Below are 57,671 nucleotides of genomic sequence, written 5' to 3'. Positions count from 1 at the left end.
AGTGGTAAGTCGTTGAATGAGTTCCGGACGGAGTATTTGCGCATGAATGATCCTGTCCCGCTCCCCCTTAACCACTGGGTATTCATCGATAACATTTGCTACCGCTTCTACAGCACCATCACCAATTGCATGAACAGCTACTGGCATTTTACGTTTGCGGGCCTGTTTCACAAGCTCGGTCAGCTGTTCCGCTGTGTGAATAGCAACCCCATGATTGCCAGGATCATCACTATATTCTTCTACCAGCCAGGCAGTCCTTCCGCCAATAGCACCATCGGCAAAAATCTTCATCGCCCCTAACTCTACAAATGGGGTCCCTTTCTTAAAGCCTAGCCCTTCTTTATCCATCTGTTCAATAACCCCATGGTGTACCAATAGGTGGGCTCTGAATTTCAAGTCTTCCCCATCGATCACATTTGTAAATGCCTCAAATGTCCTTTTAAAGCCACCATAATAATTTAGATCTTCACTATGACCGCCAACTAAACCATACGTATGCATATCACGAACAGCTAGTTCTGTAGCCTTATTTAAGTAAGCTTCTGTAACCTCCGGCATAGCCCTTTTAATAAGTTCCTGCGCCTGATCATGAAAAAGACCGGATGGTTCTCCATTCTCGTCTTTTACCACCACTCCCCCTTGTGGATCTTCTACATTTTTATTAACTTGCGCCAGTTCCATAGCTTTTGAGTTCGCCAGAAGGGCATGTCGGCAGACACGGGTGAGCATCATGGGGTGATCGGTAGAGATTTCATCAAGCTCGTCTCTATGTATAATTCTTTTTTCTTCCCATAAATTCTCATTCCAGCCATCACCAATAATCCATTCGCCTGGCTCAAGCTGTTCTGCATGCTGGCTCAAAGCCTGCTTAACTTCCTCAGCAGACTTCATAAATGAGAGGTCTAACCGCATCAGTCTCTCTCCATGACCAATAATATGAAGATGGCTGTCGGTAAACCCCGGGTACATGACCGCTCCAGTTAAATTAAAGTCTTCCTCAATCGCATCTTTAAATTGATTATATAAATCCTGAGTATCTCCCGCTTTTACAACCTTTCCACCTTCAGTAACCACAGCTTCCACCCAGTGACCTTCTTCCTTCATCGTATAAATCTTACCACCATACCATAATTTCATATCCAAACCCTCCCTGAAATTTCCTGTTAGCTCTACCATAGACCAAACCCCAAAAGAAGTCATCAGCTTTGCTTGTAATTATATCAAAAGCGGAAGCGCCCTGGGAGCCCCGACAAGCATAAGACGAGCGGCGGAGGTGAGAGCTTGTCCTCCCCGCAGGCGATCGACTTATGACCTCGAGGGGCTGGGCGCTGGAGCTGGATGTTCAAAAGCGGAGAGGAACGTTTAGATCCCCCGGGCTAAGCCAGCGGCTGTAAGAGGGGCGATCTTCCCCCTCTGGAAGTCGATGACTTAGAACCGCGTGGATCTGCGACTCGCAGCTGGATATATCAAAAGCGGAAGCGCCCTGGGAGCCCCGACGAGTATAAGGGGAAAGTGTGCTAAAGAAAAAAACCGAACCCACATTATATTAAGGGGTTCGGGTTATCATTTTGAATTCTAATTTTCATACCGATGTCTTTATAGTAGTTCATCAAAATCGTTTTCAATTTGATCAGCTGATTGATTTTCCTTAACGTGAATGACCGCTGTTTCATCCAATGCCTTTTGGATATCATTGGTGAAATCTGAATTCGATTCATAGTAAGTGGATTTTTCACGAGTAGGCTTAGTCTTAGGTGCTTGCGGGACAAAAACCGTACAGCAATCCTCATATGGTCTAATAGATATATCATACGTTCCAATCTTTCTTGCGATCGTGATAATTTCTAACTTATCCATGGAAACCAACGGACGTATAATAGGATAATTGGTTACTTCATTTATAGCATTCATACTCTCCATCGTCTGGCTTGCTACTTGTCCTAAGCTTTCTCCAGTAGTAAGCGACAAAATGCCTTCTTTGCGAGCAAGTTTTTCACTTATTCTCATCATCATTCTCCGCATGATTGTCATGCTGTAACCTTCTGGCATCTCCCGTTGGATCTTTTGCTGAATGGCTGTGAAAGGAACCACATGTATATTGATCTTATGCCCAAATTTAGACAGCTCGCCTGCTAAGTCTATCACTTTTTGTTTGGCTCGTTCACTAGTATAAGGCGGGGAATGAAAATGGATGGCATCGATTTCCACACCTCTCTTCATAGTTAAATAGCCAGATACAGGGCTGTCTATGCCCCCTGAAAGGAGCAGAAGAGATTTTCCCGTTGTCCCAACCGGCAAGCCTCCTGCGCCAGGATAGTCCTGAGCTGTCACATACGCTGCATCGGTTCTAATATCAACTTTTATTTCCACATCAGGATAATGAACATCTACGGTAACTCCGTCCGTATTTTTCAGCACGTACCCTCCCAGCAGTGGATTTAAATCCTGGGAGTTAATAGGGAAATTCTTGTCTGACCTTTTGGCAGATATTTTGAAACTTCTCGCACCATCAGCTTCTTCAAATGCAAGAAGGACCGCGCTTTTTAATTCCTCTTCATTCTTTTCTACCCTAATCGCATAGCTCATACTGTGAATACCAAAAACTTCACGGCATTTCTCCATAACTTGGGATGGATCTTCACCGTTTAACAAAACGTACATTCTATCTCTTGTTTTCTTTATATGTGTGTTAGGAAAGTTCTTTAGTTTCGTTTTAAGATTTCTTTGTAATATGGATTCAAAATGGTTCCGCTTCTTTCCTTTTAGCGCCATCTCTCCATAACGGATTAGTATTCGATCAAAATTCATAAGGACCTCCCCATGGTGGGTTGTAATTCTTGGATTGCTCCATGTAACGTTTCAATAAATGTATTAATTTCTTCGTGTGTAGTTAAGTAAGACATACTTACTCGTAATGCCGAAGTAGTTTTTTCCTGATCCAATCGGCAGGCTTGAAGTACTGCACTCACATTGGAATCTTTAGATGAACAAGCACTTTTAGTGGAAATATAGACCTCCCTTTCCCCTAAAGAGTGAATCAGCACCTCTGGTTTAAAACCCGGGACGGAAAAATTCACGATATGAGGAGCAGAATGGGCTGGAGTGTTCACGTAGACCCCTGGTATATTCTGCAGTTGCTTCTGCAAACTTTCTTTTAATTGCAGTAGGTCTGCTCCAGAAATCTCCCGCTCTTCTTCTATCATCCTTAATGCTTTTACAAAGGCAGTGACTCCAGGAAGATTCTCGGTACCCGAGCGATAGCGCCTTTCTTGCCCGCCTCCATGAAGCAGCGGAAATAAACTAACATGATTTTGAACCACTAATGCACCTGTTCCTTTTAATCCATGTATTTTATGGCCTGAAACAGTGCACATATCAATTCCAAAATCTTTGATGGCTATAGGTATTTTGCCCAACCCCTGGACATGATCAACATGAAAGAGGGTCGTCGGGTAGTTTTTTAGCAACTTACCTACTTCCTGGATCGGCTGAATGGTTCCCAATTCATTGTTAACGGACATCAGGCTCACTAAAATAGTATCCTTTCTTATGGCTTGCTCGACGTCATTTGGGTTCACACGGCCTTCGTTATTCACATCAAGATAACTCACTTCGAAACCGAGGGATTCCAGAGCACGGAAAGCCTCTAGTACAGAAGGATGCTCAACGCTCGAAGTTATTAAATGCTTTCCTCTTGTTTGGTGCATAAAGGCAGTACCTTTAATGGCCATGTTGTTTCCTTCGGTGCCGCCAGAAGTAAAGATAACTTCCTTTTCATCTACTTGAAATACAGAGGATGCTTGTTTTCTTGCTTTTCCCAGCAGCCTTTCTGCTTCACTTCCTAAATGGTGTACAGAAGATGGATTACCAAAATAATTCATCGAAACTTTATGATAGCTATCTAAAACTTCTGGTAAAGGCTGGGTAGTTGCACTATTATCTAAATAAATCATAAAGGATAACTCCTTTTACACATTTTCAAGTTCATTATATTATCATACCATGAGACGTTACTAAATATCGATCTTCACTCTTCGTATCTCGTTCCGTTTCAAAAAAATAAAAAACTGACCCTGCAGGTTAAACCCTGGGCCAGTTTGAACACTAATTCTTAATATTTAATTCGTCTAATAAGGTGTCAATACTCAGTTTCCCGTCCTTGCTGAGATCCTCCACCCACTTCTCACTAATTCTATTCGTGCCAAGTACAGTTTTAACTGTACCTTCAGCGGGCTGCTGTATCGTTTTAGAAAAGTGAGCATCAAGTTTCTTCTCATTTAATGGCTGTTCAAAGGTGACCGCCATACCGTGATCCTCGACTTGAAGAGATTCAGACGGCACCAAGAAAAATAAAACAATAACAGTGGTCCATATTGCAGCACCAGTTATTCCAAGAAGAATCAACAGCCCTTTTTTCATAGTTTACACTTCCTAAACAAAGACTTCTTCTTCCTCTTCTAACCGAGCCAGTGCCTTAGGATCAACTTCCTTAATGGCGGAAGTAGCTAATTCAACTGCTCCGTCATAGTTATAAGATCTAAACTCTTTTTCAGCCTCTAACAGCCGGGCGGCAATTATTGGGTACTGACTTCGATAACGATTTCCGTATTGAATTAAGCGCTCTGCAAGATATGCTTTGTCCAGCAATTCTTTTGCATCGATATGAAGTTTTTCCGTTAATTGCTGTGCGGCATCAAGCCTGTCCTGCACTTCTGTCATATCAAGTGGCTGTTGTTCCAAACTTAAAAATACTTCATCCACTTTATTACTCGCTTCCTGCATCAGTTCATAAGCATCTGCAGGGATCCCTGGAATATTGCTTCGTTTTAAACGGCGATGTGTATCTATAAGCAGCTGTTCCATTGTCTGGATTTGATTCTTTGCCTCAAGTTCGTCTTTTCTCAGCATATGAATTCTTTCACTAAATGCCTGATGCTTGGATTTCAATTCACTCAACTGCTCCTTAAACTCTTCAAGTTCATTACGAAGTTCGGAAAATGCAGTTTGTCCATCTTGATATTTATGATCGAAATTCAAATATTTCTTCTTTAATTGTGTAAGCCAGCTGCCTAAAGTACGGTACGTCTCCACGTCCTCGTCTTCCAGCTGATACGCAATCTGAAGTTCTTCCATCTCTTTTTCCGTCGTTTCAAGAACTGTCGTCAGCTCATCTAAATGAGCACGGTAAGAGGGCTGCTGTTTTTCAACATAATTATGAGCGATTGCTTCGGTTTCTAGTTGACGGTACATCTCCTGCATTCGGGTTTCAACCTCGTCAATAATTAAGTCAATATTCTCCTGTTTCCCTTGTTCAAGTTGAGCAAGTCCTTCGGTAAGCTGTTCTTGAAATGTATGTATTTCCGGCTTGAAATCAAGGTACGCGATCCTGTAACCCTCGTTTTCCATATCTTCCATTCCATTTAACAAGTCATTCAGCTGTTCAGGCAGCTCATTTTTAACTTTTCTGTACCTATCTGGGAAATATTCTATATCCACATGCAATTCTTTCAAGTCTTCTCGAACCGAAGCTACTAAATCTTTCGCTTCCAAATAATCCCCTTGCATTGTAAGGTTTTCATAGATCTGGAGTTTACTTTGCAGCTCTTCCACCCGTTTTTCAAAAAATTTAACCGCATGTCCAAATTGGTGACGGTTATGCAGCAAGGACTTTGAAAGTTCCAGTAAATCAGGTTCAACCGCCTCAATTTCAATTCGGCTGCTCTTCTCTGAATCAAGAAGCGTTTCTAATTCTTCAAACATCGCTTCAATATCTTTTTCCACTGCGAGCAGCTTTTGTTCTGTAAGGGATAAAGTCTTCTTCACCCGGTTAAATTGATAACGATCAGCAGCCTCTTCTACATCAAATAAATCTTCTTCAAGGTTAGGCAGCTCTTTCGTTAAAATTTGGTCCCACCGATCCCGCCACGCTTCGAATTTCTCTTGGGTTTCTCCGGATAAATTAAGACTTTTAACTCTTGACAGTTCTTCCGTAACGCTCCGATTCATAATGTCCATTTTCCAGCTTTCTAATCGATCAACTTGATCATAGACTTTCTTTCGCCAGATTAGTCCAGTTATGATCAAAGCAATTAATAATAAAATAGCCCCAATGATGTACCTCATAAATAGCCTCCTTACAATATGCACGTTCAATGGAAAGATAGCGTTCCAAATGAAATTCAGTTGTCTATTATGATACCATGTAAACAATCATTTTGGCTAAAATATTTCAAAATAATTAGCATATTGACAAAAAATTCTAATTCAAAGGAGGAACTTTTCGTGTTTGATGGTCATATCCATTCTCCCTACTGTCCTCACGGTTCCACAGATAACCTTAAAGCTTATATCGAACAAGCCATCCAATTGAACTACCATATGATGACCTTTACCGAGCATGCCCCTCTTCCTGAAGGATTTCAAGACCCGGTACCATCCAAAGACAGTGGAATGGATCGGTCCCTGGTGGAACCCTATCTACAGGAACTACAGAAACTAAAGAAAGAATATGAGCAGGATATCACCATTAATGCAGGATTTGAAATTGATTTCATTAAAGGGTTTGAAGAACAGACGCTTCAATTTCTTAATACTTATGGACCGGAAATGGACGACGGGATATTGTCTGTGCATTTTTTAGAGGGGAAAAAGCAGTGGTACTGTATCGATTACAGTCCTGAAATGTTCGAAGAGACAGTAAAGGACTTCGGTTCATTGGAGAAAGTATACCAAACTTATTTTCAGGCATTATCTCAATCAGCTGAATCATCTTTAGGAAGGTACAAGCCCAATCGGATTGGTCATATGACACTTGTGAAAAAGTTTCAATCACTGTTTCCTGCTCCTGAAACCTGGGAAGAAATGGCTGCATCGTTTCTAGAATCAGCTCAACAAAACATGGCCACTTTAGATTATAATGGGGCAGGAGTAAACAAAACTTACTGTAAGGAAAGTTATCCTCCCAAACACATAGCGAATCTCGCAAGTTCGATGGGCATCCCCCTGATTTACGGGTCAGATGCGCATACATCCCATGGCTTAAAGCAAGGGGCGGCCCAAATCGATCAAGCATTGCTCACGCGTTCACTGTGACCTGCTCATGCTGCATAGATTTCCGCTGCATCATTAAATGACTATACACTTCTACAAAATGATCAATCGATGCCTCTGTTATAAACGGATCTCTAAATTCCTGAGGCATCATAAAAGGGGCATTCAGTAATCCTTTAAGCTGTAAAAGACATAGTTTCTCTTTAAAAGTAACTTCTATGGGGTTAACTTTTTGAAACAGTAATTGAGTAAACAAGTGGTTTTCTTTTGCTAGATAGGTAACAAGCATTTCTCTGGCAAAAACCGTATTTAATGATAATTCTCTATATAATAAACAAGAAAGTTGATAATGCGTTTGCTTATATTGTAAAATTCTTTTCACCAAGGATTCCATTCGTCCTTCTTTACAATAGGACAACTCTTCTTCCATCATTTCCAAGTATGGCTCGAAATAATTAATGGCCAGCGATTCAAACAGGCCTTGTTTACTTTTAAAGTAATAATTAATGAGTGACACATTAACCTTTGCAGCACTTGCTATATCTCGAACGGAAGTCCCATTAAAACCATTGCTGTAAAACAAACCACAGGCAACATCCAAAACCTTTTGGCGAGTTGAGGTCTGACGGTTCATAATTTTTCCCTCCTTAGGGATGATATTCTCCCTTATATAAGAAATTCCTTCTTATAATCGTGCACCAAATCCCGACAAGATCTTAGAGAGAATTGTCGAAAAACTAATCCAGGAGGTCATTCTATGTTTCAATCTTCTCAGTATACAGGTACTAAGGAAGAGAATTATCAGCTATTAATTAAACAGCTTCACGCGCTCTGTACAGGAGAAACCGATGACATAGCGAATCTATCTAACGCTTCTTCCCTACTCAATCAATTCCTTGAAGATGTAAACTGGGTAGGTTTCTATCTTTGGAAAGAAGATCAGCTAGTTCTTGGACCTTTTCAAGGACTTCCAGCGTGTGTGCGCATTCCGTCTGGTAAAGGTGTATGCGGGACAGCAGTAAAAGAAAGACAGGTCCAGAAAGTGGACGACGTGCATTCGTTCCCGGGGCATATTGCTTGTGATGCTGCCAGTCGTTCGGAAATAGTAGTTCCGATGATCAAGCAGAATGAGATTTATGGTGTACTCGATATCGATAGTCCGACTGTAAGTAGATTTGATGAACTGGATGTAAAATATATCACTCAATTTGCTGAAGCTCTGGAAGACTATATTTAACCATCCCAAAACCCCGGAAAGCTGACTTTCCGGGGTTTTTCTTACCATTATGTCTTTATATGTATGACATGGTCTGCTGAAGAAAGCGGTTTTTCCGTCTTCAAATAGAAATCTTCTGCTTTCCAATACCTATTTATAAATTTGCAAAAATTCCTTTGGGTCGTTTCTTTCTCTCTTTTGAACCTAATCTCACGAGAACAATTCAAGTAAACTAAGTAATCGAAATACCCCCTCCATTCTTTCCTCTGCAAAAATACTCCCTCGATAATCACTACACATGAACTAGGCAGAAATATCGTATGCATTGTCTGCTCATCCTCTTCAGCATTATATATAAGCAGCTGAAGGCTCTCCGATGTTCTAATTTTTTGGAATAACTGCTTCGTTAAATAGTCGACCTCCCACTGCAGGTAATAATATTCATACCACTCAGGATAACCCGTATGGTATCTAGATGTGGAAGCGGTAATTAAATCATCAATATGAAACACATAAACGGGAACGTGAGCAAAGGAAAGCCGGCGGGTTATTTTTTCGACTAGAGTCGTTTTCCCTGATCGGCTTAATCCATCTACTCCCAAAATAAATCTTCTTCCTTCTGCTTTGTGTGTCATCCATTTCATTAAATTAAAAAATTGATCCTTCATTTTATGACCCTTTCTTTAACTCACTTTCATGAATCTAATTATTCTATTTAGCTATCCAAGATAAAATACAAACAAGCCTTATTCTTTGAAAACGATCATTACTAGATTTCGCTGCAGGATTTAAAGTTAAAAGATAAAGGAACCAGGAGCCTGCCCTGCCATAATGATTTGATTTTTGCCAGAACCCTTAGCTGTATAAAGCGCATCATCGGCTTGCTGAACTATTCTTTGACTTTCCGGACGATTCTCTGCTGTCCAAGAGGAGATGCCGCAGGAGACGGTCACGGAAGGATTTGTGACGACTGAAATTTCTTCGCGAATATAATCAGTCATTTCATAAGCTTTTTCAATCGAAAGAGAAGGTAAATATACAGCAAGTTCTTCTCCTCCCCATCGAGCTGCCAGACCCTGCTCTCCTACAATTTTTTTTATGGATTGAGCCACTTGGGTGATAACCGCATCCCCTACTTGATGACCATAGGTGTCATTCACCTTCTTAAAATTATCAATATCGATCAGGATAAAATGTCCCAGCTCATCCTGTTCCAAGTATTTATCCATACATTTATCTAAATAATTTCTTGAATGCAGTTTTGTTAAGTAATCTGTGATGATTGTTTTTTCCAGTTCTTCTCTTAACATAGAGTTGGCAAAAGCAAGAGTAGAATGATGGACAAGGGATTGGAGCAGTTTGAAAGAATCAAAGCTGAAAAAGTAGGGCGTTTTTTTAAATACTACAGCCAGACCGTTCAATTGATCATGCGCCATCATGGGTACTGCCATAATAGATTGGTAAGGACACTCACCTCCGCCTGTCTTAGCAGCATAATCCCCTACAAACAGGGGTTCTTGAGTTTTTCCGGACATTCTGCTGATTTCATAGATAAGGTGCTCAGCTCTTTCTGAAATAAAGAAAGGTGAACTCCCATCTAATACTGAATAAGCTTGCTTGTCATTTTCATTATTGAAAATTAGAAAACCTACTTCATCTGCCTGAAAGGAAGTTTTAATTTGAGAGGCCATATAAGATATTTTCTCTGTCAGCCTCATGTTGGAATTTAATTTATGAGCGGTTTCATTAATCAGTTGAAGATCATCAATCAGACTTCGGGACTGCATGTATAATTTGGCGTTTTCCAGAGCTTTACCAGCAGTATTTGAAATTAACACAAAGAAATCAATGTCCTTTTGGGGAAAATATAAATAGCTGGGCGCTGCTACTTCCAGTACTCCATAAATCCCCTGCTTCCCTTTCAATGGAGCATATAGAAAAGATTGCATTTCTGACTTCCTCTCCTCTATCTGAACTTCTCCAGTTAAAAACGCATGGGTACTTGCTTTAGATGAGGCATCACGTTCGTACGTCAGTTCTCGAACAGGGAGTTCACTGTCAGACGTGTAACTCTGAGATAACAATAAATAATAATGAAATTCCGGATAAATTTTTCTCAATGTAGCGATAATTTCTTTTAATACCCCGTCCATGTCGATGGAAGAATGAAACTTAGCGGCCACATTATAGAGCAGTTCGTACTTCTGTCCTTCTTCTATGGAAGCATAACAACTGACTGCATGATTCACACATCTCGTAATTTCTAACGCCAGACCATCTAAAAGAGAAAGAGGCAGTGAGATCTCTTCTTTAAATCCCACCCACATAAACCCTAAGCATCTTTCATCAGAAAAAAGAGGTAGTTGATACGCCTGGATATACTCTTTCTGCTTAGGAATAGAGAGCTGCTCATCAGAAGTCAGGTCAAATAAATACTGGCGGGGAGTACCGCGAAAATCTTTTAAACTCAACGTCTCGTGGAATTTTTGTTTCATTTCCTCACGATCTGTAATTAAATGATATCTTCCCTTCCATTCATCTAACTGGTACAGGACCGCGACATCCGCCTTTAGAAAACTGCACACTTTATTGCTTGCTTCTGTCATACAAGTACTGTAGCTTATATTAGTATTGGTGGTAAACAGTTCAAACATATCACTTCTCAGCTGATTTAAATCTTTATTCTTTTGTTTATTGGCTCCCATATGCATCTCACCTATCATCCATCATAATTGAGTCTATTATACCACTACTATATACCCTCAAAAGATGATTATATGCTGATTTTACATAAATAAATCTTTCCTTATACTAATTAAATCTCCTAATGTAACAGAATGCCTTGACTTAATAGCTTAAAAAAATTATAATGGCATTTGTGTAAAATAAATGGCAGCCTATGTGAACCGGCGTTGTCTTCATTTTGTTCCTCTTGGTTAAGAGGTGCATCGTGTAACTCTCTGCTGCTGGAGCGATGGTGCATGAAAACATAATGAGCAGCGTAAAATGGACACACCTGTTTTTATTTTATGCAAAATAAAATAAAAAGGAGGAAATACCTATGGCACGTTACACAGGATCTACCTGGAAAAAATCCCGTCGCTATGGCATTTCTTTAAGCGGAACTGGTAAGGAGCTAGAAAAGCGCCCTTACGCACCTGGACAACACGGTCCAAACCAACGAAAAAAACTATCTGAATACGGATTACAGCTTCAAGAGAAGCAGAAACTTCGTTTTATGTATGGTTTAACTGAGCGTCAATTCCGCCGTATGTTTGAAGAGGCAGGAAACATGAAAGGGATTCATGGTGAGAACTTCATGGTTCTTCTCGAATCTCGTCTGGACAACCTCGTTTACCGTCTAGGTCTTGCTCGCACGCGTCGTCAGGCTCGTCAGCTAGTAAACCACGGACACGTAACTGTAGATGGAGGACGTGTAGACATCCCTTCCTACCGCGTTGCACCTAACCAAGTTATTGGTCTTCGCGAAAAATCTCAGAACTTAAACGTAGTAGAAGAAGCTGTTGAAGTTAACAACTTCGTACCTGAATATTTGTCCTTTGATAGTGACAAACGTGAAGGTTCTTACTCTCGTTACCCAGAACGTTCTGAACTTCCAGCTGAAATTAATGAAGCGCTTATCGTTGAGTACTACTCTCGTTAATAGCTTATCAAAAAGCCGCCTTATTGTAAGGCGGCTTTTTTTCTATCTTTCTTTCGGCTACATAAAAACCCGAACCAATGATGAACCATTAGTTCGGGCTTTCTGCGGATAAATTCGCCTTTATCCCCTATAGTGGATGAGAAAGTATTTTTTCTTGCCTCTGCGGATAATCGTAAATTTATCTTCAATTCGATCACTGGGAGAGATCGTATAAGTTAGTTCTTGATTTCGCTCCCCGTTTACATAAATAGCTCCATTCTTAATGTCTTCTCTTGCTTGACGTTTAGAAGAAGAAATCCCGGCATGGACAAGTAAATCAATGAGTCCCGGTGATAATTCCTCGGAAGTGTAGGCAGGTACATCTTTAAAGCCTTGCTGAATTTCCTGACCGGACAGTGCTTTAATGTCTCCATTAAATAGGGCTTCAGTAATTCTTTCCGCTTGCTTCAGCGCTTCTTCATTATGAACCAATTTAGTCATTTCTTCAGCCAGCCGTCGCTGAGCTGTCCGTTTCTCAGGATGCTGCTCTACTTCTTTTTCCAATTCTGCAATCTCTTCCATAGTCAAAAAAGTGAAGTAGTTGAGGAATGGAATGACATCCCGATCATCTGCGTTAATCCAGAATTGGTAAAACTCGTACGGGGATGTTTTCTTCGGATCAAGCCATACAGCTCCGCCAGCCGTTTTTCCAAACTTTGTACCGTCGGCTTTAGTTACGAGCGGCATAGTAATTCCATATGCTTCTACCTGTTTTTCTCCAGCAGCAGACCTGCGCAGCAACTCCAGCCCAGCGGTTATATTCCCCCATTGGTCACTTCCCCCAATTTGCAAGGTACAATTCTCTTTCTCATATAACTTCTGAAAATCTAATGACTGTAAAATCATGTAGCTGAATTCAGTGAAGCTGATTCCTTGTTCAATCCTCGATTCTACAGAATCTTTGGCCAGCATGTAATTGATTCCAAAGTGCTTCCCAGTATCACGAAGAAAATCGATGATGGTCATTTGGGAAAGCCACTCGTAATTATTCTTTGAAACTGCCGCATTATCCCCCTGGTCAAAATTCAAGATCTTTGCTAGCTGTTCCGTTAATTTATTACTGAAATGTTGAACAACACTTGCTTCATTCAACTGACGTTCTTCTGATCTACCACTAGGGTCTCCGATCATCCCAGTACCGCCGCCTACTAGAGCAATAGGACGATGACCTGCCTGCTGAAAACGTTTCAGCATCAAAGCAGGGAGTAAGTGACCAATATGCAGACTGTCGGCCGTAGGATCAAACCCACAGTATAACGTTACTTGTTTCTCACTTAAATGTTTGGCCAGACCCTCTTCATCGGTTATTTGATTAATTAACCCTCGTTGTTTTAAATCTTTTAGCAAGTCCATTAATGACACTCCTTATTCTCTATTCTTTAAAACGCTGACTACCGAAACACAAAAAAGACCTCTCCCTATAAAAGGGACGAGGTCTTGTCGCGGTACCACCCTTGTTGCACAAACATGTGCCACTTGTCTCGATAACGGCTCTTCACACCGTCTTCTGATCCAATTACCAGAAGATTGCTCCAGATCGTAATTCAAAAACAAATGTGCTCTGACTCCCACCATCCGTCAGTTCTCTGTACCATGGATTTGTTTTCTACTTCAATCATTCAACGCACTAGTATTTAACTATGTATTATATTTATCACAATCCAAATAAAAAAGCAATGAATTCTACAGGGGAAAGATATCTCTTAATGGTTGACTATGTTATAATATACATTGGATTTTAGGAGGTATGTAAATGGCAGATAACGAAAAAAACGGCAGAAATAAACTAGATATAAAAGATTTATGGAACAAAGGCAAAATCCAAAAAGGAACCCGCATTACTTACGACGTGGTATGGAATATTATTCTTTTCTTTATCATCATTGGAGTCATCGGGCTGTTTTTTGCAGGCGGTGTCGGCGCCGGATATTTCGCTTCTTTAGTTAAAGATGAACCTTTGCTCAGTAAGCAAGAAATGCATGATGACATTTATAACTATTCAGAAACGTCAAAGATTTTATTTGAAGATGATTCACTCGTCAATAAAGTCAGGTCCGACCTTTATCGCGAAAAGGTTCAATTAAAGGACGTCAGTGACCACGTAAAAAACGCGGTAATCGCAACGGAAGATGAAAATTTTAAAAACCATAATGGTGTGGTCCCTAAATCAATTATGCGGGCCATTGTACAAGAAGTGACCAATTCTTCAGTTAAAACCGGGGGAAGTACTCTTACCCAGCAGCTTGTTAAAAATCAAATCCTCACTAATGAAGTTTCCTTCGAACGTAAAGCAAAAGAAATGCTCCTTGCTCTCCGTGTAGAAAAATTCTTCAATAAGGATGAAATACTAGAAGGATATTTAAACATTGTACCCTTCGGCCGAAATTCTAACGGCGAAAACATTGCTGGGGTTCAAACGGCAGCAAAAGGTATATTTGGAGTAAAGGCAAAAGATCTTTCGGTAGCTCAGTCTGCATTTATTGCCGGACTGCCTCAGTCTCCTTTTGGTTATACGCCTTTCAATAATGATGGCTCGATTAAGAGCAAGAAGGGGCTGCAGCCGGGTATTGACCGGATGCATGAAGTGCTTGAACGCATGCATGACGGCGGTTATATTACCGACAAAGAATATAAGAAAGCTATGAAGTTTAAAATTAACAAGAATACCCTTGCTAAGCAGACGAAATCTTCCAATCTATCTTATCCTTATATCACCACCCAGGTTGAAAAGCGGGCGAAGAAAATTATGATTGAGCAGCTCGCCAAAGAAAATGGGCATACGATGGATGACTTAAACAAAGACAAACAGTTAAGAGAAGAATACACCACATTGGCAGAGCATAAGCTTACTGCCGGCGGCTACCAGATCCATACCACTATCGATAAAAAAGTGTATGACGCTGTCCAAAAAGTTAAAAACAATTATAATTGGTACGCTCCTGACCAAACGGTCCCGATTTACGATAAAAACGGGAATAAGACCGGAAAGACAGAAACACTACCCGTTCAAGTAAGCAGTAACATTATCGAGAACTCAACAGGTAAAATCGTCGCCTTTATCGGAGGCAGAGACTATAATGAAGAACAGTTAAATTTGGCCGCTGATTCGAAAAGGTCTAACGGAAGTACGATGAAACCGATTCTCGTTTATGGACCAGGGATTGATATGGGAGCCATTCAACCAGGCTCTGTACTTGCAGATGTTCCATACACTTACCCTGGGACAAGTCAGGAAGTTCATAACTATACCGGTAGGAACCACGGGTTCGTCTCAGCCAGGTATGCATTGGCTAAATCGTATAATGTGCCTGCTGTAAAGGCTTATGCGAAAATAATTAACAAAGATCCAGCAACAAATTATTTAGAAAAAATGGGCATTACCACTTTACGTAAAGATGACCATTCCAATTACTCTACTGCACTCGGAACCGTGCAAATTACCAATGAAGAAGCAACTAATGCTTATGTAACTTTTGGAAATATGGGTAAATTCACCGATGCTTATATGATCGAAAGCATTACCACAAATGATGGGAAAACCTTTTATAAGCATAAAAATAAGAAGAAAACGAAAGTGTTCAGCCCGCAGTCGGCTTATCTCACGATTGATATGATGCGCGATGTATTGAAATATGGTACAGCTCGTGGAGTACCGGGACAGCTTACTCATCCAGGTGTGGACTGGGCAGGGAAAACAGGAACCTCACAGTTCTACAGAGACACCTGGTTTATTGCCACCAATCCTAACGTCACAGTGAGTATGTGGATGGGTTATGACCACGATGCTGATTTCTCAAATGTTGGTAGTTACAGCCAGCGAAACACTGGACTGTGGGCCGATGTCGTCAACGCTGTAACTGATATTCGTCCGGATCTTATGGCTCCGAAGAAAAACTTCCAGAGTCCAGGCGGTTTAGTAAGAAGATCATACTGCGCTACATCCGGTTTGCTCGCTTCTGACTTATGTTCGAGTGTCGGCCTAGCTCGAAGCGACATCTATAATGCAAAGTACGCACCTACTAAGGTAGATGATAGTTTAATCAGCGGCGACTTTGTTAAAGTAAATGGCAATCTAGTCGTTGCAGGAGACAGTACTCCTTCTGAATTTATTATTAATGGCGGCGGAGTAACTTTGAGCCCGAAATTTATAAAAGAACACAATTACGATCATCCAGCGATCTTAAGATCCCTGCTCCCTAACACGGGGGCCTGGAATAACGTTGCCTTGCCTTCGTCTGGTGCTTCCTCATTTTCCTCAGGAGTAGAAAATGATGGACATGCCCCTGCCGCTCCAAGCTCAGTTTCGGCGAATTCTTCGACGATCAGCTGGACTGGCTCTGGAAGCAAAGACGTTGTAGGCTATAGAGTTTACCGTGCGTCAACTCCAGGAGGATCTTTTAGTGTAGTAGGCAGCACGACTGGGACATCCTTAAGCTATTCAGGTAGTGATGGCATTTACGCAGTTCGTGCAGTCGATTACTTTGGTACCTCATCCGGGCTCTCCGGCACGACTAAAGTTGGAAATCCAGGCGCGCCTGAACCAAAACCAGATCAAGGAAGTGACTCTAAGTCGAAGGAGAAAAAATCTTCTGGAGATCAGTCCAACTCTGGCAATGACTCTGGATCTGGTAATGATTCTGGCTCCGGCAATGACTCCGGATCTGGTAATAATTCTGGATCAGGTAATGATTCCGGATCTGGTAATGATTCTGGATCTGGTAATGACTCTGGATCTGGTAATGACTCTGGATCTGGTAATGATTCTGGATCTGGTAATGATTCTGGATCTGGTAATGACTCTGGATCTGGTAATGACTCTGGATCTGGTAATGACTCTGGATCTGGTAATGACTCTGGATCCGGCAATGACTCTGGATCCGGCAATGATTCTGGGTCCGGAAGTGCAGAGGCTGAGTCTCAAACCTCAAGTACGAATAGCAGTTCTGGAACAAACTCAAACAGCCAGTCTGCTAATAATGCAGACGGTACTAACTAAATTTAAAGCTAAAGAATTCCTTTTAGAGAGAAAATCTCATTTAAAGGGACTGGGACAGAAGTCTTCTTAGATATTATTAAATCCGAACGATGATGAAATGTTTGCCGCATTCCTCTATCATCGTTCGGATTTTTTGTTTTGTATGATCCATTGTTTCCATATGAACTTTACATTGCTATCTTACTAAGACTCTAATGATCTAAGTAAGGTTCGTTTATATAGCTACTCTTCTTTATACTTTAAAGAAGAGTAGCTATAGTTGTCCTTCTATTGTGAAATCACTCTTTAATTTAATTCTCTACAGTTTCATGTATAATGAAAAAAGACAGAATTTTACCTCTATTTGTAAGGTGGTGGATAAATGATTCATACGAAATCCTATTTTAGCAGCACGGTGGATACGGACGTTGGCCCTGTAATTATTGAGGGACCTTTATCCTCAACAGAGCTTAGTTCTTATGAATTTGACAGTAAATTAAATGCCTTTCGTCCGCCTGCCAAACAGTTTGATGCCCTCAAGGAAATTGCTGATTTTCCAGAAGGAAGAATTATTATTGCGCGACATGAAAGTCTTATAGTCGGTTATGTAACTTTTCTCCATCCTGATCCCCTGGAGAGGTGGTCAGAAGGAAACATGGAAGACTTGATGGAATTGGGAGCAATAGAAGTCATCCCTTCCTTTAGAAGCTATCGAATAGGATCAGGGCTTATCAAACTTGCAGTAAGAGATGAGTTTATGGAAAATTACATCATCATTTCTACAGAATATTATTGGCACTGGGATTTAAAAGGAACACAGTTAAATATATGGAGTTATCGAAAGGTCATGGAGAAAATGATGGGAGCGGGAGGTCTTACCCCTTCTCCAACGGATGATCCTGAAATTATTTCCCACCCTGCCAACTGTTTGATGGTTCGAATTGGTAAGAATGTGCCTGAAAGCTCTATTAAACAATTTGATCATTTAAGATTTCTAACTAGAAATAATATGCGCGAAGCTAGGAGGCCGTAAAGGTGCTAGTTGAAGAAATAATGAAAAAAGAAGTGATTACACTTACTCCGAATGAAACGATTGAAACTGCTTTACATCTTTTGAATCAACATCATATTAGACATATTCCGATCGTGGATCAAGATCACAATGTGATTGGGATTGTCTCAGACCGCGATGTACGTGATGCTAGCCCTTCTACTTTTGAAACTAAATCACAGGCAGAAGAACTCACGAATCCTATTGAATCAATAATGACGAGTCCAGTAACTACCGTTCATCCTCTTGATTTTGCGGAAGAAGTCGCATCCATTTTTTATGAACAGGAAATTGCCTGTGTCCCTGTCACTAGAAACAATAAGCTCGTTGGGATAATTACAGAAAAGGATATGCTCTATACTTTAATTCAATTAACAGGCACTAATGTTCAGAGCTCTCAAATTGAAGTGAAAGTAATCAATAAACCAGGAATACTGCCGCAGGTTACCCAAGTATTTGGAAAGCGGAAAGTAAATATCAGCTCCGTGCTTATTTATCCTTATAAACCAGATCCAAAGTACAAGATTATAGTAGTCCGCATTCAAACCATGAATCCTCTGCCGACAATTGAAGACTTAAAATCGGAGGGCTACGAAGTACTGTGGCCCCAAATGCCAGGGATGGAATCATGAGCTGCAGCACAGGTTTTATTTTTTCAAATTCCTTTACTAGTTACCGTTTCCGAGATGATCATCCTTTTAACCAAATGAGAGTGGTTCTTGCGAAGGAACTGCTAGAAGCTTCTGGCGAATTATCGGCTGCTCATTTAATAGAGCCGCGAAAAGCAACAGATGAAGAGCTTTCTTTAGCTCACAGCCGAAGATATATTGAAGCGATTAAGCAGGCAGGAGAAGAAGCACTATCCGAGGAGGAAGCATTAGAGTTTGGAATCGGAACGGAAGACACCCCTATGTTTAAAGGCATGCACGAGGCATCAGCGTTACTTGTCGGTGGAACGCTCTCAGCAATTGATGCCGTTTTAGAAGGAAAGGTTGACCATGCCTTAAATTTAGGAGGCGGACTACACCATGGATTTGAAAGAAAAGCTTCCGGTTTTTGCATCTACAATGATGGCGCAGTAGGGATTAAATATATTCGAGAAAAATATGATTATCGCGTCTTGTATGTGGATACAGACGCTCACCATGGCGACGGCGTACAATGGGCATTTTATGACGATCCCAATGTCTGCACTTTTTCCTTGCACGAAACGGGCAGATATTTGTTCCCCGGGACAGGAAACGTCAACGAACGTGGTTTGAAAGAGGGATACGGTTACTCCTTCAACCTCCCGATAGATGCATTTACGGAAGATGAATCCTTCTTGCACCTCTATGAATCTGCATTTAGAGAGATTGTAGAATATTTTAAGCCCGATGTGATTGTCACCCAGAACGGAGCAGATGCTCATTTTCTTGATCCGTTAACCCACCTTTGTTCTACGATGAAAATCTATCAAAAGATTCCTGAACTTGCCCATGAATTAGCTCACCAATATTGCGGTGGTAAATGGATTGCTCTGGGCGGTGGCGGATATGATATTTGGAGAGTGGTTCCAAGAGCATGGTCACAAGTATGGAAAGTTATGAAAGGAGACTCTCCATTCCAGGGACCCCTTCCAGAAAAATGGCTTGAGAAGTGGCAGGCACAGGCACCTGTCACTCTTCCCAGTCAATGGAGTGATCCTGATGGAAGTTATAAGCCCATACCTAGGAAACAGGAAATCACGGAGAAAAACGAGCAAATTCTTGAAAAAGCTTTACAGTTTATCCGAAACCAAAAGAAATATAATACCCCTTAATCAAGAAACGAGTCTGTTAGGCACTTCTTGATTAAGGGAGATAGATCATGCATAAGAAAAACGCGTGAAACCAAGTAAGAATATGGTTTTACGCGTTCTTTTTATTTACCTATTTATCAATTCTTCAGTTATTTGATACTGATGCAGGGTCTAATTATTGCTATGTACGGCTTATCCCTTATAATCGGGATCGAGAATCACAATTTCTACTCTTCGATTCTTCCTCCAGTTTTCCTTGGAAGTATTAGGAGCTACCGGGCGTGTATCTCCATACGCGACAGCAGTAAAGCGACTTTTCCCCAACCCTTTAGTATGGGAGGTTAAGTAACGAATCACACTGCTTGCCCTGGCCCCGGATAATTCCCAGTTTGACGGATAGCGGAATGTAGAGATCGGCCTGTCATCTGTATGTCCTTCTACTTTCACATCATTAGGAATATGGTTGAGCAGCGTTCCTACTTTCGTTAAAAATGGACCGCCCGAATGTAGAATCTCAGCTTCTCCAGTTTCAAACAATAACTGCTCTTGTAAAACTAAGACCACTCCGCGTTTCGTTCGAGTAGCAGAAATAATATCATTTAATTGGTTCTTATTAAGGAATTGATTAACCTCTTGCATGACATTATCCAGCTCGTCTTTGTTCTCATCCTGATCCTTTTGACTTTCTGCCAAATTGTCAGGATTTTGATTGGGGTCTTCAAATTCGTTATTCTTTTCCCCATTTTCTTGAATCTTCGTTTGCTCTGTTGGATATTCCTCTTCGACCGGGGAAGGATAGAAATCCAAGATCATTCGATTTCTGAATGACTCAGCAATGGCATTGAATTTTACCAAATTTATTTGTGACATGGAAAAGAGCAGGATAAAAAACACTAGAATCAATGTAATCATATCAGCATATGTTGTCATCCACTTAGGTGCACCATTTTGATCCTTTTTCTTACGTTTTCTAAGCTTCATTGGCAGCTTCTCCCAGTGGTTCTTCCTGAGCCGCTTCATCTGCCAGCTTCTTATCCTCCTCAGATAAGAATGCGCTTAATTTCTCTTCAAGAATCTTAGGGTTCTGTCCTGACTGGACTCCGATGACACCTTCTATAATGACTTGTTTCATAAACAATTCCTGCTCGGTCCTATTTTCAAGTTTGCCCGCCATAGGTATGAAAACTAAATTGGATAGCAGCGTTCCATAAAAAGTGGTTAACAAAGCGACTGCCATTTTAGGGCCGAGCGTTTCAGGACTTGTAAGACTCTCAAGCATAAGCACGAGACCAATCAAAGTTCCTATCATCCCCCAGGCAGGAGCATATTCTCCCGCCTTCTCTAAAATGGCTCTGCCTCGCTGATGTCTTTCTTCCACTGCCACGATCTCCGCATTCATAATATCGTTAATAACTTCTGGTTCTATTCCATCTACGGCAAGCAGAATCCCTTTCTTTATAAAAGGATCTTCAACATCTTCAAGTTCTGCTTCCAGTGCCAAAAGGCCTTCTCTCCGAGCGCGTTCAGAAAGCTTAACAAACAGGTTAATCAACTGCCGGAGATTCATATCCTGTTGTTTAAACGCCTCTTTTGTTACACGAAAAGTCAATTTCACTTCCGAAATATTAAAGTTTACAAGGATAGCAGCGATTAAACCGCCTAGCACAATGACAATCGAAGAGGCTTGTATGAAAGAAGTCATTCCACCAAATCCAGCATTGGACATTATACCAAATATGACCATAATGAACCCCAGGGTTATTCCAATTGGCGTTAACAAATCTCGCTTGTTCATAAATCTCTCTCCTCAATTTCGTACAGATACAGTCTATTTACTATATCGGCACTATTTCGATTGAGTTGAGTTTCTTTCGACAATTCTATGAGGTAAAATCACATTTTGTTCATCTACTTCTTCTTTATTCATGAATTTTGTTAACAGTCTCATGGCGACTGCACCAATATCGTACATAGGCTGTACCACGGTTGATAGTGTTGGACGAACCATCGTTGCCAGACGGGTGTTATCGAATCCGAAGACTTCCAGATCTTCCGGCACGTTCAAACCATGATCCTGAGCACCATGGATAACTCCCAGCGCCATTTCATCTGAAGACACAAAAACCGCTTTAGGACGCTGGTTTAGTTCTAGAATCTGCTCCAGTGCTTCAATTCCAGAATCATAGGAATAATCCCCGGATACAATCCAATTTTCTGTATCCTCGAATCCGTATTCTTTCATTGCACGTTTATACCCTTCAAGCTTCTGATCATTAACATGAGTATTCTCAGGACCTGATACAAAAGCTACCGGCTGATTATTTCGCGCCACTAATAATTCAGTAGCATCATAGGCCGCTTGCTGATAGTTGATATTAACTGCAGGAGTTTCGCCGGTTTCATCGACTGTAGCAGCTAATGCGATCGGTACGGAGGAATTCTTAAACTCGCGGATGTGATCTTCGGTAATTTTTCCGCCCATAAATACTAGACCATCTACCTGTTTTCCAAGCATCGTATTGATAAGATGAAGTTCTTTATCTTTATTCTGATCAGAGTTACTTAAAATAATGTTGTAATTATACATAGTAGCGATGTCCTCAATACCTCTTGCCAGTTCAGCAAAGAAGATACTGGAGATATCAGGGATGATGACCCCTACTGTCGTTGTCTTCTTACTAGCCAATCCTCGTGCTACAGCATTGGGACGGTAGCCTAGACGCTCAATGGCATCATGTACTTTCTTCCTCGTTGCTGGTTTTACGTTCGGGTTGCCATTGACCACTCTTGAAACAGTTGCCATTGACACATTTGCTTCTCTTGCAACATCATATATTGTTACGTTCATTCTGAATCCTCCCTTGTCCGATTTCCATGGTACGAAATATTTAATAAAATAATCATACGATAGTTCATTGTGTTCCGCAATGTTAGTATGTCTTTTGTACTTTTAAAATACCCTTTCCATTATAACGGATTCTTCCTTCACACAAAAATAAGTTAGACTGGTTCTCCAGCCTAACTTATTTCTCCCGATTCATTATTTAGCAATTACTTTAGTTAATTGCTGCATGAAATCATTGAACATCGGGATATCCATTTGCTGTGCTGAATCTGAAAGTGCCACTGCAGGGTCCGGATGTACTTCTGCCATCACTCCATCCGCACCAATAGCTAAAGCTGCCTTAGCTGCTGGGAGCAGGAGATCTCTTCTTCCCGTAGAATGGGTCACATCCACCATTACCGGCAAGTGAGTTTCCTGTTTCAGGATAGGAACTGAAGATATATCTAATGTATTTCTCGTTGCTTTCTCGTACGTTCTGATTCCTCGTTCACATAAGATAATCTTATCATTCCCTCTTGAAATGATGTATTCTGCTGCATTGATAAATTCGGAAATTGTAGCAGACATCCCTCTTTTTAATAAAACAGGCTTATTAACGGAGCCTGCTGCTTTAAGTAGTTCAAAATTCTGCATATTGCGAGCTCCTATTTGAATAACATCCAGATAGTCCAATGCTTCTTCTAAATCAGCAGGGTTTACAATTTCTGAAACGACAGCTAAATCCTGTTCATCAGCTGCTTGTTTGAGGATTTTCAAGCCCTCTAACCCCAGCCCCTGGAAATCGTAAGGAGAGGTTCTCGGTTTAAAGGCACCGCCTCGCAATAACTTCAATCCTTGTTTCTTAACTGCTTCAGCAACTGTTGCCACTTGATCGTAGCTTTCTACTGAACACGGCCCCATGATAAAGTGAGGCTGTCCATCACCAATTCGTTCGCCTTTTATATCAACGATTGTATCCTCAGGTTTTTTCTTTCGCGAAACCAATAAAGCTTTACGATGATCATCTTCTTGAAGTTCAAGTGCTGCTTTAAAAATTTCTTTAAATAAATGGACAATTGTAGAATCCTCAAAAGGTCCGCCATTATGTTCTGACAAATGATCCAGCATAACTCTTTCCCTTACTGGGTCAAAACGGTTCATCCCCTGCTGTTCTTTAATTTGGCCAATTTCCTTTACTAGATCACCGCGTTTATTGATTAAATTCAAAAGCTGCAAGTTTACCTCATCTAGTTGTCCACGCAGTTCATCAAGTTTCTGATTACTCATTGTCCATCCCCCTCTGTTTTGTTTAATGAAATGACAAAATATGATACATTCAAAGATAATTAGGGATAATTATAGCTAAGATTATGGCACTTGTCACCCTTCTCACCAGATTTAATAAATAAGAAATTTAAGAAAATTAGTTTCTGGAGGTACATAACCGAATGAATGAAAAATTATTTGCCCTCGATATTGGCACCAGATCAGTCGTGGGCATCATTCTAGAAAAAGCTGGCGACTTCTATCGTATAGCTGACCATATTACAGAAGAACATACTGAACGATCCATGCTTGATGGACAAATCCACGACGTAGTTGCCGTTTCTAAAGTCATCACTAAAGTAAAAGAACGACTTGAAGTAAAACATGGTCCTTTAAAAAAAGTTTGTGTAGCTGCAGCCGGACGTGCGCTGAGAACGAAGAAAACGAAAATCAGTCAAGATGTTTTTCAACAGCCGCTTATGACTCGTGAGGATATTATGCATCTTGAATTAAATGCTGTGCAGCAAGCACAATACCAGCTTGCTCAAATGACCGAAGAATCCCAGGAGGCGGCGTACTACTGCGTCGGATATTCCGTTCTCCACTATCATATTGATGGGCAGAAAATCGGCTCTCTTATCGATCAACAAGGTCAGATTGCTCAAGTGGAGATTATTGCTACCTTCCTTCCAAAAGTGGTAGTGGACTCCCTACTATCAGCCTTAAGTCGTTCAAATTTAGCAATGGAAGCTTTAACTCTTGAGCCGATCGCTGCCATCCAAGTGCTCATCCCCCCTTCGATGAGAAGATTGAATGTCGCCTTGGTGGATATTGGTGCAGGAACTAGTGACATCGCAATAACAAATTCGGGTACGGTTATCGCTTATGGAATGGTCCCTTCTGCTGGAGACTCAGTTACCGAAGCCATAAGCGACGAATACCTGCTGGATTTCCCTGATGCTGAACGAGCAAAGAGAGAGCTGACGACAAAAGGATATACTTCTATCACTGATATATTGGGATTAGAATCTACTATTCATTACGCTGAGGCGGTAAGTAAAATTGAAGATTCTCTAAAATCACTGGCTGAGCAAATTGCAACAGAAATTCTACACCTTAATCACTCTGCACCCAAAGCAGTTATGTTAGTAGGCGGCGGAAGTCAAACCCCAGAACTTTCTAAATATCTTGCAGAATCCATGGGGCTGCCGGCTAACCGAATAGCCATCCGCGATATAAGAGCCATTCAACAATTAAAGGATCATGATCAACTTTCTCATGGACCAGAATTAGTTACGCCCATTGGAATAGCTATCGCGGCCAAGCAAAATCCAATTCAGTATAAAAATGTGATTGTGAATGGACAGACCATCCGATTATTTGATATGAAACGATTAACCGTAGGAGATTGTATTTTGGCAGCCGGCATTGAATTAACGAAGCTTTACGGGAAACCTGGGGAGGGTTTCATGATCGAACTGAATGGCAAGAGATTACCTCTCGAAGGTGCTTTTGGTTCTCCGCCGTGTATCTTAAGAAACGGTACTCTTACCTCCATAGAGTCACCTGTGAGTGAAGGAGACGATATTCGTATTGAGCAGGGCATCAACGGTCAGCCTCCCGATTTAACAATAGAAGACTTGATCGGTGACTTCGAGCGCATTCACTTAACTTACAATAATGAGTTTTTCTCATTTACTCAGCCAGTTGTATTCGTTAATGGCTCATTAGCTAAAGCAGACTATAAGGTTAAAGATCAGCAGCGAATTGAATATTTCCCAGTAACTACTTTAGCTGAATTAAAAAAGGTATTGACCAGGTTAAAGAAGTGGGTGGAACCCGCCTCCTCTACTCATTTTGTGACGGTCAATCAACACTTGTTTGAGCTTAAACCTGCTACAGCCCCTCTATTAATTAATGGAGAATCAGGAAGAATGGAAGACACGATCAAGCATGAAGACACGATTGATACGAAGATGAACTGCGGACTGCCCTTAAGAAGCGTCTTAGAGCAGCTGGACAAGCCTTATCTATACGAAATAGAGGTATTCTTTAATAATAAACCAATCAATCTTACACAAGCTTTATGTGAAGTTAAAAGAAATGGTGAAAATTTAGCAGAAGAGGATCTAGTCTTTCCAAATGATCATCTAATTATCACAGAAAAAGAAAAGCAACCCTTTATTTTTCAGGATATATTTAAATGGACAGATATTCAGTTATCATCGATACCAACCCGATATAAAATTTATCGAAATGAAACAGTCTGTACCTTTAACGACACCATTGTTTCTGGAGACCGTTTATCTATCGACATGAAGAATTAAATTGAACTCCCGCCGAACATTTGCTCATCAAATGAACTGCTGAATAAAAGAACCCCGAACCAAAAGGTAACCATGGTTCGGGGTTTTTGATATTCAAGCTTGAATTGAGCCACAGCTTCATCCGATTATAAACGGTTGTGCAGCTGATCAGCTGTGATAGAAAAGTGACTTTCATGCCATGTAACCTGCTGGTTTTGAAAAAGCAGGACTTGCGGTGATTCATGCTTAACATTAAATCTTTCCGCAATTTTATTTGAAAGATCTCTCGACTGCTGAATATTTAAAATACAGCAGGGAAAATCCGACTGTTTACTAAATTTCTCATACTCACTCTTTGCCTGTGCACTGATAGGGCAAGTTAAACTGTGTTTTAATAAGAAAAAAGCACCTTGGTCTAGTTCTGCTTCTAACTCTTCTTCTGATTGAACAATGTTCAAGTCCATAAACATCCTCCTTACCTAATACCTAAAGCAGCTGCGATGGCTTTTTCCAGCTCTATCTATAATCCGGTAAACCTCGTATGCAAAAGTCTTTCTTATGGAATTAAAATAATAACAAATAGATTCGAATATTGAAAATAGATGGACTTCTCCATCCAAAAACTGGTGGAAACCACTAAGGCTTCCACCAGTTTTTATTAAAGATTATTAGTTGTCGTGGAGTCTTGCTGTTTTTCCAGTTCCTGAGCAGCTTCTTCGATTGCTTCTGCAACTTCTTGTGCCGCACGCTCAGCTTCCTCTTCGTCGCTGCTTCTAAAGTTCTTCACTTTACTTTGAATATTCTTTGTAGAATCCTTAACTTTAGAACCTAGCTCCTGAGATTTTTCAGAGACATTTTTAGTGAAATGGGAAGATGATTCTACTGCGCGGTTTTTCCAATCTCCGCTTTTTTCATAAGCTGTGTCTTTCCATACTCCGGCTTTTTCTTTCCATCCGCTTGAACTCTCATTCAGATTCTCTCTTAACTCACGGCCTGATTTAGGGGCAAACAGCAAAGCAACCGCTGCTCCTACTAAACCGCCAATTAAAGATCCAAGCACAAAATCTCTTCCGTTGTTATTCCCTGTTTTATTCTGTTCTTCATTCATTTTTACATTCCTCCCAATAAGATATTTATTTCTTTGCTCTTTTCCATAAATTGATCGCTACTTGTCCCCACTTCATGGCTTGAGCAGCGTTATCAGTATTATCATTGACTGATGAGCTGATCCCTCTGGAAATGGATCGCAGAGATTGATTGAATTCCTGTACGGAATCCCCAATTCCTTTCACACCGTCAACAAGAGTATTCAGCTTTTGAGATTTTTCCCCTACATCTTCTGCTAATTTATTTGTTTTATTTAACAAAGCTGTCGTTTCCAGGGTAATTCCTTCCATTTGCTTTTCTACGCCTTCTAATGTATCGGCCACATTGTTCATGGTTCGGCGCACAGCCATTAACGTTCTTGCCAAGAAGATAACTAAAACAGCAAAGGCAACTGCTGCAATTAGAGCTGCGATGTATAATATAATTATCATATCCCCAAGACACTCCTTCACCTATGTATTTATACAATTTAGTTTATTCCCCAAATGGGTATTTTTAAACGTTTTCTTTTGCTATATGGTTATTATTCGTTACAGCATTGCCAATTTCCTCTATGTTTTAGAGGATTGTAAAATTTTATCATTCAGCTGCTTACATAAAAAAAGCGCGAAAGGCTTTCCTCCCGCACTTATGTTTATTAATTTTCTTCCTCGTATGCCTGTTGAAATTTCTGAATGTCTCCTGCTCCCATAAAGAGCAGTACTCCGTCAGAATATTCTTCTAATTGTTTCGTATCTTCCAATTCCAAAAGCTTTGAATCAGGAATCAATTCCTGCAGTTGATCAATGGTCATCTTCCCGCTGTTCTCCCGGGCAGAACCGAAGATATCACAAAGAAATACGTGATCCGCAAGTTTTAGACTGTCGGCGAATTCATTTAAAAATGTTTTAGTACGTGTAAAAGTGTGAGGCTGAAAAATAGCTACTACAGGACGATCTGAATACTTTTTTCTTGCCGAATCAATCGTCGCGGTAATTTCGATTGGATGATGTGCATAGTCGTCCACGAGAATTTGGTCTTTCCACTTCTTCTCAGTAAACCTTCTTTTAACCCCTTTAAATGTAGACAGTTTACTAATCTGCTCAGGCTTCATATCCTCATAGTGACAGATGGCAATAACACTAAGAGCGTTTAAAACATGGTGGTCGCCAAATTGCGGAATTGTAAATGATTCATAAAAAGTGTTACGAACAAACACATCGAACGTCGTACCAAATTCATCTTCCGCTACGTTTTGAGCCTGAAAATCATTTGAATCGGCAAAGCCATAATACAATACAGGTACGTTCGCCTGGATATGCTGCAGGTGTTCATCATCTCCACAGGCAATGATTCCTTTTTTCACTTGTTTAGCCATTTGCTGAAAAGCTTGAAATACATCCTCAATGCTCGTAAAGTAATCAGGATGATCAAAGTCAATATTTGTCATGATGGCATAGTCTGGTTGATATGAAAGGAAATGCCTGCGATATTCGCATGCTTCAAAAGCAAAATATTGACTATCTGCATGACCTTTTCCTGTTCCATCACCAATTAAGTAGGAGGTTGGATAGTTTTCAGATAGTACATGGGCCAACAATCCAGTCGTGGAGGTTTTCCCATGAGCACCTGTTACAGCTATACTTGTATATTGCTGCAGCCATTCTCCTAAAAATTCATGATAACGATAGTAAGGGAGACCAAGTTCTTTAGCCCGTACAATTTCTTCATGATCATCAGAAAAAGCATTTCCCGCAATTACGGTTAAGCCGTCCCCAATATTATCTTTTGAAAAAGGCAGAATTTCTATATTTCTTGCTTCCAGAGTTTCCTGGGTGAAAAAACGTTTATCAACATCTGAGCCTTGCACCTGCTGTCCTGAATCATGCAAGATTTGGGCGAGCGCACTCATTCCTGTTCCTTTAATACCAATAAAATGGTAAGTTGTCATAAACAAGAACCTCCAAAATAAAGTGGATCACTTTAGTATAGTATATGTATCTTTTCTTAAGTTGCGATTTAATTAGCAGTGATAAAAATACCCTCACCTGTAAGAACGCCTAACTATTTTATCATGGATTTCTACTGATAAAAAGCTTCTCTTTTTATGGTTCCATAATATCAGAAGGAAAAAGGCACTGCTCAACCAACAAGGGTGCCTTTAAGGTTAATTCTGTTCCACATACTCTACATATTCTAATCGCGGATTCGGTTTGTAACGGCGTCCTTCTTTAGCTTCCGGTTCTCCGTTTACAAGAACATTATCACCAGTAAAACCCATGCCGATCTTTAACAAGCTTCCTCCTACCCCGTACATGTCGACAGGGACTTTCTTTTCTTCAAATGATCGAATCCGTTCTTCTGTAAAACCGCCGCTGACTACAATTTTCACATGTTTAAAGCCCTCTTTATCTAACGCACGTCTTAAGGCAAAAACAAGCTCCGGATTTACACCCCGCGGGTCAAATGTACCCATCAAATGCTGGTTGCGAAGAAAGTACTTATCTACGAGAGCTCTTGATGTATCTAAGCGGACTCCCTTAAGCTCCTCCCCAAATTCTCTTGCTACTTTCAAGGAATCTGTGATGACATCATTGTTATAATCGACAAGTGCCATTAACTGATCTTCGGGAAATTGAGCTTGATATGCTCTCGAAGCTGCCACTACATCACCTCTGAACATTTGAATGAGGGCATGAGGCATCGTTCCCATACCTTCTTTCCCCCACCATTCGTTCATCGCATGTGTTGCCTGAGCTGTAGAACCGCCGATGGACGCAGCATAGCCATCACCCGCTTGCTGCGTATAGTGATCATCGCGATCCCCCATAAAGATAATCGGTTTTTGTTTACCTGAATACCTTGCTGCCTTCACAACGTTATAAACATTTGTTGCCACAGAGGTTCGTCTTGCTAATATACCGTCAATAATGCCTTCCAAATATCCAAAGCTTTGATATGAACCAGTGACCGTAAGTACAGTCTCAAAAGGACTGATCTTATCTCCATCCTTAAGCGAATAGATCTCCAACTCTTGCGGTTGCTCTGCAAAAGTGTGGATAAGAGCAATCGTTTCATCTGTCCCACACAGAACTCCATGATTTTTTTGAAAGAATTGCATCGTCACATGATTATCGGGTAAGTGGTGTTCCACAATTTCTTTTGTTTTGAGAAAATAAACGGCGGAGAACCAGCCTTCTCCGACTCGCTCATCAAATTTAAATGTTTTATTTGTTAAACGGGATATTTCTCCATTTAATTTTAGCTCGATTTCCTTCATGATTTTTCTCCTTAGACATTTGAATCGTTTCATTTTATACATATTTTATCATATAGAACAAACTCAATTTTCACAAGAATACTGATTCAGCTGATTCTATCCTTAAGTGTAGCACAGCTTTATAAGAATATCCTTACCTTCCCTTATGCTCCAGATCCAGTCATTTCTTCTATTTGCTTCTGGTTCAGTAAAATATCTCTCGGCTTACTTCCTTTTTGTTCAGAAATTATACCATACTCCTCCATTTGATCAATAAGCCGTGCAGCTCTATTATAGCCAACTTTGAACCTTCTCTGAAGAAGCGAGGCGCTTGCACCATTCTGGTCCACCACAAATTGAACAGCTTCGTTAAACAACTCATCCGTTTCTTCTTCAGTAGAAACTTGCTTAATTAATTCATCTTGTTCAAATAAATACTGAGGCGGGGCAATTTTTTTAATATAGCCGGTAACTCGCTCAATTTCATCATCAGAAACAAATGCTCCCTGAATTCTTCTAGCCTGTCCAGAACCATTTTCAACAAACAGCATGTCTCCCTTTCCAAGCAGCTTTTCCGCTCCTCCGGAATCAATAATGGTTCTTGAATCAACCTGAGAAGAAACACTAAACGCTATTCTTGTAGGAATATTTGCTTTAATTAATCCTGTAATGACATCCACTGAAGGACGCTGAGTTGCTACTAGCAAGTGGATTCCGCATGCCCGGGCTTTCTGAGCAATTCGGCAAATAGAATCTTCAACATCCTGCGGAGACACCATCATTAAGTCAGCAAGTTCATCAATGACTATTACCAGATAAGGTAGTTTTTCACTTGCTCTGTTCTGTTTAATCATTTTGTCGTTGTAGCGTTCAACGTCTCTTACACTCTCTTCAACAAATTTCTCATAACGCTCTTCCATTTCCTTTACGGCCCATTTTAATGCCGTAGTTGCCGCTTTTACATTGGTAATCACCGGCGAAACTAGGTGAGGCAAGTCATTATATGGGGCGAGTTCCACCATCTTCGGATCGATTAATAGAAATTTCACATCTTCATGGTGAGCTTTGTAAAGCAAACTTACTAAAATCGTATTTATACAAACACTCTTACCTGAACCCGTAGCTCCAGCAATCAGACCATGAGGCATTTTTTTGAGATTCGTGACTACCGAATCGCCTCCTATATCCAGCCCTAGCCCCACGGATAAAGGAGAAACGTCATTTTTAAACGCTTGAGATTCAAAGATTTCCTGCAATCCAACCATTTGCGGCTGAGTGTTAGGCACTTCAATACCGACTGCCTGTTTTCCAGGAATTGGAGCCTCAATTCGAATATCTCTCGCTGCCATACTCAACTTAATATCATCAGAAAGATTCGTAATTTTACTAACTTTGACCCCAGGTTCAGGCTGCACTTCGAAACGAGTCACCGTCGGCCCTTTCATCGCGTTTACTACTTTTGCTTTTACGTGAAAGTGCCGTAAAGTCGTTTCCAACAATTCCATTTGCTCCCTGACCCATGTTTCATCTTCATCAGAACGAACCACAGGATCTTCAAGTAAATGTAGAGGTGTGGAATAGGTGACTCTTTCATCCTTTATTTCTTCCTTGGTCTCAAGAGAAGTCACTTTAGGAGCTGCCTCCTGATTGTTATCGCCAGATTTTTTCTCCCCCAGTTGCTTCTGGTCTCTAGTCCGTTTATCTCTCGGAGTCATCAGCACATTGAATGGCACATGTCGTTTGGGCTTTGAATTTTCTTTTGGTCGCTCTTTTTTCCCAAACTCCTGCTTTTCCTCATGTGCCTCTGTTTTGTTACTCACTTCAAGATCTTCTCGTGAAGTTTCTTCAACTGCAAGCTCTGAGTCCCCCTCTGAGCGGATGGTAACAGTTTCATTTTCTACCCCTGTATTTTCCTTTGGATGAGCAACGGCACTTGGACCCTGCTCCTCTAAAGCGCTTGTCGGTTCAAATTCCTCATCTGTAAAAGGTTCAGCTCGTTCCAGCTCTATCTCTCCATCAATTTCTTCTGAATCGGGTTGTTCCTCAAAGGCGAGCAGTGTAGAGGATTTGTTTTCTTCAACTATTAATTCTTCCTCATCCTCCAGCATCGGAGCTGCTTCGTTTTCTTCAGCTTCTAATTCTTCCTCATCCTCCAGCATCGGAGCTGCTTCGTTTTCTTCAACTTCTAATTCTTCCTCATCCTCCAGCATCGGAGCTGCTTCGTTTTCTTCAACTTCTAATTCTTCCTCATCCTCCAGCATTGGAGCTGCTTCGTTTTCTTCAAACTCTACAGGTTGAGCTGCTTCAACACCCGATCCTTCATTTTCTTTTGCAGCGTAACTATTCTCATAACTATCTGCTTCTAGTCTTTCCTGGTCCATCTTATGAGTATTTAAAAAGCTTAAAGAATTTTCTTCAATCTCATTAGTTCCAGTTTCCTTCTCGTCTTCTATCGATGTATTTATTGAAGAATTCGAAGCAGGAATGACCTCTTCTTTATGATACGCTGATCCTTCTAGAGAAGCTGCTTCTTCTCTTATTTCTACTTTTTTCTCATTGGATTTCTTTGCACTACCCATTTGTCCTCTTAAACGCTTTCTGAAGTCCTGCCACTCTTGTTCATCATGAGAGTAGTGTATTTTGTCTTCTACTACCTTTGAAAACTCTGTGTCTTTCTTCTCTTTTGTCTGCCGATTGTGGTAACCATAAATAGGTGAAGGAACCTCTGTCGGGGTAAATGGGATTGAATTAGTTTCCGGCAGCGGTTCTTTTTTCGGCTTTTTGTTTTGTTTAGGTTTCTGGCTGAATGATGACTTTCTCTCCGATGTGCTTGTTTCCCGCTGTCTCGGTGGTCTTGGTTTTTGAGTCTCAGAAGGTTTAGATACAGGTTCTGATTTATGAAGATCAGGGATAACAGGAAATCTAAATTCTCCTGATTTAGGGTATTTATAAGTCATTTTTGTTTTGGCATTTACTTCACTTTGAATAGTTCGTGGCTTATAATCCTTTTGATCGCCTTTGGATACTCTAGATTTTGGCTGACCACTCTCGCTATTTTCCTCTTCAAACATTTGTTTGAATTTGTTTTTAAATTCCTTCCACACTAATAATCACACTCTCTCTCTAAGTTCATAATTGTATGTGTTTATTTTCATTTTAACAGGTTTTCACAGCTTATTGGTTTACAATCCGTTTAAATATTTCGGGATAATCCAACAAAAAAAGCAGCGCCCTCCTAAATTGGAGAGAACGCTGCTCATTTCCAGCAGGAATTAAAATTCATAAACATCGCCTGGCTGGTAGTTTCCTTCCAGAACTAATATCCCTTTTTCTTTAGGTGCATCAGGGAGGTTAAGCTCTTTAGCTGAGCAAATCATACCACTTGAAGGTACTCCTCGAAGCTCAGCGTCTTTGATTTTCATTCCACTTGGCATAACTGCTCCCGGCTTAGCAACTACCACAAACTGACCTTGGTCAATATTAGGAGCCCCGCATACAATTTGCAAGGTTTCATCCCCTACATCCACGTGGCACACGCTAAGTTTATCTGCATTTTCGTGAGCTCCCTTTTCTTTCACATACCCTACAACAAACTTCGGACTTAAATCGAAGTCCAGTGAATCATCCAAACTCTGTTGTTGGAATAAATCTTTTATTTGCGAAAGCAATGCTTCAGTTAAACGAATTTTGCCGTGATCAGCCAGATTAAAATGGGCAGAAGCGTTAAAGATGTTATAACCTAAAAGAGTACCCTCTTCCTCGTTCGTAATCTTAACAATGTCACCATATGTTTCATACGTAAAGTTTAACCGGTCTCCATCGTTAACAGGTAGGATTAAAACGTCACCGACCCCCGTTTTGTTGTAAAACACATCCATATTCTAATCTTCCTTCCTTGTTTGATTAGGTTTCTTTTGAGCGAGGATAAAAATAGGTTCCAGCTGCTTGTCCTCATACAAGAAGGACAAGGAGGTAACCGGCACGGTACCTTCAGCGAAAAACTGCATCGCCATCTGCGCCAAAATATCATAGCCTTGCGGGTTTTGCACATCAGCAAAAATAATTACATCCTGGTGAGGAATACTGATCGCTAATTCCCCTTTGCACTCTGCTTTAAGTTCCTCCAATAATACTTCATTGAGTATGCGGCTTGCATCATAGCCATCCTTAGTAGAGTGGAAATAGAAATCATTCCCATAAACTGTATCTTTCTTCATTTTTACAGGAAGAGAACGCACATTGAAACTAGCTACTTCTTTAATTCTTTCCTTCGTCCAGTTTTCTTTTTCTAACATATTTTCATCAATTAACTGGTAGGACTTACCAAGGTCAAGCGCATAATATATTCTAGTTTCAGCAGTATGATCTGTATAGATCAACGTTTTTCCAGTTTCTGTATGATCAGGAAAAGAAGCAGCTCGAATTACAGGAAAGATGTTTTCTTCTTTACCTGTCAGGTAATGCGTTTCATTCATTACTCTGAGAGCTTCCTGAACATGATCCTCTAGTTCATCGATCGCCTCTTCTCCTCGAGATTCGAACTTAGCGATTACGTTGGGGAGTGTGATGGTAATGCCTTTCCCCGTTTCTTTCCATTCAATTCTAAACGTGTCTTTATCTCGGTTATACTTTGTAGTCCATTGTTCATTAACCAAACGTTCTTCTAATTTTTTTTTCATTTTAATGCTTGTCATTTTCATCTGGTTTTCCTCCTTTATTCAGGGGAAGAAATTTACTTCGTCGTCTATTTTAGCATATCCTGTTTAATTATGACGGTTCTATTATTATAGACGAAGACTGAAAGAACTATAAAGAAAAAAGCTGTGCACAAGCACAGCTGATTTACCTGTTAACTTTATTCATGAACTCTTCAATTTCTTCCCTTGATTTACTCTTCTTACTTACAAACCTGCCGACTTCTTTTCCTTCTTGAAACGCTAGAAAACTCGGAATCCCAAATACATCGTATTCTGCACATCTATGAATAAATTGATCTCTGTCCACATACACAAATTTCCAAGTCTGAAATTCTTGTTCTATCTCCGGAAGGACAGGTTCGAGTACTCGACAGTCCGGACACCAGTCTGCAGAAAATAACAGAACAACCTGGTTCTCATTCATCAATTGGTTAAATTGGTCATCTGATTCAAGAGTGATCATCTACATTCCTCCTAAGTCATTTTAGCATATCATCAATCATATTCAATTTTCATGTCTCCTGGAGCGATCCAACCTTTTTTCCTAAATCCCCACGCGATTAAGTAGCTTAAACATGCAGGGGCGAGCACGTGAAGTAATAAAATCGTCCAAAATAACTGCCAGCTGAACCCCATGGACTGAAAGGTCATAATCTGACCTACAAACCCGCTCGTCCCCATGCCGGCTCCAGGTGCATTATTCTCCAATTTCAGCCAAACTGTAGCCATTGGTGCTAAAATGGCTCCTGTCAAGGTAGGGGGGAGTAAGATAATGGGTTTCTTTACAATGTTGCCGACTTGAAGCATGGACGTCCCAATTCCCTGTGCAAGAAAACCACCAAATCCATTATCCCTGTAACTGATGGTGGCAAAACCGATCATCTGGGCCGCACAGCCGATCGTCGCAGCTCCGGCAGCAATTCCGTCTAAGGATAGCATGATTGCAATAGCTAAGCTAGATATTGGCGCAGTAAGAGCAATGCCCATAAGTACTGCCACTACCACTCCCATAATAAAAGGCTGCTGAAGGGTTGCCCAATTAATAACGTCCCCAAACCATGTCATAAAATGATTAATAGGCGGACCTACAAATGCTCCCACTATGAATCCAGCTGCAATGGTAACAAAAGGAGTTAAAATGATATCCATTCTTGTTTCTTTGCTTATAGCTTTCCCGAACTCCGCTGCAATTAAAGCCGACACGTAACTTCCAGCTGGCCCGCCAAGATCCGCTCCAAAGGCACCGCTGAATAAGGCTGCAAATATGACTAGAGGCGGCGCCTGCAGACCATAGGCAATCGCTACTCCAATCGCTCCGCCCCATATTTTCGAGTCCATCGCAAAGGTCCCCATTTCGATTAAGGGGTCTCCTATTGGCGCATATCCAATTTGCTCTCCGACAGTTTTTATAATTAATCCAATAATTAATGATGAAAAAAGACCTAGTGCCATATAACTAAGCGCAGTGATTAAATACGTTTGTACTGAAATATGAATCCCTTTTTTATTTAAGAATGCTTTCATACATACCCCTTCTCTCTTTTGATCCGAACTATATTTTACACAATAAAATAACATGTGTAAATACACTGAGACTTTATGATTATTTCAATCAGGATATACCGTTATTTTGATTGATTCCTCCTATTATCGGTATTGTTTTTCTAGACCAATAGTTCTATAATTAGAATTTATATAGAACTAGCAATTTAATGAACCTATTAAGGAGGGACAAGGTGAATACAATTAAAAGTCGTGTTCGACTCATATTAATCTTATCTTTAGTAAGTATCGTGATTCTTATTGGCTTCTCTACATACTTTTTTAATCAGCAGTCTAAACTAGCCGATAAGAGTCGTGAAATTCAAGGAGCACTTATCCACAGTCAAGAAATTAATTCACAGATGTCACGTACAACGAGAAAACAAGAAGCATTTCTTAATGACCCAAAAGAGAAAAAAGCTGAAGAGGTGAAGGCAGGAATTCAGCGAGTTGAAAAATTAGCATCCACTAGTTCTGAAACTTACTCACAATATCCTGACATTTCTAATGCATTTTCTAAAATCAACACGAGTGCTTCGGAATACGAGAAGGAATTAGATCCTCTTGTCAATATGTTTCGGCTTGTAGGCTTTTCGGAAAATGAAGGAATGTATCAATACATAAGGAAATCATACAAAGAATTTAAAGATTCCATTAATCAATTGAACCAGCCCGCCTTGATGAACACGCTTCTCGAAATGAAAATTAATGAACTTGCTTACTTGAATAACCCCACAGAATCCAACTACACCTCATTTAATAAGAGTGCAGATAACTTCAAAGAGAACATTGAGCAAGTCAATTTTAATGATGAACAAGCCGCTCAGTTAAATAGAAGCTTACTTAAATATAAACAAACTCTTAATACTATTCACGGCACCTACACTCAAGCTGACGAGATAAGCTCATCTTTTGAAGATATCTCCTCAGACGTAGCTAACCATGTAAATCAGGTCATGGCGGCTACCGAGCAAATTAATAACAAGACTGAGAAACAGCAAGCAAGCATGAAAAAAACCTTGATGATTTTACTTGCTATCATAGGAAGTATTGCTTTATTAGTCACCTTCATCACAGGTATTGTATTAATTAAATCTATTTCAAAATCTATAAAAGAATTAAAAAACGGGGCTTCCATCATTGGAGAAGGCAACCTATCTTATCGAATTGATCTCCATTCCAAGGATGAGATGTCAGAACTAGGCTCTCAGTTTAACAGTATGGCTGAAAAAATGGAGCATTCAGTTAAGAAACTGCTGCAGGCATCCGGCGTCTTAAATACCTCGTCTGATCATCTTGCAGCTGTATCTGATCAGACAACCACTCAAGCTGAAGAAGTGAATGAAGCGATCAATCAAGTCGCCATCGGTTCTCAGGACCAAGCTCAGAAGATAGAAGAAAGTACTCAATTAATTGAGCAAGTTGAAAAAGCAATTCTTCATACAAAGCAGGCAACACAAGACATTGACGGCCGTCTGCATGATGCAGATCAAGAAGGCAAGGAAGGTTTGACTACAGTGGATGAATTAGAGAAAACCTCGAATTCATTTATAGACTTAGCTACTCATATGTCCTCAGAGGTCCAGTCTGCTACTAAGCAATCCAATGAAGTCAATAAAATTGTTTCCACCATCGAAGACATTGCAGATAGTACAAATCTCCTTGCCTTAAATGCAGCAATTGAATCGGCAAGGGCGGGTGAAGCCGGTAAGGGCTTTGCTGTAGTGGCTGATGAGGTAAGGAAACTAGCAGAACGTTCTAAACAAGAAGCTCAAAGCATACACCGTTTAGTGAGTCATATGTCAGAACAAATGCTCCGCCTGTCTTCAGAAGCAGATAAATTCGAACACTATCAAGACTCTCAAAATCAAGCTGTTTCCCAAACAAAAGCAGCTTTTCACCGTATTTCCGGACATGTTCAGGACATGAACACCCAAATTATGCAAGTGAAAAATGCGGTTCAAGGCGTAGAAACAGTGAATGAAGATGTGAAAAATAAGCTACAGGACATCAGTGTGATATCAGAAGAAGCAGTAGCAACTGCTGAAGAAGTTGCAGCATCAAGTGAAAATCAACTTCAATCGATTGACCAGGTACACCAATTAGCTACCGATCTGCAAGGACTTTCCCAAGAGTTGGAAGCGGAAGTCAGCCAATTTACTATTCATGAGATGGAAGAAACGGAATTAGAGTCTGCTGAAATAGAATCTGACGGAAGTAACGATGATGAAAGGGAAGCAGAATCGAAGGAGACGGATCATGACTACCAGGACGAACGTCTTTCTTCGTAATTATGGAAAACCGAAAAGGATAATTTCCTAACAAATTAAAAAAACGTGAAATCAGACAAGTCATGTCTTGATTTCACGTTTTTTAATTCTCGAAAGAAACGGCGGAACTAATAACTTTCTCTGGCTCTGTAAGAACTCTTTTTAAAATGAATAGACTTGGCAATATTCATCATCAGCGCCGCATTATCTTCCAATTCATCTTTCTTCGAATACGTGGTTATCTTGACTCCACCCTGCCCTACTTGCAGCTCGTACTTGCTCTGCTTGTTTACAGGCATAACTCGCACATAGCCAAAACGATCCTCATCCTTAAATGATTTTAACAGCAGTCGATTTTCTTTTTGGCGAGCAGATTGATAGTTCAATTGACTGCTTTCGTCTTCCATAGAATTATAGAAAACTATAAAGGTTTGTTTATCTCCCTTAGATAAAATAATATTATTGGCGTCTTGTTCTTCCACTTTAACAGCTGAAGGTAAATACATGGATATCGTTCCTGATTTTATATTAGCAGTGGGTGTCTGTGCTTTAAATGCCTGTTGAGCTGATTCTCGAGTGTGCTGTACTATCTCTTTTTCAGAAGGGAATATGCTGCATCCTCCTAAAAAAACACTCAAAATGAGTAATAGGATTAGTTGCCTGAGCACTCCTTATACCTCCCTGTTATGAAGCTCCTTCTTTTCAAATGATACTATGTCTTAGAGCTATGGCAAGTAACATTTTTTGGTTCAAGTCCAATTGCTGGACAGCGCTTCCATAATATGTACATACTGTTCATGAATAAGTTTTAGAGGAGGCTGAAGGTATGGAACTAACTGTCTATTTAGCTGGTCAAATACACGACGATTGGCGTGAAAAAGTAAAAGAATTAGCAAAGCAGCGTGAGCTTTCGATCCATTTTACCGGCCCTCAAACAAATCATGAGCGCTCAGATAACATTGGGGAAGAGATCCTCGGAAAGCAGCCTGATCAATTATTCCGTGATGATGCCGCATCAAGTATAAATAATTTTAGAACTCAAGTGCTGTTAAATAAAGCAGACGCCGTCATAGCACTGTTTGGCGAAAATTATAAACAATGGAACACCGCTATGGATGCGAGTGCTGCTTTACAGCTTCGAAAACCGCTCATCCTTGTGCGGCCGGAATCACTCATTCACCCGCTTAAGGAACTATCCAATCAGGCAAATGTTACCGTAGAGACTATCGAACAAGCCATCGAAGTTTTAAGCTATTTGTATGAATAGCTCACCTAAAGTATGAGAACAAAGGAATCCCCGAACCAATAGAAAATGGTTTGGGGATTCCTTTGTTTTTAAGAAAAAATGAAGCGTCTCTGCAAATCCAGAGCCACTTCCTATCTATGATTTTACCTATCTTATTACATTTAAGTTTACCGTGATTGTGCTAGTATTCTCTCGGACTTTTATTGTAATTGGTCATAACGCCATTGACCTGTGAGAAGTTTAACAATATGAATGAACATTTCCGCTCTCTCAATTTCTCCATACGTAAAAATCCCAATGGCGCCTTCATTTTTTCTTACATTTTCTTTTTCTGTAAATTGATCCATGACTTCTCCTAATTCCAGCCCTTTTTCTAACCCCTGCTTGATTTGATCAGGCAGGCGGATTCTAGCCCCACTTGCGGTATAAAGATTCTCTTTCCGGTCAATCAGAGCTCCCCAGTTACAAAGATAAAGATCTTCTCCAATTTCCATAACTCCACCTTCAAGTCCGATTCCCAAATCAGCTTTCTTCATTGTCACAGACTCCCTGGCTCTGTTTATGGCACCTTCTAATGTTTCTTCATCAGAAAAAGGCTGGGCCGAAACTTTCGATTCCACATCCACCCCTATGACCTCATCTTCAGAAAAAACTTTTTTAACAGAATTTATCTTAGTGGGATTTTGTGAACCTATATAAACTTTCATTTAACTAACACCTTTCTCTTGCAGACACTTTCCCCTATATTAGCATAAAACCAGACAAACAAACATGGTGTTAGTTTAATTTAAAATGGTAGAGATCTACACGTTTTTCTTAATTAATTCAACCGTATTTTTGTCTGTATTCTTGACAAGATGAACGAGCAGCTCTTTCGCAGCCGCATAGTCATCAACATGGATAATAGATGAAGAGGTATGGATATAGCGAGAGCAGATTCCGACTACAGCGGATGGCACGCCATTATTGGAAATATGCACACGGCCGGCGTCAGTTCCTCCTTGAGAAATGAAATACTGATAAGGAATATCATTAGATTCTGCTGTATCTAAAATAAAATCACGAATACCACGGTGGGTGACCATAGATTTATCTAATATTCTTAAAAGAGCCCCTTTACCTAATTGGCCGAACTCTTTTTTGTCTCCGCTCATATCATTTGCCGGAGACGCATCTAAAGCATAGAAAATATCGGGATTAATCATATTAGAAGCGGCCTGTGCCCCTCTCAAGCCGACTTCTTCCTGTACAGTTGCTCCCGAATAAAGTTTATTAGGAAGCTTTATCCCCTGTAATTCTTTTAACAGCTCAATGGATAGACCACAGCCATATCGGTTATCCCATGCTTTTGCCAATACTTTCTTTTGATTAGCCATAGGAGTGAAAGGACAGATAGGAACAATTTGCTGCCCCGGTTTAATGCCCAGCGTTCTTGCATCCTCTCGGTCATCTGCGCCAATATCAATAAGCATATTTTTCATTTCCATTGGTTTCTTGCGCTGTTCTGGTGTCAAATTATGAGGAGGGATGGAGCCTATTACTCCAACGATAGGTCCCTGCTCGGTAATGACCTGCACTCTTTGGGCAAGAAGCACCTGATTCCACCAGCCTCCAAGCGGCTGAAAACGGATCATCCCATTATCAGTGATTTGCGTAACCATAAATCCAACTTCATCCATGTGTCCAGCAACCATTACGGTCGGTCCTTTTCCATTACGAACTCCAAATACACCGCCAAGACGATCCTGCACGAGCTCATCCGAATACTTTTCTAATTCTTGTCTCATAAAATGACGCATGTGATGTTCATTTCCTGGTGCTCCTGGCAACTCTGTTAATGTCTTAAATAATTCTTTCGTTTCTTGATTCAATATGTACAACTCCTTTTGTATGCCTCTTCTTCTATTTTAACGGAACTTTGAAAACGTTTCTACAAATCAGATTTAAAGTTTTAATTTCCTTTTAACGGGAATATTTAGTATAGTTTAATAAGAATACTGATGTGAGGTGATGGTTAAATGAATTGGAAAAAAGTCGCAATAGCAGCAGGTGTTGGAGCACTTGCAGGCTATGTAGTTAAAGAACAAGTAGGAAGCAAACAAGGAGTAACGCCTGAGAAAGCATTAAAGATTGCGAAAGAAGCTTTTAAGAAACAGGGACCGATAAGTGGTTCATGGATTTATATGAAACCAGAAGACCTTAACAAAAACGGTATTAATTACGAAGTTTACCGTGGAGGAGTCTCTAAGAACGAAGATGGACAAACGACTCAATACGAATTCTTTATCGATTCAGAAACAGGTACAATTGTAGATGTTACTGAAGAAACTGCATAACAAGAAAATCCCTTTGGCCGTAATGCCAAAGGGATTTTTTTTTTGAATTATTTATAGGTATGGGCTGGTCGGCCTAACTCGTTCATTTTTTCTCCATTTTCATTGAATTGCAAAGCACGATATTCTGCATCATGATAGAAGACATACCACGCTTGTCTTTCGTAGCCATAACCCATCCACTTCTGCTTTTCGTGTACAGAAGTCACTGGATAATCATCATAAGCTAATGCCCATAGCACATTTTGATGGGCATGGGTAGGCATGATATCTGCCATATGAATAAATGTTTCTTCGTTATCCTCAAATAGGATAATGGAATGCCCCTCACTATGACCACTCGTGTGTACCATTCTCAACCCTGGCAGGATCTCAGTGGATTCCTGAAAGGTATGTACTAGCTGCTCAACCGGCTTCCAGTTTATTTCCCAGTACGTATTTGCTGAACGAATATTAGGATTTTTCATTTCGTTCCATTCTACTTCGCTCGTGTAAATAGTGGCATTAGGAAAAGCAGGCACCAGCTCATTATCTTCCCACATCGTAAGTCCGCAAGCGTGGTCAAAGTGAAGGTGAGTCATTAAGACCATATCAATATCCTCACGGGTTAGATTTCGTTGTTTTAAAGAAGAATCTATATGGGATTCTTCCAACACACCAAAATTTCTACGCTGTTTGTCAGACAGCTTATCATTTCCAATTCCTGAATCAATAAGTAAGTTCTTGCCATCTAATTCAAGCAAAATCGGATCGGTCCTTAATTCAATCTGATTTTTTTCATTTACCGGATACTTCTTACTCCATAGCGGCTTTGGAACAACACCGAACATTGCTCCCCCATCCATATGAGTAACACCGCCATTCAGCCATGTTAATCGGGCTCTGCCAATAGTTAAAGATTCCACAAACCACGCCTCCCTTTGCAAACTATAGGATCAGTTTATCATAGAAAGGCGGCTTGTAAACGCTATCAGCTTTGGAATCTTACCCGGCATCGGTAAATGGGCTGGCCTTTTGCTGAAAACTTTTGCTCATATTCAGTGGAAATATTCAGTGGATCCTCCTCCGCGTGTAAATCTACCGAAACATCTTCTAAAATCATTCCATATTCCGAAAAGCTTACGAGGGAGTATTCAAATAAACCTTTGTTATCGGTTTTAAGAGTAATTTCACCGCCTGGAACGAGAACATCTTCATACTGACTTAGGAATGTATGAAAAGTAAGTCTCCGTTTCTCATGACGATTTTTCGGCCACGGATCAGAAAAATTTAAATAAATATGGTCAATTTCATTAGACTGAAACAGCTCACGAAGATCATTAGCATCCTGATTCACAAGTCTCACATTTTCCACGCCCGCCTCAAGCACTTTCTTTAAGGCACCAACAATAACGTTTTTCACCAGCTCTACACCGATAAAGTTCACATCGTCATGCTGAGCCCCCATACCTGCAATAAACTGACCCTTTCCAGACCCAATTTCTAAATGTAACGGGTGATCAGGATCATTAAATAACTCTTTCCATTTCCCTTTCATAGAAAAGGGTTCTTGAACGACGATATGATTATTTTCTCTCAAATAATCATCTGCCCAAGGTTTATTTCTCAAACGCATGAATCCGATTCCTCCTTCATTATCGTTAAAAATGGTACCACGAATACAGTCAAAAATAAAAGTTTTTATGAAAATGAAAGATTTTGCTCGTATTTGTGATTATATCGACCTAACTATAACCTTAAGCAAGATATATGAATAGAATGGCGATTCTCAATGTAAAAGTCCCTAATTACAACTGTACTGCTCACTTGGGTTGTAAACGCTTTCTCATATATGATTGTAATTGTGTTAGAAAATAATAAATTAACTGGAGTGATTATTGAATCTATGAATCTTATTCGCGGAGTTTTTGAAATGACTGTACTAGCTGTCTTCTCAGTCTTATTTGCTGGTTATGCCCTATTTATCTATCCTTTTGAGAAACTGAGTGAAATAACAAATCCTGAAGTACGCGAAAAGAAACTTAAGTATGCTCCAGCTTCCTCATAAACCATTACAAAAAAACGCTGCTGATTTAATCAGCAGCGTTTTTTAAATGATTTGGTACTTTACCATTAAGTGTATTAAATCTTCAGTGCGAATAGCTGCTTCCTCATATTCTCCTCGCATCTTGTGCCACTGAATAAAGGATAGCCCTTGAGACACCGCATACCAGATCATTCGTTCATATAAATGTTCATCTGGTACAGCACCGTACTGCTCAAGCCACTGCTCCCAGTTTTTTTCAGGGATGTATGCGTGCAGGAGCATTCCTAAATCTAAAGCCGGATCAGCAACCATAGCATTATCCCAATCAATGAGATAAAGTTGATCCTCTGCAGAAAGAAGCCAATTATTATGATTGGTATCACAATGACATACCACGTGAACATGATGTTCCACCTGCTGAACATTGCTTTCCAGGAATTTCATCGCTTGATGGATCTCAAGACGGGGATCCACTCGGTCAAGTATCCGCTGATTATCTTTTAAATCCTTTAGTATTTCTTCCGGAGTTAAAGGCTGTTTTCCCAGCCTCATTAACATATCTAAAAGTTCAGTAGAATGATGGATTTTACTTAATAAAGCTGCTACTCTTGGATGCTTCATTGATTCAGTGTTTAGTTCATGACCCTCTAACCACTCTTGAGCGGTAATCACATCGCCATTTTCCAGGCGTTTGGTCCAAACAAGCTTGGGTACGATTCCTTCAGCAGAAAGCACAGCAAGAAACGGAGAAGAATTACGTTTTAAGAATAAACGTTTTCCTTCTGTTTGAGCATAGTATGCTTCTCCTGTCGAACCTCCTGCAGGGGTTATTGTCCAATTATCTCCAAGTATATGCTCCAACCAATTCACCTTCAATTCCTCAAATCTTCCTGTGATTACATCACGTAGTTATTCTATCCTATTATATCGTAGTCTTGCTTCTATCCATAGTCAATGTTTCTTCACTTGAAAAAAACAGTCTATCATTTAGACTAACTCATTTCTTTAAGATCATTCAAGAGTTAGCTCTTACCCGCTCAGCACCTTATAGTATGAATCTGATTTTTCTATCCTGCAATGTAAACATCTCCCTGCTTCTCCATCCACCTGGAAGGGTATTGATGAATTTGATCGAATAACAACAGATTCAGCATCGAATTCATGAACTTCTTTTAACTTCGTATGCTTTCCTATAAAAACGCTGAAAAACAACAGAAAAATTTTCCATTTAGCCATTGGAGTGATGAGAATTACTTTGAAAGAAGATCTGGTCAAATCGGCGGTGGGAGCAATTTTCATCCCTCTCCCATAATAAGGATGGTTGGTAACAGTGAGTAAAGCCGCTTCCTTTATTGATACAGGTTTCCCGTCCAATTCCAGCTCAAAGTGGATTGGCTTATATTTAGGAAGTACTTTAAAAAATGACAAAAGATAAGTTAATGACAGCAAGTGCAGACGCCGCAGCCATATATTTTTCTTCAACTGGCTGGCAGTCGTTACTATACTCCCATCTAAGCCAAAGCCGATGCTGTTTACAAATAACCGTTTATGAAGGGCTCTTTTTTTATTAATAAGATAGGCTCCAAACCTGAGGTTATGCACGGTAGGATCTTGAACGATCTTTCGAAATAACGCAATCTCTTTATGAGTGTTATGGATCCCCCGATGAAAATCATTGCCAGAACCGCTAGGAATGAAAGCTACAGGAACTAGAGGATACCGATGAAGGCCATTCATTACTTCATGCAGCGTACCGTCTCCTCCTACAACGAGAACCCCCTCAATAACCTCTTTATATATTTCAGCTGTTTGTTCAGCAATTTCTTCCGCATGACCAGCGTATTTTGTAATAAATGAACGACAGTTCTTCTGTTGAAAGTACCGATCTTGTTGAATATTATTTAATAGCTGTAATGCTTTGCCGCTTCCCGATTCAGGATTAACAATTACTATATACATGTGCCATTTCTCCTAAATTTCCATCATATCATTATGCAAATGTGATACTATTCTATTATACTATTATTACCAAAGGAGGTCTTTATGAATGGGAAACGATTGTCAATTTTGTGGAACCAGTGTGCAGCTGCCAAAATACGGCGGGCTGATCATTAACCGTAAATCTTTATCAAAAGATCAAGTCCCTCGAAACCTCTCTGTCCAGTATCAAGATGAAGAGGTGTTGATCTTAAACTATCAGTCTCTCGAGGAATTGCAATCTTCTTTAGCCTTACTTTTCAGCGAACAGACACCTGCCTACTGGGTACATATAGGTAATAGGGCTACTTCGAGAACTTTCCCGATATCCATTCAACACTTGTATGAACGTTTAACCCACTCTGATTTAGCCAGTGTCATTCACAGTGAAAACTTCACCTCCCATCTCCAGCCCATCGTAGATGTGCACAGCAATGAATTATTTGGATATGAATCACTGCTTCGAACTACAGAGCAGAAAGTTCATCCAGGAGATCTCTTTGCTTTTGCTCACCGCGCCGGATTACAATCGATGCTAGATCAGAAAGCAAGACGGTCTGCAGTAAAGACGAAATCACAGTATGTGGAAGCTGGAAAGAAGATGTTTATTAATTTTCTCCCCTCCACCATTTATATACCAGAGTTTTGCTTAAAACATACCTTTCAAATGGTAAAAGAATTCAATGTGGACCCTGCTGATTTAGTTTTTGAAGTGGTGGAGACTGAGAAAATCACCGATGTAGAGCACTTGAAATCTATTTTAGATACATATAAATCTTCAGGCATGAAAGTTGCCTTAGATGATGTAGGTTCAGGATACAGTACACTTGAAATGCTCAGCTTAATCAGACCTGATTACTTAAAAATCGACCGTTCCTATGTTCAAAACTGTCATATTGATTTGCAAAACCAGGAATTTTTATTCAAAGTGATGGACCGGGCAGGTTCTTTAGACATCAAAGTACTGGCAGAAGGAATAGAAACAGTTGAAGAATGGGAATGGTTGAAAACACTAGGAATTGATTATGCTCAGGGGTACTTCATAGGAAGACCACAGCCCCTTCCTGAGACAGAACTTATTCTTCCATAGCCTCAGTATCATCTTCCTTATCCCACTCCGGCCGTTTTATAGAATGACTTCTGGAATGCTGGAGCAATGCTTCGGCAGCTTTTAACTGACTATGTTTTAAAGGTGAAGCTGTATTCCTTTTGTCATAAAGCCATTGGGAATACAGCGTTTGATCAATGTATGTAGTATGAAAGGGCACCTGAGCTTCTTGAAATGTAAGCTTCGGAGCTAAAACAACCTTATGATAAGGAAAATCAATCCCATATTTACTTAATACACTTTTTACAAATGTTTCCGTTCTGTTTAACGCAATCATTGGACTTAAAAGTTTCTCTTGAACCTTTCCCCGCTGCACATACCAGTTGTTATGATCGGAAGGGATAACAGCGTCAGCATCGGGGAGGTCTAAATAATGAATAATTTCTATACCTAATGGACCAACCAAAATCGTCTCCGCATCCATCTTTGCTTTTTTCATTTCCACTACCGCTTCATACATGAGCAAATAGGTATCAGGAAACCTTTGCAAAAAGTATTTTAAACGTGCATCCTGATAGTAAAGTTTATCTACAAATGATTTATGCAGAAGTGTAGTCGATGCCCATTTTAACTGAAAAGGCAGCAGTCCATCTAGAAAATACTGCTTTAGTTCGATTAAACTTTCCGGCGGTTTTTCCATTACTCTGGCAGTCGACTCTTCAGGATGTTCAGATGCTTTATTTTTTTTTCGGTTGAATAGCCGTTTCCATCCCGATGATTCATCCTCCGGTTCATCTATCTCTACTTGTTTATTTAAACTTCCCTGCTTCCACATTTGGTGCATGTTCTTCCAATTCTCTCTCTTCAAGCGGATATACTGACTGGGATATTGGTAAATATTTGTTTCATAACGGGAGATGTAATCGAATAATTTAATCAGCTGAGCCAAACTATAATCACTCCTTCTTGTGCAGTGGAAGCTCGGCAACCACCTCATATTTAGGTTTCCTTGCCGGATGGATGCGGTAGAGGGTCAAATGAGAAATCTCCTGGTGGTAGACCTCTCTAAAAACAGAAGGAAAAGAGCCGTCCTCTAGTGGCGTACCGGAGACCCATTTTTTAGCTAAAGTAATGTGAGGAGAATAAGGTCGTTTCTCTCTATCCAGCCCAGCCTTCACACCCGCTTCCTCAACTTGCTGCTTGATGATCGAAAGACGATCGCTTTTACTTACTTTTGCATGAACTACTCTTGGGTGAACATTACTTCCGAAGTTGCCTATCGGGCCGATGGTTTCTGAAAAAACAGAGGGCCAGTCTTGACTTTCAAGGTTCTTAAGAAGTTCCTCTAATGTATTATCGGCGCAATCACCCAGGAATTTCACTGTTATATGGAAATCGTCTGGAAAGGTCCAGACTTTATAATCCGCTTTCTTCCTTAATTGCTTCTGCCAAATTTCCAGGCGATTTTTAAGATCTTCACGTACTGGAAACCCTATAAAATAGTGAGAATTTGACATTAGGATACCTTCTCCTTTAAAGAATGATTAGAGGCCGTTTGTTGCACCACAATAAGCAGAACTATTCCAAGAAACGTCATCAAAGAGAAGAAACCATACATTCCGTTAACGTCCCATGCATCGATTAGTACACCGCCCATAAAGGTAAAGAAGGCATTGCCAATCCCATTTCCAACTGCTGAGTATAAACCTACTGCGGTTGCCCTGACTTGACGCGGGGCAAGCTCACGAACGAGAATCAATGCAGCTGGGATATACAAGCCAACAGATATACCTTGAACGATCGTGGAAAGATAGACAACTGTACTGGACGGGTCGAAGAAGTACAGCAGCCAGCGTAAACAGGATACCGAAGCACTTAGCAAAATGACTTGCAGTACCCCCATCTTATTAATGACTTGCTGAGCAAACTTCATAAACGGAGCTTCACTTCCTGCCGCAAGGAGAAAAGTGATTCCAACTCCAGATAACGTCCCGCCTACAGACAAAATGAAAGTACCAAAATAGTAATTATTAGCGAGTACGGGGCCGAAAATTAGGAAATTAGAGAATAAGAAGAGTAGAAAAGCCTTCTGCTTAATTAAGATTCCTATCCCCGTCCGAAACGAAACAGAAACGTCATCCGCTTTTCTTGGGAATTGCGTAAGAGCGATCAGAGCAAAAATCAAGCCAGCTGAGAAGAAATAAAAGATCCAATCCAAAGACCCCGTAAGATCCGTCACCCTTCCTAAAACAAATACAGATACAGCAAACCCAATAGCCCCCCATAAACGGATATTTCCATACTCTTTTCCATTCGTCTGGACAAAGCTTAAGGATAAACTATCTGATAAGGGAACAATCCCAGACTGAAACAGCGCAATAACAATAATACCAACGAGAAGGATTGGAAAAGGTTGCAGGAGGGGATAGAAGAACCCCAGACCAGCCGCCGCAATGGCTGCTACCATTAATAACCGCTTTGGTCTTCGTGTATAATCACTTAACATTCCCCAGATTGGCTGAATAAAGATCGTAATCAATGGCAGTGCAGCTATGATCATTCCAATTTCTGTATGATTCAGTCCCTTTTCTTGTTCCAGGAAAACGGATAGTAAGGGAAACAATGATCCAAATCCAAAAAAAACAAAGAAATAAAAGACTTGAATAAATCGATATGTTTTTTCTGTATGCTGTACTTCCATAGATAACGACCTTTCTGCTCAGTTAATTGGTTAATTCATAAATAGATGCTGCGTAGATTGCAATGGCTTTAACCATGTCTGATATCCTCACATGCTCGTCTTTTTGGTGAGCAGTATCGGGACTATCTGAAAACATGGCCCCAAAGGCAACTCCAGTGGACAGGGAGCGGGCGTACGTTGCCCCGCCTATGGATATAGGCTGTTCATGTGTTCCCATCGCCTCATTGTAGACTCTGGTCAACGTTTGTAAAAATGGATGCTCCTTTTCTATATATAAAGCTTCCAAATGATCATAAAGTTTAAATGTATACGCAAGTGGGGCATGCAGTTCTTTTAGCGTGTCCAAGATTATTTCTGGTTTTGCAGTTACAGGATAACGAAGGTTTATCCCAGCCTTGCATTGTTCATTCCTCTTAAACTGTAAGAAACCCAAATTCAGTGTTAATGGCCCTGATACATCATCCTTCATAGAAAGCCCAATCTGTCCGCCTGTGGAGTCAGAGAAGCTATCAAATAAAAAACCAATAAGCTGCGATTGATCTATAGGCAAACTCATTAAGTAACGAAGCAGTTCAGAAAGTGCATTTATCCCCTGTTGAGGGTTGCTAGCATGTACGGCTTTACCTTCCACATGAATCTGGACTTGGTCTCCGACTCTGTGAATTTCTCCATCCGCTTTACTGCTCCTTATGAATTGTTGAAAGCTCTCTTCAATATCCTCATTCGTCCGTATCGAAGCATCGGCTTGGTCCGGTACCATATTTAATCGATCGCCGCTAGTCAATGCTTCTAAAACCATTACATCAGAATACCCTTCTTCTCTAGAAAGGTCAAACTGAAAATAGAAGTCCATCAAACCCTTTTCTGCGTGAATTACAGGGAATGAAGCATCTGGAGAAAATCCAAATCCGGGCATTTCCTCGTGTTTAAAGTAATAGTCCATTCCTTTCCAGTCCCTTTCCTCATCTGTGCCTGCAATCAGCCTTACTCTTTTCTTGGGCTTAAAACCCTGGTCCTTCAACAATTTCATAGCTATATAAGCGGCCATAACCGGGCCTTTATCATCCTGAGCTCCTCTAGCATACAATTTTCCATTTACAATGGTGGGAGTAAAAGGAGAATAAGACCAGCCTTCTCCTGCGGGTACTACATCTAAATGGCCTAGAATGCCTATTAGCTCTTCTCCTTCTCCAAACTCGATATGGCCGGCATGTCCATCCACATTCTTCACATCAAAACCGTCTGCTTCACCGATTTGAAGAAAGGCAGTTAAAGCTTCCTGTATCGCCTCACCATAAGGAAACTGTTCACTCTCCTGATAAACACTAGGGATTTCCAGGATGCGGCTCAGTTTGTCTAAATATTCTTCCTGATAAAATTGACTTAGTTTATCAAAATTCATAACTTGTCCCCTCTTTCCATAATTTTCTGATAGGTAATATCATCACATACTGCGTACAGTTCAGCTTCAGCAGGAAGCAGTTCATCAAGTTTACGGTTTATGGTCAGGTCATTCCGGTCAGCGATTAAAGTGGCTCCTTGATCAAGCAGCGTTTGAAAAGCGTCCCGATAAGTTTTCCACTCCTTATTTAATGGAATATGATACAAATCATCTCCAACTGACCTTCGAAGTAATTGACTATATATACCTGAGACCCCTTTTCTAAAGGCAGAACGTACGGCAAGTGAAGAAATGGTTTCATTTGAAATAATAAATTCATCTACACGAGCATGCTGGAAATTTTGAATATGATTTTCTTCCATTATCTCGACAATCGTATGGACCCCGGGAGCAACCGATTCAATGGTCGAAGCAATCAATAATGTTTTTCCGTCTATAATTTGATTATTCGTTAAACGGTCCTCTGCGAAAATAAGCACGGATCGCGCCTCTTTTACGTTCGCTTTTTTTAAAGTTTCCTGTTCTGAAGCATTCCCCTGAACATAGTGAATATTCTGGGTAAGCATAGGGGCTTCTTTCAGCTCATCAATAATAACAATTTCTGCTTGTTCCATTGTCTCAACCATTTCTTTCACCGCATAACTTGCTTTTTGAGACCAGCCAATAATAATAAAATGTCCCGACCCTTTATACACAATATCACCTTCCAGACGTTTTTTTCGAAAGACGGCAAGCCCGTCGATGATTTTTCCGATCACAACCCCAATAAGGCCAATCCCGACGATGTATAGGATAATCGCAATGACCCTCCCAGCGATCGATACTGGATAATAATCTCCATACCCAACTGTCGTGACTGTGGTCATTACCCACCAAAAACCATCAAAGAATGTCGGAAACGTATTATTTTCAACGACGACGATTAAAATAGAAGAAAACAATACAAGAGCGATACTGGAAAGAAAAAGCACTACGTTATTAATTTCAACCATTTTCAGAAACATTTTTCTTAAAACTGCCAATGATTCAGCCTCCTAACTTTAAAATGGTGTAAATTTAGTGAATTGTCTGTAAATTTAGCGCGGGTTTGTAGCGAAACGCAAATGTGTGTTGTAAAATGTAATCAACTTCATAGGATTGACAGGCTCACAGATTCCAACGAAATAAGGAGTGGTTTTTTTGAATCATCCATCATCCCGTATGCTCAACCGAATAAAAGCTGTTTACCTTTACATTAGAGATCAGGGAATAGTGACTACAGATCAGTTAGCAGATGAGTTTGGAATTACAGACAGAACCATGCAGAGGGACTTAAGTATCTTGGAATATAACGGTCTTGTTTCGAGTCCGAACCGTGGAAAGTGGGCAGCTACTCAAAAAAAAGTAAAAATTTCATAACTTTATGTATAGATCACCCGGGCATGCCCGGGTGTTTTTCATCCTGAATTTGTAATAGAGAATAAATATTTTAGTTCCTCGTCCTGAAGCTCTCGATACTCACCTAGCTCTAGACTGGAGTCCAGTTCCAATTCTCCCATTTTTATTCGTTTCAAATAAGTCACCTTTTTATCTACGGATTCAAACATCCGTTTCACTTGGTGGAACTTACCTTCTGTAATAGTTAGTTCAATCTCAGAAATCGTATCTGAGGAAAGAATGGTTAAGGATGCCGGTCTCGTAACATATCCATCATCAAGCTCTACACCTTCAGAAAATCGGGCAATATCTTCTTCTTCCACTTTCCCATCAATCCGGGCAAAATAGGTTTTCCCGACATCTTTTTTAGGTGAAGTGAGTTGATGAGAAAGCTTTCCGTCATTCGTAATCAGGAGCAGACCTTCTGTGTCTTTATCCAGCCGCCCTACAGGAAAGGGTTTGAATACCTGATCTTCAGGCTGCAGAATATCAACTACTGTCATATCGTTGGCGTCTTCAGTTGCCGATACTAAATCTCCAGGTTTATTCATCATCAGGTAAATATACTCTCGATATTCTATAACTTCCCCAAGTAAAGTGATTTGATCATTCTCTGGATCTACATGTGTTTTCCCGTTCTTTTCAACGTTTCCGTTTACACGGACGCTGCCGCCCTTTAGCATTGTTTTTACTTCCTTACGTGTACCGTAACCCATATTGGCGAGCAGTTTATCTATGCGCATGCGATTCCCTCCTTAATTACGTTTCAACCACTTATCTAATTTAGAAATTCGTCCACCCATAATTCGCTCTAGTAATGTTGTTTTATAGGCAAGAAATAAGTAGACTAATCCACCCACTGCTACACTAACAATTAGAATAACCAGCGCATGGGCTCTGTTATTCATTGGGTCCATACCTAAACTCATCGTCCATTTAACTGCCCATACAGCGAAACCCATGATGGTGGTTAAGATAGTGATTAGCAAGGTGCGTTTGAATAATTGCTTGTAAGAAAAGTGTATCGCTCTTTGAATTTTATACAGATTCAGGATAACTGCTGAGGCTACTGCAAGCCCAGTAGCAACGATTGCCCCTTTTGCTCCGAGCATAAGTACCAGCCAGGAGTTTGTGCAAATCTTAATTAGCAAGCCTGTGCCCAGGCTGATGACAGCAAAGTTCTGCCGATTAATTCCTTGTAAAATTGACGCTGTTACTGTGTAGAGAGCAAAGAACAAACCAACAGGTGCATACCATCTTAACAGCCCGCCGTAATATTCTAAATTGTCCACTCCATAAAATGTGCCATAAGCTTCATATGCTACAATAGACAAGCCGATAATTGCAGGAAGAATTAATAATGCCACAATTTCTAAGGCTTGATTAATTTGGCGGAACAATTGCGCTCTTTGATTATTGGTAAACGCTTTGGTGATTGCAGGCAGGATGGCCAGAGATAACCCAATTCCTAAAGTAACCGGAATAATGACCAGCTTATGGCTAAGAAAATTGATCGCTGAAATTGAACCATCTGCAAGATCACTTAGGCCTGCCGCTTCCATCGCGTCATTGAAGGTCATCTGATCAACAAATTGATAAAGCGGTGTGGCTATCCCAACAAGCACAAACGGACCAGCATAACCTAAAAGTTCTTTGATCATTGCTCCGTTTGAAACTTCCTGTGTCTCTCCCTGCTGCTCAAGCATGCGGTCCAGATGCGGTTTTCTTCTTTTCCAGTAATAAAAAAGTACTGCAATAGAAGCGACACCACCAATAAAAGCGGCAAATGTGGCAAATCCTACCGCCAATGTAGTCGAACCATGAAGGATGTCAAGGATGATGAAGACGGCAGCTAATAGAAAAACGATGCGGACAATTTGTTCAATTACTTGAGATACCGCCGTCGGTGCCATCGATTCATTTCCTTGAAAGAACCCTCGGACAATACTCATGCTGGGAATAATGATTAAGGCAAAACTGACCATGCGTATAACCATCGAGGTATCCTCAATACTTTTTTGCGTCGCGTCACTCGCTAATGTCCATATGGCCATTTGATGAGAACCGAAAAACAGGATCAAAAAGGCCACAATACCTGAAACGGCCATCAGCTGCATTCCTGTTTTTAATATTCGGCGGCTTGTCTGGTAATCACCCAGAGAATTATACTTAGATACAAACTTTGAAACAGCAAGTGGTACTCCCAAGGTAGAAACACTTAGCAGAATGTTGTATGGTGTATAAGCATAAAAATATAGATCCATACCGCTTGGATCTACCATTTGTGCAAATGGAATCGTGTAAATCATACCTAAAAGCTTTGACAGAAATGTTGCCCCTGTCAAAAGCATTGTACCTTTTAAAATTTTCGACATATTATTAGATTCACCTTCAATTTTATTGTAGATTCGACCGCATCTATTTTATCATAAATAGAGACAAAACAACTGAATTAGGTTTAAAAAGAAAGGAAGAACCTCATGACATACCAGGTAATAGTAATAGGGGGCGGCCCTTCCGGATTAATGGCAGCCATTGCTGCCGCTGAACAAGGGGTCAAAACTTTATTAATCGATAAAGGAAATAAACTTGGAACCAAGCTCGCGATTTCAGGTGGAGGAAGATGCAATGTGACCAACCGTCTTCCTGAAGAAGAAGTGATCAAACACATTCCCGGGAATGGTAAATTCCTTTACAGTCCGTTTTCGGTATTTAATAACTACGATATTATCGACTTCTTTGAGGGGCTTGGAGTTGCCTTAAAAGAAGAGGACCACGGCCGTATGTTTCCGGTTAGTAATAAAGCAAAAGACGTTGTTAACGCCCTGCTGGACCGTTTAAAAGAACTGAATGTAGAAATACGCACTAAAACTCCGGTGCAAGCTATCCATTACGGAGAGCAGGAGCACCAGGTAATCCTGCATTCTCAAGAGAAAATCACTACCCGATCAGTCATTTTAGCAGTAGGTGGAAAAGCGGTTCCTCATACAGGCTCCACAGGGGATGGTTATGCATGGGCAAAGAAAGCCGGTCATACCATTACCGAACTTTTCCCTACAGAAGTCCCTCTTATTTCCAATGAATCTTTTATTAAAGAAAAGATTTTGCAAGGTTTAGCCCTAAGAGATGTAAATGTATCAGTATTAAATAAAAAAGGGAAAGCTATCATTACCCATCAAATGGACATGCTGTTCACTCATTTCGGGTTATCTGGGCCAGCAATCCTTCGCTGTTCACAATATGTTGTAAAAGAGTTTATGAAAGGTCATAAGCCGGTCTTAATCGAAATCGATTGTCTTCCAGATCAAAAAGACCACGAGTTATTACTGCAGCTTCAAACATTAGTGGAAGAACAGCCTAAGAAGTTATTTCGAAACTTAGTCAAAGGCATGGTACCGGAACGATTGATGGATTACTTGCTTCACAAGGGTCAGATTGTTCCTGAAGATAAGGCGGGGAACATTTCAAACCAGAAATTACGTACCTTTGTAGAAGAGCTTAAACACTTTCAAATTCAAGTTCATGACTCACAGCCTCTTGAAAAAGCTTTTGTTACAGGCGGTGGGATCTCCATTAAGGAAATTGTCCCAAATACCATGCAGTCAAAACTAATGGAACGTTTATATTTTTGCGGAGAAATTCTGGACATCCACGGCTATACAGGCGGTTATAATATTACAGCTGCTATGGTTACTGGGCGTGTGGCCGGCATGCATGCTGCCTGGGAAGCAATGGGATAAGCATATAAAAATCGAGAATCAGTATTTAACTGGTTCTCGATTTTCTTTGTTGATATTCACTTTCCCGCCCAAGTTCTTTGTTTAACAGCCATTGCATAATTTCCCGATCCTCAGTTGTTAAAACAGGATCTCTTACGTCCCAATCCAAATGATAGATAATGTAAAATCTCCGGATTCTTCGAAAATAAATAACAGAGTTAGGAAATTTATCAAAATAGCCGCGCACCATTTTCCTGCGGGAATAACTCCACCTGAGAAGAACGATAACTATCCCTCCAAACCATTACTATCCAATCTCCATTACCAAATAAACACTAACGCCATATAAGCAAATAGAAAGCCACTTATTAAATACAAGTAACCATAAACTTTTACTGGTTGATATCGTCCAGTAATACCGAATACTCCAACGACGGCTAATAAAATCATAATAGCGATTAAAACGATTTGCTGAACAGAAGAAATTGCTTCTTTATAAGATAGTAAGTAAAATCCGATCGGTATGAGAATTAGATAATAAGCGTATTTCCAATTGAAATATGTATCTCTCTTTCTTTCAAGTTTAACCATTTCTTCACCTCGCTGTTAGTATTACTTATCAATTATAGTTTACAGCATTTAGCAAACTTAGAAAATACTTTGCAGCAAAACATAACGGCAGTAGAAAAAAGTCAAAAATAAAAGCCCTGGATTAAATCCAAGGCTTTTGATGACGTGGCAACGTCCTACTCTCACGGGGATCGACCCGACTACCATC

53 protein-coding genes and 1 other annotated feature (1 of these 54 running past the window's edge) are annotated in these 57,671 nt (G+C 40.4%); of the genes, 15 read left to right on the top strand and 38 right to left on the bottom strand.

What is annotated here, in order from left to right; genetic code table 11:
- From Q7A53_RS00265 to ezrA, 5 genes are all read right to left on the bottom strand, one after another.
- A protein-coding gene (locus Q7A53_RS00265; RefSeq protein ID WP_411787105.1) for an amidohydrolase crosses the window boundary here: on the bottom strand, nt 1–1,137 show its 5' portion. Its footprint begins 450 nt before the window's first position; the window shows 1,137 of its 1,587 coding nt (coding positions 1–1,137); its start codon is at nt 1,135–1,137; its stop codon lies beyond the left edge, outside the window.
- 459 nt (nt 1,138–1,596) lie between these two features.
- Complete coding sequence (gene thiI / locus Q7A53_RS00260) at nt 1,597–2,808, bottom strand: tRNA uracil 4-sulfurtransferase ThiI (RefSeq protein ID WP_411787104.1); 1,212 nt, start codon at nt 2,806–2,808, stop codon at nt 1,597–1,599.
- Complete coding sequence (locus Q7A53_RS00255; protein ID WP_411787103.1) at nt 2,805–3,953, bottom strand: cysteine desulfurase family protein; 1,149 nt, start codon at nt 3,951–3,953, stop codon at nt 2,805–2,807. The genes thiI and Q7A53_RS00255 overlap by 4 nt, the downstream gene beginning before the upstream one ends.
- 151 nt (nt 3,954–4,104) lie before the next feature.
- Nucleotides 4,105–4,419, bottom strand: a complete 315-nt coding sequence (locus Q7A53_RS00250) for a hypothetical protein (protein ID WP_411787102.1) — start codon at nt 4,417–4,419, stop codon at nt 4,105–4,107.
- A 12-nt stretch (nt 4,420–4,431) separates the two neighbouring features.
- On the bottom strand, nt 4,432–6,123 hold the full coding sequence (gene ezrA, locus Q7A53_RS00245; protein WP_411787101.1) for a septation ring formation regulator EzrA: 1,692 nt from the start codon (nt 6,121–6,123) through the stop codon (nt 4,432–4,434).
- A 159-nt stretch (nt 6,124–6,282) separates the two neighbouring features.
- Here ezrA and hisJ point away from each other — a divergent pair, with 159 nt between their 5' ends.
- A complete protein-coding gene (gene hisJ, locus Q7A53_RS00240) occupies nt 6,283–7,092 on the top strand; it encodes a histidinol-phosphatase HisJ (RefSeq protein WP_411787100.1) in 810 nt (269 codons plus the stop codon).
- Here hisJ and refZ read toward each other — a convergent pair.
- On the bottom strand, nt 7,076–7,684 hold the full coding sequence (gene refZ / locus Q7A53_RS00235) for a forespore capture DNA-binding protein RefZ (protein WP_411787099.1): 609 nt from the start codon (nt 7,682–7,684) through the stop codon (nt 7,076–7,078). The genes hisJ and refZ overlap by 17 nt on opposite strands.
- Before the next feature lie 123 nt (nt 7,685–7,807).
- Between refZ and Q7A53_RS00230 the strand changes: the two genes are divergently transcribed.
- Nucleotides 7,808–8,287, top strand: coding sequence for a GAF domain-containing protein (locus tag Q7A53_RS00230; RefSeq protein WP_411787098.1), 480 nt, complete (start codon nt 7,808–7,810; stop codon nt 8,285–8,287).
- 47 nt (nt 8,288–8,334) lie between these two features.
- Here Q7A53_RS00230 and Q7A53_RS00225 read toward each other — a convergent pair whose 3' ends face one another.
- Nucleotides 8,335–8,934, bottom strand: a complete 600-nt coding sequence (locus Q7A53_RS00225) for a kinase (protein ID WP_411787097.1) — start codon at nt 8,932–8,934, stop codon at nt 8,335–8,337.
- 126 nt (nt 8,935–9,060) lie between these two features.
- Nucleotides 9,061–10,971 (bottom strand): sensor domain-containing diguanylate cyclase, encoded by a 1,911-nt coding sequence (locus Q7A53_RS00220; protein ID WP_411787096.1) that lies wholly within the window; start codon nt 10,969–10,971, stop codon nt 9,061–9,063.
- 356 nt (nt 10,972–11,327) lie between these two features.
- On the opposite strand from Q7A53_RS00220, the gene rpsD reads away from it, so the two are divergent.
- Nucleotides 11,328–11,930 carry a 30S ribosomal protein S4 gene (gene rpsD / locus Q7A53_RS00215; protein ID WP_411787095.1) on the top strand — a complete coding sequence of 201 codons (603 nt, stop codon included), beginning with the start codon at nt 11,328–11,330 and terminating at the stop codon, nt 11,928–11,930.
- Nucleotides 11,931–12,050: 120 nt separating this feature from the next.
- Here rpsD and tyrS read toward each other — a convergent pair whose 3' ends face one another.
- The gene (gene tyrS / locus Q7A53_RS00210; RefSeq protein ID WP_411787094.1) at nt 12,051–13,322 is read right to left on the bottom strand and encodes a tyrosine--tRNA ligase; all 1,272 of its coding nucleotides are present in this window, start codon (nt 13,320–13,322) and stop codon (nt 12,051–12,053) included.
- Nucleotides 13,323–13,391: 69 nt separating this feature from the next.
- Nucleotides 13,392–13,601, bottom strand: a binding site (T-box leader).
- Between the two features lie 121 nt (nt 13,602–13,722).
- Here tyrS and Q7A53_RS00205 point away from each other — a divergent pair.
- The 4 genes from Q7A53_RS00205 (at nt 13,723) to Q7A53_RS00190 (ending at nt 19,796) form a co-directional block, all read left to right on the top strand.
- The gene (locus Q7A53_RS00205; protein ID WP_411787093.1) at nt 13,723–16,965 is read left to right on the top strand and encodes a transglycosylase domain-containing protein; all 3,243 of its coding nucleotides are present in this window, start codon (nt 13,723–13,725) and stop codon (nt 16,963–16,965) included.
- Nucleotides 16,966–17,326: 361 nt separating this feature from the next.
- A complete protein-coding gene (locus tag Q7A53_RS00200) occupies nt 17,327–17,977 on the top strand; it encodes a GNAT family N-acetyltransferase (RefSeq protein ID WP_411787092.1) in 651 nt (216 codons plus the stop codon).
- Between the two features lie 2 nt (nt 17,978–17,979).
- Nucleotides 17,980–18,627, top strand: coding sequence for an acetoin utilization AcuB family protein (locus tag Q7A53_RS00195; protein ID WP_411787091.1), 648 nt, complete (start codon nt 17,980–17,982; stop codon nt 18,625–18,627).
- Nucleotides 18,624–19,796, top strand: coding sequence for an acetoin utilization protein AcuC (locus tag Q7A53_RS00190; protein ID WP_411787090.1), 1,173 nt, complete (start codon nt 18,624–18,626; stop codon nt 19,794–19,796). Before Q7A53_RS00195 ends, Q7A53_RS00190 begins: the two co-directional genes overlap by 4 nt.
- A 171-nt stretch (nt 19,797–19,967) precedes the next feature.
- On the opposite strand, the gene motS is transcribed toward Q7A53_RS00190, so the two are convergent.
- The 4 genes from motS to Q7A53_RS00170 form a co-directional block, all read right to left on the bottom strand.
- Complete coding sequence (motS, locus tag Q7A53_RS00185) at nt 19,968–20,756, bottom strand: flagellar motor protein MotS (RefSeq protein ID WP_411787089.1); 789 nt, start codon at nt 20,754–20,756, stop codon at nt 19,968–19,970.
- On the bottom strand, nt 20,746–21,570 hold the full coding sequence (gene motP, locus Q7A53_RS00180) for a flagellar motor protein MotP (protein ID WP_411787088.1): 825 nt from the start codon (nt 21,568–21,570) through the stop codon (nt 20,746–20,748). Before motP ends, motS begins: the two co-directional genes overlap by 11 nt.
- Nucleotides 21,571–21,621: 51 nt before the next feature.
- Nucleotides 21,622–22,623 carry a catabolite control protein A gene (ccpA, locus tag Q7A53_RS00175; protein WP_411787087.1) on the bottom strand — a complete coding sequence of 334 codons (1,002 nt, stop codon included), beginning with the start codon at nt 22,621–22,623 and terminating at the stop codon, nt 21,622–21,624.
- A gap of 192 nt (nt 22,624–22,815) precedes the next feature.
- Nucleotides 22,816–23,886 carry a bifunctional 3-deoxy-7-phosphoheptulonate synthase/chorismate mutase gene (locus Q7A53_RS00170; RefSeq protein WP_411787086.1) on the bottom strand — a complete coding sequence of 357 codons (1,071 nt, stop codon included), beginning with the start codon at nt 23,884–23,886 and terminating at the stop codon, nt 22,816–22,818.
- 161 nt (nt 23,887–24,047) lie between these two features.
- Here Q7A53_RS00170 and pilM point away from each other — a divergent pair, with 161 nt between their 5' ends.
- Nucleotides 24,048–26,192 carry a pilus assembly protein PilM gene (gene pilM, locus Q7A53_RS00165; protein ID WP_411787085.1) on the top strand — a complete coding sequence of 715 codons (2,145 nt, stop codon included), beginning with the start codon at nt 24,048–24,050 and terminating at the stop codon, nt 26,190–26,192.
- A gap of 125 nt (nt 26,193–26,317) precedes the next feature.
- Here pilM and ytxJ read toward each other — a convergent pair whose 3' ends face one another.
- The 10 genes from ytxJ to Q7A53_RS00115 all read right to left on the bottom strand — a co-directional run bounded on the left by ytxJ (nt 26,318) and on the right by Q7A53_RS00115 (nt 36,737).
- Nucleotides 26,318–26,635: a bacillithiol system redox-active protein YtxJ gene (gene ytxJ, locus Q7A53_RS00160; protein ID WP_411787084.1), complete on the bottom strand. Its 318-nt coding sequence runs from the start codon at nt 26,633–26,635 to the stop codon at nt 26,318–26,320.
- A 194-nt stretch (nt 26,636–26,829) separates the two neighbouring features.
- Nucleotides 26,830–27,279, bottom strand: a complete 450-nt coding sequence (locus tag Q7A53_RS00155) for a YtxH domain-containing protein (RefSeq protein ID WP_411787083.1) — start codon at nt 27,277–27,279, stop codon at nt 26,830–26,832.
- 25 nt (nt 27,280–27,304) lie between these two features.
- Nucleotides 27,305–27,709 (bottom strand): DUF948 domain-containing protein, encoded by a 405-nt coding sequence (locus tag Q7A53_RS00150; RefSeq protein ID WP_411787082.1) that lies wholly within the window; start codon nt 27,707–27,709, stop codon nt 27,305–27,307.
- A gap of 206 nt (nt 27,710–27,915) precedes the next feature.
- Nucleotides 27,916–29,208 (bottom strand): UDP-N-acetylmuramate--L-alanine ligase, encoded by a 1,293-nt coding sequence (gene murC / locus Q7A53_RS00145; RefSeq protein WP_411787081.1) that lies wholly within the window; start codon nt 29,206–29,208, stop codon nt 27,916–27,918.
- Between the two features lie 216 nt (nt 29,209–29,424).
- Entirely contained in the window at nt 29,425–30,537 is a 1,113-nt protein-coding gene (locus Q7A53_RS00140; protein ID WP_411787080.1) for a nicotinate phosphoribosyltransferase, read from the bottom strand.
- A gap of 143 nt (nt 30,538–30,680) precedes the next feature.
- A complete protein-coding gene (locus Q7A53_RS00135; protein ID WP_411787079.1) occupies nt 30,681–33,620 on the bottom strand; it encodes a DNA translocase FtsK in 2,940 nt (979 codons plus the stop codon).
- 168 nt (nt 33,621–33,788) lie between these two features.
- Complete coding sequence (gene ytpR, locus Q7A53_RS00130) at nt 33,789–34,394, bottom strand: YtpR family tRNA-binding protein (RefSeq protein ID WP_411787078.1); 606 nt, start codon at nt 34,392–34,394, stop codon at nt 33,789–33,791.
- 3 nt (nt 34,395–34,397) lie between these two features.
- Complete coding sequence (locus tag Q7A53_RS00125; protein WP_411787077.1) at nt 34,398–35,216, bottom strand: DUF1444 domain-containing protein; 819 nt, start codon at nt 35,214–35,216, stop codon at nt 34,398–34,400.
- A gap of 142 nt (nt 35,217–35,358) precedes the next feature.
- A complete protein-coding gene (locus tag Q7A53_RS00120; protein ID WP_411787076.1) occupies nt 35,359–35,676 on the bottom strand; it encodes a thioredoxin family protein in 318 nt (105 codons plus the stop codon).
- Nucleotides 35,677–35,708: 32 nt separating this feature from the next.
- A complete protein-coding gene (locus Q7A53_RS00115; protein ID WP_411787075.1) occupies nt 35,709–36,737 on the bottom strand; it encodes a PTS transporter subunit IIC in 1,029 nt (342 codons plus the stop codon).
- A 212-nt stretch (nt 36,738–36,949) separates the two neighbouring features.
- On the opposite strand from Q7A53_RS00115, the gene Q7A53_RS00110 reads away from it, so the two are divergent.
- Nucleotides 36,950–39,046, top strand: a complete 2,097-nt coding sequence (locus Q7A53_RS00110) for a methyl-accepting chemotaxis protein (RefSeq protein WP_411787074.1) — start codon at nt 36,950–36,952, stop codon at nt 39,044–39,046.
- A gap of 107 nt (nt 39,047–39,153) precedes the next feature.
- Here Q7A53_RS00110 and Q7A53_RS00105 read toward each other — a convergent pair whose 3' ends face one another.
- Complete coding sequence (locus Q7A53_RS00105) at nt 39,154–39,693, bottom strand: hypothetical protein (protein WP_411787073.1); 540 nt, start codon at nt 39,691–39,693, stop codon at nt 39,154–39,156.
- A 158-nt stretch (nt 39,694–39,851) separates the two neighbouring features.
- Here Q7A53_RS00105 and Q7A53_RS00100 point away from each other — a divergent pair, with 158 nt between their 5' ends.
- Nucleotides 39,852–40,292: a YtoQ family protein gene (locus Q7A53_RS00100; RefSeq protein WP_411787072.1), complete on the top strand. Its 441-nt coding sequence runs from the start codon at nt 39,852–39,854 to the stop codon at nt 40,290–40,292.
- 179 nt (nt 40,293–40,471) lie between these two features.
- On the opposite strand, the gene Q7A53_RS00095 is transcribed toward Q7A53_RS00100, so the two are convergent.
- Both Q7A53_RS00095 and Q7A53_RS00090 read right to left on the bottom strand, forming a co-directional pair.
- Nucleotides 40,472–40,978 (bottom strand): DUF84 family protein, encoded by a 507-nt coding sequence (locus tag Q7A53_RS00095; RefSeq protein ID WP_411787071.1) that lies wholly within the window; start codon nt 40,976–40,978, stop codon nt 40,472–40,474.
- A gap of 96 nt (nt 40,979–41,074) precedes the next feature.
- A complete protein-coding gene (locus tag Q7A53_RS00090) occupies nt 41,075–42,142 on the bottom strand; it encodes a M42 family metallopeptidase (protein WP_411787070.1) in 1,068 nt (355 codons plus the stop codon).
- A 147-nt stretch (nt 42,143–42,289) separates the two neighbouring features.
- Between Q7A53_RS00090 and Q7A53_RS00085 the strand changes: the two genes are divergently transcribed.
- Nucleotides 42,290–42,607, top strand: a complete 318-nt coding sequence (locus tag Q7A53_RS00085) for a PepSY domain-containing protein (protein WP_411787069.1) — start codon at nt 42,290–42,292, stop codon at nt 42,605–42,607.
- Between the two features lie 47 nt (nt 42,608–42,654).
- Here Q7A53_RS00085 and Q7A53_RS00080 read toward each other — a convergent pair whose 3' ends face one another.
- Both Q7A53_RS00080 and trmB read right to left on the bottom strand, forming a co-directional pair.
- Nucleotides 42,655–43,509, bottom strand: coding sequence for a YtnP family quorum-quenching lactonase (locus Q7A53_RS00080; RefSeq protein WP_411787068.1), 855 nt, complete (start codon nt 43,507–43,509; stop codon nt 42,655–42,657).
- 65 nt (nt 43,510–43,574) lie between these two features.
- Nucleotides 43,575–44,219: a tRNA (guanosine(46)-N7)-methyltransferase TrmB gene (gene trmB / locus Q7A53_RS00075; protein WP_411787067.1), complete on the bottom strand. Its 645-nt coding sequence runs from the start codon at nt 44,217–44,219 to the stop codon at nt 43,575–43,577.
- Nucleotides 44,220–44,447: 228 nt separating this feature from the next.
- Between trmB and Q7A53_RS00070 the strand changes: the two genes are divergently transcribed.
- On the top strand, nt 44,448–44,651 hold the full coding sequence (locus tag Q7A53_RS00070; RefSeq protein ID WP_411787066.1) for a hypothetical protein: 204 nt from the start codon (nt 44,448–44,450) through the stop codon (nt 44,649–44,651).
- A 42-nt stretch (nt 44,652–44,693) separates the two neighbouring features.
- Here Q7A53_RS00070 and Q7A53_RS00065 read toward each other — a convergent pair whose 3' ends face one another.
- Together Q7A53_RS00065 and Q7A53_RS00060 are read right to left on the bottom strand one after the other, a co-directional pair.
- A complete protein-coding gene (locus Q7A53_RS00065; RefSeq protein ID WP_411787065.1) occupies nt 44,694–45,506 on the bottom strand; it encodes a phosphotransferase in 813 nt (270 codons plus the stop codon).
- Between the two features lie 153 nt (nt 45,507–45,659).
- Nucleotides 45,660–46,589, bottom strand: a complete 930-nt coding sequence (locus Q7A53_RS00060; protein ID WP_411787064.1) for a diacylglycerol/lipid kinase family protein — start codon at nt 46,587–46,589, stop codon at nt 45,660–45,662.
- An 88-nt stretch (nt 46,590–46,677) separates the two neighbouring features.
- Between Q7A53_RS00060 and Q7A53_RS00055 the strand changes: the two genes are divergently transcribed.
- Nucleotides 46,678–47,697 carry an EAL domain-containing protein gene (locus tag Q7A53_RS00055; RefSeq protein WP_411787063.1) on the top strand — a complete coding sequence of 340 codons (1,020 nt, stop codon included), beginning with the start codon at nt 46,678–46,680 and terminating at the stop codon, nt 47,695–47,697.
- Here Q7A53_RS00055 and Q7A53_RS00050 read toward each other — a convergent pair.
- Genes Q7A53_RS00050 through Q7A53_RS00030 form a run of 5 tightly spaced genes read right to left on the bottom strand, consistent with a single transcriptional unit; the run spans nt 47,684 to nt 52,780 of the window.
- Nucleotides 47,684–48,604: an NERD domain-containing protein gene (locus Q7A53_RS00050; RefSeq protein ID WP_411787062.1), complete on the bottom strand. Its 921-nt coding sequence runs from the start codon at nt 48,602–48,604 to the stop codon at nt 47,684–47,686. The genes Q7A53_RS00055 and Q7A53_RS00050 overlap by 14 nt on opposite strands.
- Nucleotides 48,605–48,611: 7 nt before the next feature.
- Nucleotides 48,612–49,172 (bottom strand): RNA 2',3'-cyclic phosphodiesterase, encoded by a 561-nt coding sequence (thpR, locus tag Q7A53_RS00045; protein ID WP_411787061.1) that lies wholly within the window; start codon nt 49,170–49,172, stop codon nt 48,612–48,614.
- The gene (locus tag Q7A53_RS00040) at nt 49,172–50,356 is read right to left on the bottom strand and encodes an MFS transporter (RefSeq protein WP_411787060.1); all 1,185 of its coding nucleotides are present in this window, start codon (nt 50,354–50,356) and stop codon (nt 49,172–49,174) included. Before Q7A53_RS00040 ends, thpR begins: the two co-directional genes overlap by 1 nt.
- Nucleotides 50,357–50,378: 22 nt before the next feature.
- Complete coding sequence (gene pepV, locus Q7A53_RS00035; RefSeq protein ID WP_411787059.1) at nt 50,379–51,758, bottom strand: dipeptidase PepV; 1,380 nt, start codon at nt 51,756–51,758, stop codon at nt 50,379–50,381.
- Complete coding sequence (locus tag Q7A53_RS00030; protein WP_411787058.1) at nt 51,755–52,780, bottom strand: potassium channel family protein; 1,026 nt, start codon at nt 52,778–52,780, stop codon at nt 51,755–51,757. Before Q7A53_RS00030 ends, pepV begins: the two co-directional genes overlap by 4 nt.
- 157 nt (nt 52,781–52,937) lie before the next feature.
- On the opposite strand from Q7A53_RS00030, the gene Q7A53_RS00025 reads away from it, so the two are divergent.
- A complete protein-coding gene (locus Q7A53_RS00025) occupies nt 52,938–53,156 on the top strand; it encodes a DeoR family transcriptional regulator (RefSeq protein ID WP_411787057.1) in 219 nt (72 codons plus the stop codon).
- A 38-nt stretch (nt 53,157–53,194) separates the two neighbouring features.
- Here Q7A53_RS00025 and Q7A53_RS00020 read toward each other — a convergent pair whose 3' ends face one another.
- Together Q7A53_RS00020 and Q7A53_RS00015 are read right to left on the bottom strand one after the other, a co-directional pair.
- Nucleotides 53,195–53,917, bottom strand: a complete 723-nt coding sequence (locus tag Q7A53_RS00020) for a pseudouridine synthase (RefSeq protein WP_411787056.1) — start codon at nt 53,915–53,917, stop codon at nt 53,195–53,197.
- Nucleotides 53,918–53,929: 12 nt separating this feature from the next.
- Nucleotides 53,930–55,549, bottom strand: coding sequence for a putative polysaccharide biosynthesis protein (locus Q7A53_RS00015; protein ID WP_411787055.1), 1,620 nt, complete (start codon nt 55,547–55,549; stop codon nt 53,930–53,932).
- A 105-nt stretch (nt 55,550–55,654) separates the two neighbouring features.
- Here Q7A53_RS00015 and Q7A53_RS00010 point away from each other — a divergent pair, with 105 nt between their 5' ends.
- The gene (locus tag Q7A53_RS00010; protein ID WP_411787054.1) at nt 55,655–56,914 is read left to right on the top strand and encodes a BaiN/RdsA family NAD(P)/FAD-dependent oxidoreductase; all 1,260 of its coding nucleotides are present in this window, start codon (nt 55,655–55,657) and stop codon (nt 56,912–56,914) included.
- Nucleotides 56,915–57,214: 300 nt separating this feature from the next.
- On the opposite strand, the gene Q7A53_RS00005 is transcribed toward Q7A53_RS00010, so the two are convergent.
- Nucleotides 57,215–57,484 (bottom strand): hypothetical protein, encoded by a 270-nt coding sequence (locus Q7A53_RS00005; protein WP_411787053.1) that lies wholly within the window; start codon nt 57,482–57,484, stop codon nt 57,215–57,217.
- Between the last annotated feature and the right edge of the window lie 187 nt (nt 57,485–57,671).

The organism is Halobacillus rhizosphaerae, from assembly GCF_046719735.1.
Lineage (GTDB): Bacteria > Bacillota > Bacilli > Bacillales > Halobacillaceae > Halobacillus_B > Halobacillus_B rhizosphaerae.
Note: the sequence above shows the minus strand (reverse complement) of the source record. Positions and strands in the feature narration are given on the sequence as shown.

Bases quoted from the DNA above. Each gene is read 5' to 3' on its own strand.
- thiI (WP_411787104.1), bottom strand. From the start codon at position 2,808: ATGAATTTTGATCGAATACTAATCCGTTATGGAGAGATGGCGCTAAAA.
- Q7A53_RS00255 (WP_411787103.1), bottom strand. From the start codon at position 3,953: ATGATTTATTTAGATAATAGTGCAACTACCCAGCCTTTACCAGAAGTT.
- Q7A53_RS00250 (WP_411787102.1), bottom strand. From the start codon at position 4,419: ATGAAAAAAGGGCTGTTGATTCTTCTTGGAATAACTGGTGCTGCAATA.
- ezrA (WP_411787101.1), bottom strand. From the start codon at position 6,123: ATGAGGTACATCATTGGGGCTATTTTATTATTAATTGCTTTGATCATA.
- refZ (WP_411787099.1), bottom strand. From the start codon at position 7,684: ATGAACCGTCAGACCTCAACTCGCCAAAAGGTTTTGGATGTTGCCTGT.
- Q7A53_RS00230 (WP_411787098.1), top strand. From the start codon at position 7,808: ATGTTTCAATCTTCTCAGTATACAGGTACTAAGGAAGAGAATTATCAG.
- Q7A53_RS00225 (WP_411787097.1), bottom strand. From the start codon at position 8,934: ATGAAGGATCAATTTTTTAATTTAATGAAATGGATGACACACAAAGCA.
- Q7A53_RS00220 (WP_411787096.1), bottom strand. From the start codon at position 10,971: ATGGGAGCCAATAAACAAAAGAATAAAGATTTAAATCAGCTGAGAAGT.
- rpsD (WP_411787095.1), top strand. From the start codon at position 11,328: ATGGCACGTTACACAGGATCTACCTGGAAAAAATCCCGTCGCTATGGC.
- tyrS (WP_411787094.1), bottom strand. From the start codon at position 13,322: ATGGACTTGCTAAAAGATTTAAAACAACGAGGGTTAATTAATCAAATA.
- Q7A53_RS00205 (WP_411787093.1), top strand. From the start codon at position 13,723: ATGGCAGATAACGAAAAAAACGGCAGAAATAAACTAGATATAAAAGAT.
- Q7A53_RS00200 (WP_411787092.1), top strand. From the start codon at position 17,327: ATGATTCATACGAAATCCTATTTTAGCAGCACGGTGGATACGGACGTT.
- Q7A53_RS00190 (WP_411787090.1), top strand. From the start codon at position 18,624: ATGAGCTGCAGCACAGGTTTTATTTTTTCAAATTCCTTTACTAGTTAC.
- motS (WP_411787089.1), bottom strand. From the start codon at position 20,756: ATGAAGCTTAGAAAACGTAAGAAAAAGGATCAAAATGGTGCACCTAAG.
- motP (WP_411787088.1), bottom strand. From the start codon at position 21,570: ATGAACAAGCGAGATTTGTTAACGCCAATTGGAATAACCCTGGGGTTC.
- ccpA (WP_411787087.1), bottom strand. From the start codon at position 22,623: ATGAACGTAACAATATATGATGTTGCAAGAGAAGCAAATGTGTCAATG.
- Q7A53_RS00170 (WP_411787086.1), bottom strand. From the start codon at position 23,886: ATGAGTAATCAGAAACTTGATGAACTGCGTGGACAACTAGATGAGGTA.
- pilM (WP_411787085.1), top strand. From the start codon at position 24,048: ATGAATGAAAAATTATTTGCCCTCGATATTGGCACCAGATCAGTCGTG.
- ytxJ (WP_411787084.1), bottom strand. From the start codon at position 26,635: ATGGACTTGAACATTGTTCAATCAGAAGAAGAGTTAGAAGCAGAACTA.
- Q7A53_RS00155 (WP_411787083.1), bottom strand. From the start codon at position 27,279: ATGAATGAAGAACAGAATAAAACAGGGAATAACAACGGAAGAGATTTT.
- Q7A53_RS00150 (WP_411787082.1), bottom strand. From the start codon at position 27,709: ATGATAATTATATTATACATCGCAGCTCTAATTGCAGCAGTTGCCTTT.
- murC (WP_411787081.1), bottom strand. From the start codon at position 29,208: ATGACAACTTACCATTTTATTGGTATTAAAGGAACAGGAATGAGTGCG.
- Q7A53_RS00140 (WP_411787080.1), bottom strand. From the start codon at position 30,537: ATGAAGGAAATCGAGCTAAAATTAAATGGAGAAATATCCCGTTTAACA.
- ytpR (WP_411787078.1), bottom strand. From the start codon at position 34,394: ATGGATGTGTTTTACAACAAAACGGGGGTCGGTGACGTTTTAATCCTA.
- Q7A53_RS00125 (WP_411787077.1), bottom strand. From the start codon at position 35,216: ATGAAAATGACAAGCATTAAAATGAAAAAAAAATTAGAAGAACGTTTG.
- Q7A53_RS00120 (WP_411787076.1), bottom strand. From the start codon at position 35,676: ATGATCACTCTTGAATCAGATGACCAATTTAACCAATTGATGAATGAG.
- Q7A53_RS00115 (WP_411787075.1), bottom strand. From the start codon at position 36,737: ATGAAAGCATTCTTAAATAAAAAAGGGATTCATATTTCAGTACAAACG.
- Q7A53_RS00100 (WP_411787072.1), top strand. From the start codon at position 39,852: ATGGAACTAACTGTCTATTTAGCTGGTCAAATACACGACGATTGGCGT.
- Q7A53_RS00095 (WP_411787071.1), bottom strand. From the start codon at position 40,978: ATGAAAGTTTATATAGGTTCACAAAATCCCACTAAGATAAATTCTGTT.
- Q7A53_RS00085 (WP_411787069.1), top strand. From the start codon at position 42,290: ATGAATTGGAAAAAAGTCGCAATAGCAGCAGGTGTTGGAGCACTTGCA.
- trmB (WP_411787067.1), bottom strand. From the start codon at position 44,219: ATGCGTTTGAGAAATAAACCTTGGGCAGATGATTATTTGAGAGAAAAT.
- Q7A53_RS00060 (WP_411787064.1), bottom strand. From the start codon at position 46,589: ATGTATATAGTAATTGTTAATCCTGAATCGGGAAGCGGCAAAGCATTA.
- Q7A53_RS00055 (WP_411787063.1), top strand. From the start codon at position 46,678: ATGGGAAACGATTGTCAATTTTGTGGAACCAGTGTGCAGCTGCCAAAA.
- thpR (WP_411787061.1), bottom strand. From the start codon at position 49,172: ATGTCAAATTCTCACTATTTTATAGGGTTTCCAGTACGTGAAGATCTT.
- Q7A53_RS00040 (WP_411787060.1), bottom strand. From the start codon at position 50,356: ATGGAAGTACAGCATACAGAAAAAACATATCGATTTATTCAAGTCTTT.
- pepV (WP_411787059.1), bottom strand. From the start codon at position 51,758: ATGAATTTTGATAAACTAAGTCAATTTTATCAGGAAGAATATTTAGAC.
- Q7A53_RS00020 (WP_411787056.1), bottom strand. From the start codon at position 53,917: ATGCGCATAGATAAACTGCTCGCCAATATGGGTTACGGTACACGTAAG.
- Q7A53_RS00015 (WP_411787055.1), bottom strand. From the start codon at position 55,549: ATGTCGAAAATTTTAAAAGGTACAATGCTTTTGACAGGGGCAACATTT.
- Q7A53_RS00010 (WP_411787054.1), top strand. From the start codon at position 55,655: ATGACATACCAGGTAATAGTAATAGGGGGCGGCCCTTCCGGATTAATG.
- Q7A53_RS00005 (WP_411787053.1), bottom strand. From the start codon at position 57,484: ATGGTTAAACTTGAAAGAAAGAGAGATACATATTTCAATTGGAAATAC.